The organism is Saccharopolyspora sp. NPDC045839, assembly GCF_056431645.1.
The window spans coordinates 1-56,068 of record NZ_JBWKKH010000029.1 but is presented as its reverse complement, the minus strand read 5'-3'; the positions used below and the strand labels follow the sequence as shown (position 1 = coordinate 56,068).

54 protein-coding genes and 2 riboswitches (1 of these 56 cut by a window edge) are annotated in these 56,068 nt (G+C 70.5%); of the genes, 18 read left to right on the top strand and 36 right to left on the bottom strand.

The genetic code is table 11. From position 1 onward, the window contains the following. Positions 1-1,841, bottom strand: partial view of a WD40 repeat domain-containing serine/threonine protein kinase gene (locus tag AC07EQ_RS31925; protein WP_478391548.1) — the 5' portion only. It extends 307 nt beyond the left edge of the window; only the first 1,841 of its 2,148 coding nucleotides appear in the window; it begins with the start codon at positions 1,839-1,841; its stop codon lies off the left edge, out of view. Positions 1,842-2,030: 189 nt separating this feature from the next. Then, positions 2,031-2,660, bottom strand: a complete 630-nt coding sequence (locus AC07EQ_RS31920) for a DUF305 domain-containing protein (RefSeq protein WP_478391547.1) — start codon at positions 2,658-2,660, stop codon at positions 2,031-2,033. Between the two features lie 143 nt (positions 2,661-2,803). Between AC07EQ_RS31920 and AC07EQ_RS31915 the strand changes: the two genes are divergently transcribed. Beyond that, positions 2,804-4,249 (top strand): LVIVD repeat-containing protein, encoded by a 1,446-nt coding sequence (locus AC07EQ_RS31915; protein ID WP_478391546.1) that lies wholly within the window; start codon positions 2,804-2,806, stop codon positions 4,247-4,249. Positions 4,250-4,409: 160 nt separating this feature from the next. Here the strand turns inward: AC07EQ_RS31915 and AC07EQ_RS31910 are convergent, their stop codons facing one another. The 8 genes from AC07EQ_RS31910 to AC07EQ_RS31875 all read right to left on the bottom strand — a co-directional run bounded on the left by AC07EQ_RS31910 (position 4,410) and on the right by AC07EQ_RS31875 (position 13,094). After that, entirely contained in the window at positions 4,410-6,569 is a 2,160-nt protein-coding gene (locus AC07EQ_RS31910; RefSeq protein ID WP_478391545.1) for a putative bifunctional diguanylate cyclase/phosphodiesterase, read from the bottom strand. An 89-nt stretch (positions 6,570-6,658) separates the two neighbouring features. Beyond that, the gene (locus AC07EQ_RS31905) at positions 6,659-7,468 is read right to left on the bottom strand and encodes an SAM-dependent methyltransferase (protein WP_478391544.1); all 810 of its coding nucleotides are present in this window, start codon (positions 7,466-7,468) and stop codon (positions 6,659-6,661) included. A 168-nt stretch (positions 7,469-7,636) separates the two neighbouring features. Beyond that, positions 7,637-8,539 (bottom strand): oxidoreductase, encoded by a 903-nt coding sequence (locus AC07EQ_RS31900; RefSeq protein WP_478391543.1) that lies wholly within the window; start codon positions 8,537-8,539, stop codon positions 7,637-7,639. A gap of 247 nt (positions 8,540-8,786) precedes the next feature. Beyond that, positions 8,787-9,494: a M50 family metallopeptidase gene (locus AC07EQ_RS31895; RefSeq protein ID WP_478391542.1), complete on the bottom strand. Its 708-nt coding sequence runs from the start codon at positions 9,492-9,494 to the stop codon at positions 8,787-8,789. Between the two features lie 49 nt (positions 9,495-9,543). Continuing rightward, complete coding sequence (locus AC07EQ_RS31890; protein WP_478391541.1) at positions 9,544-10,521, bottom strand: LacI family DNA-binding transcriptional regulator; 978 nt, start codon at positions 10,519-10,521, stop codon at positions 9,544-9,546. A gap of 134 nt (positions 10,522-10,655) precedes the next feature. Continuing rightward, positions 10,656-11,969, bottom strand: a complete 1,314-nt coding sequence (locus tag AC07EQ_RS31885; protein WP_478391540.1) for a M20 family metallopeptidase — start codon at positions 11,967-11,969, stop codon at positions 10,656-10,658. A gap of 59 nt (positions 11,970-12,028) precedes the next feature. Further along, on the bottom strand, positions 12,029-12,796 hold the full coding sequence (locus AC07EQ_RS31880) for an EI24 domain-containing protein (protein WP_478391539.1): 768 nt from the start codon (positions 12,794-12,796) through the stop codon (positions 12,029-12,031). A gap of 79 nt (positions 12,797-12,875) precedes the next feature. Then, positions 12,876-13,094, bottom strand: coding sequence for a hypothetical protein (locus AC07EQ_RS31875; RefSeq protein WP_478391538.1), 219 nt, complete (start codon positions 13,092-13,094; stop codon positions 12,876-12,878). 204 nt (positions 13,095-13,298) lie between these two features. Between AC07EQ_RS31875 and AC07EQ_RS31870 the strand changes: the two genes are divergently transcribed. Both AC07EQ_RS31870 and AC07EQ_RS31865 read left to right on the top strand, forming a co-directional pair. After that, positions 13,299-14,327, top strand: a complete 1,029-nt coding sequence (locus AC07EQ_RS31870) for an iron-siderophore ABC transporter substrate-binding protein (protein WP_478391537.1) — start codon at positions 13,299-13,301, stop codon at positions 14,325-14,327. Between the two features lie 49 nt (positions 14,328-14,376). After that, entirely contained in the window at positions 14,377-14,871 is a 495-nt protein-coding gene (locus AC07EQ_RS31865) for an Lrp/AsnC family transcriptional regulator (RefSeq protein ID WP_132492105.1), read from the top strand. Between the two features lie 4 nt (positions 14,872-14,875). Here the strand turns inward: AC07EQ_RS31865 and AC07EQ_RS31860 are convergent, their stop codons facing one another. After that, entirely contained in the window at positions 14,876-16,306 is a 1,431-nt protein-coding gene (locus tag AC07EQ_RS31860; RefSeq protein ID WP_478391536.1) for a gamma-aminobutyraldehyde dehydrogenase, read from the bottom strand. A gap of 134 nt (positions 16,307-16,440) precedes the next feature. Here AC07EQ_RS31860 and AC07EQ_RS31855 point away from each other — a divergent pair, with 134 nt between their 5' ends. Further along, entirely contained in the window at positions 16,441-17,832 is a 1,392-nt protein-coding gene (locus AC07EQ_RS31855) for an aspartate aminotransferase family protein (protein WP_478391535.1), read from the top strand. A gap of 75 nt (positions 17,833-17,907) precedes the next feature. On the opposite strand, the gene AC07EQ_RS31850 is transcribed toward AC07EQ_RS31855, so the two are convergent. From AC07EQ_RS31850 to AC07EQ_RS31815, 8 genes are all read right to left on the bottom strand, one after another. Next, positions 17,908-19,173 carry a pyruvate dehydrogenase complex dihydrolipoamide acetyltransferase gene (locus tag AC07EQ_RS31850; RefSeq protein ID WP_478391534.1) on the bottom strand — a complete coding sequence of 422 codons (1,266 nt, stop codon included), beginning with the start codon at positions 19,171-19,173 and terminating at the stop codon, positions 17,908-17,910. A gap of 25 nt (positions 19,174-19,198) precedes the next feature. Continuing rightward, the gene (locus tag AC07EQ_RS31845; RefSeq protein WP_358302905.1) at positions 19,199-20,197 is read right to left on the bottom strand and encodes an alpha-ketoacid dehydrogenase subunit beta; all 999 of its coding nucleotides are present in this window, start codon (positions 20,195-20,197) and stop codon (positions 19,199-19,201) included. Positions 20,198-20,308: 111 nt separating this feature from the next. After that, positions 20,309-21,409 (bottom strand): pyruvate dehydrogenase (acetyl-transferring) E1 component subunit alpha, encoded by a 1,101-nt coding sequence (pdhA, locus tag AC07EQ_RS31840; protein ID WP_478391533.1) that lies wholly within the window; start codon positions 21,407-21,409, stop codon positions 20,309-20,311. A gap of 81 nt (positions 21,410-21,490) precedes the next feature. After that, complete coding sequence (gene lpdA / locus AC07EQ_RS31835; RefSeq protein ID WP_478391532.1) at positions 21,491-22,951, bottom strand: dihydrolipoyl dehydrogenase; 1,461 nt, start codon at positions 22,949-22,951, stop codon at positions 21,491-21,493. 312 nt (positions 22,952-23,263) lie between these two features. Beyond that, the gene (locus AC07EQ_RS31830) at positions 23,264-24,040 is read right to left on the bottom strand and encodes a class I SAM-dependent methyltransferase (RefSeq protein WP_478391531.1); all 777 of its coding nucleotides are present in this window, start codon (positions 24,038-24,040) and stop codon (positions 23,264-23,266) included. Further along, positions 24,037-24,285 (bottom strand): DUF2000 family protein, encoded by a 249-nt coding sequence (locus tag AC07EQ_RS31825; RefSeq protein ID WP_478391530.1) that lies wholly within the window; start codon positions 24,283-24,285, stop codon positions 24,037-24,039. Before AC07EQ_RS31825 ends, AC07EQ_RS31830 begins: the two co-directional genes overlap by 4 nt. After that, the gene (locus tag AC07EQ_RS31820) at positions 24,282-25,469 is read right to left on the bottom strand and encodes a M20 metallopeptidase family protein (protein WP_478391529.1); all 1,188 of its coding nucleotides are present in this window, start codon (positions 25,467-25,469) and stop codon (positions 24,282-24,284) included. The genes AC07EQ_RS31825 and AC07EQ_RS31820 overlap by 4 nt, the downstream gene beginning before the upstream one ends. Then, positions 25,466-26,755 carry an MFS transporter gene (locus tag AC07EQ_RS31815; RefSeq protein WP_478391603.1) on the bottom strand — a complete coding sequence of 430 codons (1,290 nt, stop codon included), beginning with the start codon at positions 26,753-26,755 and terminating at the stop codon, positions 25,466-25,468. The genes AC07EQ_RS31820 and AC07EQ_RS31815 overlap by 4 nt, the downstream gene beginning before the upstream one ends. Before the next feature lie 115 nt (positions 26,756-26,870). Between AC07EQ_RS31815 and AC07EQ_RS31810 the strand changes: the two genes are divergently transcribed. Beyond that, positions 26,871-27,905, top strand: a complete 1,035-nt coding sequence (locus AC07EQ_RS31810) for an Lrp/AsnC family transcriptional regulator (protein WP_478391528.1) — start codon at positions 26,871-26,873, stop codon at positions 27,903-27,905. Here AC07EQ_RS31810 and AC07EQ_RS31805 read toward each other — a convergent pair. Continuing rightward, positions 27,902-29,110, bottom strand: a complete 1,209-nt coding sequence (locus AC07EQ_RS31805) for a PucR family transcriptional regulator (protein ID WP_452617299.1) — start codon at positions 29,108-29,110, stop codon at positions 27,902-27,904. The genes AC07EQ_RS31810 and AC07EQ_RS31805 overlap by 4 nt on opposite strands. A gap of 35 nt (positions 29,111-29,145) precedes the next feature. Continuing rightward, entirely contained in the window at positions 29,146-30,045 is a 900-nt protein-coding gene (locus AC07EQ_RS31800; protein ID WP_478391527.1) for an acyl-CoA thioesterase, read from the bottom strand. Positions 30,046-30,143: 98 nt separating this feature from the next. On the opposite strand from AC07EQ_RS31800, the gene AC07EQ_RS31795 reads away from it, so the two are divergent. After that, positions 30,144-30,863: a GntR family transcriptional regulator gene (locus AC07EQ_RS31795; protein ID WP_478391526.1), complete on the top strand. Its 720-nt coding sequence runs from the start codon at positions 30,144-30,146 to the stop codon at positions 30,861-30,863. Positions 30,864-31,110: 247 nt separating this feature from the next. Here AC07EQ_RS31795 and ligD read toward each other — a convergent pair whose 3' ends face one another. Beyond that, entirely contained in the window at positions 31,111-32,106 is a 996-nt protein-coding gene (gene ligD / locus AC07EQ_RS31790) for a non-homologous end-joining DNA ligase (protein WP_478391525.1), read from the bottom strand. 177 nt (positions 32,107-32,283) lie between these two features. Between ligD and AC07EQ_RS31785 the strand changes: the two genes are divergently transcribed. The 4 genes from AC07EQ_RS31785 to AC07EQ_RS31770 all read left to right on the top strand — a co-directional run bounded on the left by AC07EQ_RS31785 (position 32,284) and on the right by AC07EQ_RS31770 (position 35,006). Beyond that, positions 32,284-33,030 carry a DsbA family protein gene (locus AC07EQ_RS31785; RefSeq protein WP_478391524.1) on the top strand — a complete coding sequence of 249 codons (747 nt, stop codon included), beginning with the start codon at positions 32,284-32,286 and terminating at the stop codon, positions 33,028-33,030. Beyond that, positions 33,027-33,656 (top strand): vitamin K epoxide reductase family protein, encoded by a 630-nt coding sequence (locus tag AC07EQ_RS31780; protein ID WP_478391523.1) that lies wholly within the window; start codon positions 33,027-33,029, stop codon positions 33,654-33,656. The genes AC07EQ_RS31785 and AC07EQ_RS31780 overlap by 4 nt, the downstream gene beginning before the upstream one ends. 94 nt (positions 33,657-33,750) lie before the next feature. Beyond that, positions 33,751-34,191 (top strand): ATP-binding protein, encoded by a 441-nt coding sequence (locus AC07EQ_RS31775; RefSeq protein WP_478391522.1) that lies wholly within the window; start codon positions 33,751-33,753, stop codon positions 34,189-34,191. Further along, the gene (locus AC07EQ_RS31770) at positions 34,188-35,006 is read left to right on the top strand and encodes a SigB/SigF/SigG family RNA polymerase sigma factor (RefSeq protein ID WP_358575585.1); all 819 of its coding nucleotides are present in this window, start codon (positions 34,188-34,190) and stop codon (positions 35,004-35,006) included. The genes AC07EQ_RS31775 and AC07EQ_RS31770 overlap by 4 nt, the downstream gene beginning before the upstream one ends. Before the next feature lie 113 nt (positions 35,007-35,119). Here the strand turns inward: AC07EQ_RS31770 and AC07EQ_RS31765 are convergent, their stop codons facing one another. Then, a complete protein-coding gene (locus tag AC07EQ_RS31765) occupies positions 35,120-35,884 on the bottom strand; it encodes a M23 family metallopeptidase (RefSeq protein WP_478391521.1) in 765 nt (254 codons plus the stop codon). A gap of 203 nt (positions 35,885-36,087) precedes the next feature. Between AC07EQ_RS31765 and AC07EQ_RS31760 the strand changes: the two genes are divergently transcribed. Together AC07EQ_RS31760 and AC07EQ_RS31755 are read left to right on the top strand one after the other, a co-directional pair. Beyond that, positions 36,088-36,447 (top strand): hypothetical protein, encoded by a 360-nt coding sequence (locus AC07EQ_RS31760; RefSeq protein WP_478391520.1) that lies wholly within the window; start codon positions 36,088-36,090, stop codon positions 36,445-36,447. Positions 36,448-36,653: 206 nt separating this feature from the next. After that, the gene (locus AC07EQ_RS31755) at positions 36,654-37,559 is read left to right on the top strand and encodes a sulfite exporter TauE/SafE family protein (protein WP_478391519.1); all 906 of its coding nucleotides are present in this window, start codon (positions 36,654-36,656) and stop codon (positions 37,557-37,559) included. Between the two features lie 275 nt (positions 37,560-37,834). Here the strand turns inward: AC07EQ_RS31755 and AC07EQ_RS31750 are convergent, their stop codons facing one another. Next, the gene (locus AC07EQ_RS31750; protein WP_478391518.1) at positions 37,835-39,004 is read right to left on the bottom strand and encodes an NAD-dependent epimerase/dehydratase family protein; all 1,170 of its coding nucleotides are present in this window, start codon (positions 39,002-39,004) and stop codon (positions 37,835-37,837) included. 165 nt (positions 39,005-39,169) lie between these two features. Here AC07EQ_RS31750 and AC07EQ_RS31745 point away from each other — a divergent pair, with 165 nt between their 5' ends. After that, positions 39,170-39,637 carry a GtrA family protein gene (locus AC07EQ_RS31745; protein ID WP_478391517.1) on the top strand — a complete coding sequence of 156 codons (468 nt, stop codon included), beginning with the start codon at positions 39,170-39,172 and terminating at the stop codon, positions 39,635-39,637. Here AC07EQ_RS31745 and AC07EQ_RS31740 read toward each other — a convergent pair. The 9 genes from AC07EQ_RS31740 to AC07EQ_RS31700 all read right to left on the bottom strand — a co-directional run bounded on the left by AC07EQ_RS31740 (position 39,544) and on the right by AC07EQ_RS31700 (position 47,180). Continuing rightward, a complete protein-coding gene (locus tag AC07EQ_RS31740; RefSeq protein ID WP_478391516.1) occupies positions 39,544-40,359 on the bottom strand; it encodes a glycosyltransferase family 2 protein in 816 nt (271 codons plus the stop codon). The two genes, AC07EQ_RS31745 and AC07EQ_RS31740, sit on opposite strands and share 94 nt — an antisense overlap. 3 nt (positions 40,360-40,362) lie before the next feature. Then, positions 40,363-41,784 (bottom strand): hypothetical protein, encoded by a 1,422-nt coding sequence (locus tag AC07EQ_RS31735; RefSeq protein ID WP_478391515.1) that lies wholly within the window; start codon positions 41,782-41,784, stop codon positions 40,363-40,365. After that, a complete protein-coding gene (locus AC07EQ_RS31730) occupies positions 41,781-42,734 on the bottom strand; it encodes an NAD-dependent epimerase/dehydratase family protein (protein WP_478391514.1) in 954 nt (317 codons plus the stop codon). The genes AC07EQ_RS31735 and AC07EQ_RS31730 overlap by 4 nt, the downstream gene beginning before the upstream one ends. A gap of 50 nt (positions 42,735-42,784) precedes the next feature. Then, positions 42,785-43,222, bottom strand: coding sequence for an SRPBCC family protein (locus AC07EQ_RS31725; RefSeq protein ID WP_478391513.1), 438 nt, complete (start codon positions 43,220-43,222; stop codon positions 42,785-42,787). A 10-nt stretch (positions 43,223-43,232) separates the two neighbouring features. After that, entirely contained in the window at positions 43,233-44,063 is an 831-nt protein-coding gene (locus tag AC07EQ_RS31720; protein ID WP_478391512.1) for a phosphoenolpyruvate hydrolase family protein, read from the bottom strand. A gap of 8 nt (positions 44,064-44,071) precedes the next feature. Further along, positions 44,072-45,274: a Tm-1-like ATP-binding domain-containing protein gene (locus AC07EQ_RS31715; protein WP_478391511.1), complete on the bottom strand. Its 1,203-nt coding sequence runs from the start codon at positions 45,272-45,274 to the stop codon at positions 44,072-44,074. 83 nt (positions 45,275-45,357) lie between these two features. Beyond that, a complete protein-coding gene (locus AC07EQ_RS31710; protein ID WP_478391510.1) occupies positions 45,358-45,660 on the bottom strand; it encodes a YbaB/EbfC family nucleoid-associated protein in 303 nt (100 codons plus the stop codon). Between the two features lie 124 nt (positions 45,661-45,784). Then, entirely contained in the window at positions 45,785-45,940 is a 156-nt protein-coding gene (locus AC07EQ_RS31705; RefSeq protein ID WP_010306908.1) for a hypothetical protein, read from the bottom strand. Between the two features lie 61 nt (positions 45,941-46,001). Next, the gene (locus AC07EQ_RS31700) at positions 46,002-47,180 is read right to left on the bottom strand and encodes an acyl-CoA dehydrogenase family protein (RefSeq protein WP_478391509.1); all 1,179 of its coding nucleotides are present in this window, start codon (positions 47,178-47,180) and stop codon (positions 46,002-46,004) included. A 101-nt stretch (positions 47,181-47,281) separates the two neighbouring features. On the opposite strand from AC07EQ_RS31700, the gene AC07EQ_RS31695 reads away from it, so the two are divergent. From AC07EQ_RS31695 to AC07EQ_RS31680, 4 genes are all read left to right on the top strand, one after another. After that, on the top strand, positions 47,282-47,908 hold the full coding sequence (locus AC07EQ_RS31695) for a TetR/AcrR family transcriptional regulator (protein ID WP_478391508.1): 627 nt from the start codon (positions 47,282-47,284) through the stop codon (positions 47,906-47,908). 77 nt (positions 47,909-47,985) lie between these two features. After that, positions 47,986-48,085, top strand: a riboswitch (glycine riboswitch). Next, positions 48,086-48,186, top strand: a riboswitch (glycine riboswitch). 115 nt (positions 48,187-48,301) lie between these two features. After that, a complete protein-coding gene (gene gcvT, locus AC07EQ_RS31690; RefSeq protein ID WP_478391507.1) occupies positions 48,302-49,405 on the top strand; it encodes a glycine cleavage system aminomethyltransferase GcvT in 1,104 nt (367 codons plus the stop codon). A 25-nt stretch (positions 49,406-49,430) separates the two neighbouring features. Continuing rightward, positions 49,431-50,711, top strand: coding sequence for a serine hydroxymethyltransferase (gene glyA / locus AC07EQ_RS31685; RefSeq protein WP_478391506.1), 1,281 nt, complete (start codon positions 49,431-49,433; stop codon positions 50,709-50,711). Between the two features lie 208 nt (positions 50,712-50,919). Further along, positions 50,920-52,302: an amino acid permease gene (locus tag AC07EQ_RS31680; protein ID WP_478391505.1), complete on the top strand. Its 1,383-nt coding sequence runs from the start codon at positions 50,920-50,922 to the stop codon at positions 52,300-52,302. An 8-nt stretch (positions 52,303-52,310) separates the two neighbouring features. On the opposite strand, the gene AC07EQ_RS31675 is transcribed toward AC07EQ_RS31680, so the two are convergent. Both AC07EQ_RS31675 and AC07EQ_RS31670 read right to left on the bottom strand, forming a co-directional pair. Next, entirely contained in the window at positions 52,311-52,952 is a 642-nt protein-coding gene (locus tag AC07EQ_RS31675) for a response regulator (RefSeq protein ID WP_478391504.1), read from the bottom strand. Then, complete coding sequence (locus tag AC07EQ_RS31670) at positions 52,943-54,097, bottom strand: sensor histidine kinase (RefSeq protein ID WP_478391503.1); 1,155 nt, start codon at positions 54,095-54,097, stop codon at positions 52,943-52,945. The genes AC07EQ_RS31675 and AC07EQ_RS31670 overlap by 10 nt, the downstream gene beginning before the upstream one ends. Positions 54,098-54,196: 99 nt before the next feature. Here AC07EQ_RS31670 and AC07EQ_RS31665 point away from each other — a divergent pair, with 99 nt between their 5' ends. Next, the gene (locus tag AC07EQ_RS31665) at positions 54,197-54,844 is read left to right on the top strand and encodes a DedA family protein (protein WP_478391502.1); all 648 of its coding nucleotides are present in this window, start codon (positions 54,197-54,199) and stop codon (positions 54,842-54,844) included. A 1-nt stretch (position 54,845) separates the two neighbouring features. Here AC07EQ_RS31665 and AC07EQ_RS31660 read toward each other — a convergent pair whose 3' ends face one another. Then, positions 54,846-55,967 carry an aromatic ring-hydroxylating oxygenase subunit alpha gene (locus tag AC07EQ_RS31660; protein ID WP_478391501.1) on the bottom strand — a complete coding sequence of 374 codons (1,122 nt, stop codon included), beginning with the start codon at positions 55,965-55,967 and terminating at the stop codon, positions 54,846-54,848. Positions 55,968-56,068: the final 101 nt, after the last annotated feature.

Genomic DNA, 56,068 nt, shown 5'->3' with positions numbered 1-56,068 from the left:
GACGTGGTCGCGGTGGCCGTGCCCACGGTCACCAGGACGCGGCCGTCGGGGCCGAACGCGGCGGTGCTGAGGCTCTCGGCCCGGGGCAGGCTGATCGGGTCGCCGATCTGCTGGCGGCTGGCCACGTCCCACAGGATCACGGCGCTGACGTCGTTCTCGGACCCGGACCTGTCGGACCACTGCACGCTGATCGCGACGGTGCGGCCATCCGGGCTGAAGGTGATCCCAGGAGCGTCGTACCCCTCGTTCCGGAAGGTGGGATCGCCGATCTGCTGACCGCTGGCCACGTCCCACAGCCGCACGAGGTCCACGTCCTCGTCCCCGTCCTCGTTCTGGGAGTAGCTGACGGCCAGGTAGCGGGCGTCCGGGCTGAACACCAGCCACTCGGACCGCTCGGCCAGTTCGCCGACCCCGGCGATGGGGTGTTGGCCGACCTGGGCGCCGCTGGCCACGTCCCACTGGCGCACCGAAGCGTTGGAGTCGCCGTAGATCGCGGCGATCAGGGTGCGGCCGTCCGGGCTGAACACGAGGTCGTTCAGACCGTCGAGCGGGCCGATGATCTGGCCGACCTGACGCTGTTCGGCGACGTTCCACAACTGCACGGTGCTGTCCTGCTGGACGGTCGCCAGGGTGCGGCCGTCCGGGCTGAACAACAGACGCCGGGCCGGGACTGCAGCGGCCATCGAACCGACCTGGGGAACCTGCGGCGGCGGCGCGGCGACCTGCGGTGGCGGCTGCAGCGCCCAGATCAGGACGCCGACCAGCGCCAGCGCGACGGCGGCGATGCCGAACCCCAGCGAGCGCCGCCGGGCACTCCCCCTGGGCCGGTCGGCCGTCGGCTCGGCGCGCGTGGGCGGGGTTTCCGCCGCGGTGGCCTCGCGGGTCGGGCCGGTGGCCACCCGGGTGGACACCACCGTCGGCGTGCCGGTGGTCGCCGTCGGTACCTGCGACGCGTCGAGGAGCCGGGCGATGTCGGCGTTCCGCTGCGCGATCAACCGGTGCACCCCGGCGGGCCACGGCCGCGCGGACGGCGCGATCTGGCCGATCGATTCCAGCAGCTCGGCCGGGGTCGGCCGCTCGGCGGGGTCCTTGGCCAGGCACGGCTCGGCGATGCGCCGTACCGCGCCGGGAACCCCGGAGAGGTCCGGGTCGACCTGCACGACGTTGTTCAGGGTCTGCAGGGTCGCCGTGTCGGTGAACGGGCTCGCACCCGTGCAGGCCGCGACGACGACCGAGCCGAGGGAGAACACGTCGCTGGCCGAGGTCACCGGCTCGCCCTTGGCCTGCTCGGGGGACATGTACGCGGGCGAGCCGACCAGCCAGCCGGCCCGGGTCAGGTCGCCGGCCCGGTCGCCGTTGACGGCCCGGACGATGCCGAAGTCGATGACCCGGGGACCGTCGTCGGCGAGCAGCACGTTGGACGGTTTCAGGTCCCGGTGCACCAGCCCGGCCCGGTGGATCTGGACCAGCGCGGTGGTCAGCCCGGCGGCCAAGCGCAGCACCGAATCCTCCGGCAGCGCACCGATGGCCGCCGCTGTCTCGTGCAGCGAGGGACCGGGCACGAAAACCGATGCCAGCCACGGCGCGGGCGCGTCCGGGTCGGCATCGATGACCGCGGCGGTGTACGCGCCGGACACCGCGCGAGATGCCTCCACCTCGCGGCGGAACCGCTCCCGGAACCCGTCGTCCTCGGCGAACTGCTCGTGCACCAGCTTGAGCGCGACCAGCCGGCCATCGGGGCCGCTTCCCAGCAGCACCCGCCCCATCCCGCCCCGGCCCAGCTCCGCGAGCACCCGGTACTGCCCGACCTCGCGCGGGCCCGACAGACCTAACGGCCGCACGACGACCCCATTCCAGTCAGTGCCGAAATGGCGGCCGGAACACCGCCGGACATCGCATCGACTGCCATGATCCCCTCTCCAGGATCGCGCGAATCCAGATCATGGATCTTCCCAGGAAGGTCCCCTGCGCGGAAGCGGAACGGCGCATAGCGCGACCCCGTCCGCCCAATTAGGACAAGCCGGGACGGCTCAGCCCACTTCGGCCTGCAGGGCTCGCATGGTGTTGATCTCGTCCTGCTGGGTCACCAGGACGTCCTGGGCCATCGCGTGGACCTGCTCGTCCAGGCCGTTGGCCATGACGTCGGTGGCCATCGTCAGCGCGCCTTCGTGGTGGGCGATCATCAGCCGCAGGAACAGCCGGTCGAAGTCCGCACCCTTGGAGTTCCCGAGCTGCGCCAGCTGTTCCGGGGTCGCCATGCCCGGCATGCTCGCGTGATCGTGCCCGCCGCCGTGGCCGCTGTGTCCACTGTGGCCGGTCTGCTCGTCGAGGCCGCGGGTGGCCAGCCAGCCCTGCATCGCGCCGATCTCCGGGCCCTGCGCGCCGCCGATGCGCTCCGACAGCGCGCGAACCTTGGGATCCTGCACGCGTTCCGGGGACAGCGACGTCATCTCCACCGCCTGCTGGTGGTGCGCGATCATCATGCGCACGTAGTCCGCCTCGACCTCGACCGGCGTGCTCCGCTCCGGCGCCACGCTCGCCACCACCTGAGGCTGGTCGCCCGGCGCACCCGGCAGTACCACCGGCGGCGACGCCTGCTCCGTCGCGCAACCGGCCAGCGCGCCCACCGCCAGAAGCAACGCGGCTGTTAACCGGCGCATCGATTCCTCCTCGTGTTGCAGGCAATTGCGGCCAATTGGCCGATAGGGCCACGATCCGGGCATAACAATACTGATCTCCAGCGGTACTCGGTACCGCCCATTTCGACTGCCCGGACTCAGGGCAGCGACGAGCATGGGAGTGGATGGTCTTGAAACCGAGCCCTAGGGGAAGGTTGCGCGTGCTGGGCGCCGCGCTCGGAGTGTTGACTCTCGGCTTAGCGCTCGCCCCGGCATCCGCGGCGACGCCCCCGAACAACGGCCCCGAGGAACTCTCCGCGCAGACCGTCGCCGCGCCGGCCGGCGACGTCAGCAAGAGCGAGAACATCGAGCACGTCACGAACCTGCCGAAGCAGGCGCCTTTCAACACGCTCGAAGCCTTCGGCACCGACATCGCCTTCAAGCAGGACTACGCGTACGTCGGCAACTACGACGGTTTCGTCGTCTACGACATCAAGAACCCGAAGAAGCCGCAGATCGTCACGCAGGTGCTCTGCCCGGGCGGCCAGGGCGACGTTTCCGTCTCCGGCGACCTGCTGTTCGTCTCCACCGACTACCCGCGCACGAACAACACGTGCACCAGCGAGAAGACCGACGCCAAGGACCCCAACGGCTGGGAGGGCATGAAGGTCTTCGACATCAGCGACCCGGCCAAGCCGCGCTACGTGTCGGCGATCGCCACCGACTGCGGCTCGCACACCCACACCCTGGTGCCGGACAAGGCCGGCGAGGCGGTGTACCTGTACATCTCGTCGTACGGCCCGCGAGCGGAATTCCCGAAGTGCCAGCCGCCGCACGACAAGATCTCCATCATCAAGGTGCCGCTGGACAACCCGGCGGAACCGGTGATCGTGGACGCGCCCGTGCTGTTCCCGGACGGCGGCAACCCGGGCACGCCGGACGCCAGCGCGACCACGGGTTGCCACGACATCACGGCGTTCCCGGAGAAGGACCTCGCCGCCGGCGCCTGCATGGGTGACGGCGTGCTGCTGGACATCTCCGACCGGGAGCAGCCGCGGGTGATCAACCAGGTCCGCGACGAGGAGAACTTCGCGTTCTGGCACTCGGCGACGTTCAACAACGAGGGCACCAAGGTCGTCTTCACCGACGAGCTCGGCGGCGGCAGCGCGGCCACCTGCAACGAGGCGACCGGCCCGACCCGCGGCGCCAACGGCGTCTACGACATCGTCGGCTCGGGCGCGGACTCGAAGCTGGAGTTCCGCAACTACTTCAAGATCCCGCGCCACCAGGCCGACACCGAGAACTGCGTGGCGCACAACGGTTCGCTGATCCCGGTCGACGGCCGCGACATCATGGTGCAGGCCTGGTACCAGGGCGGCGTGTCGGTGTGGGACTTCACCGACTCCACCAAGCCGGAGGAGATCGGCTTCTTCGACCGCAGCGCGTTCGACCCGGCGAAGCTGCAGACGGCGGGTTCCTGGTCGGCGTACTACTACAACGGCTACATCTACTCCAGCGGCATCCAGGAAGGCCTGGACGTGCTGGACATCAAGGACAAGCGGACGGACCCGGCGAAGAAGGTCCGCTTCGAGGAGTTCAACCCGCAAACCCAGCCGGTGTACCAGAACTGAGCCGGTAGCAACGTGATGCGGCCCCCGCCGGAACCTCCGGCGGGGGCCGTACCTTTCCAATTTTAGGCAAAATTGGAAACCCCCGGATCGCCACGACGCGGGCTGCGCTCGGCGGGTTCCCAATTTTAGGCAAAATCGCGAGCCCTTCCCGGCGCCCGGGCTAGTCCCTCGCGCCGAGGAAGTCGGGGACGTCGAAGGCGAACAGCGGGCCTCCGAAGTGGGCTCCCGCGGCGACCTCGCAGCCCATCTCGCGCCAGGTGGCCGCCTGCTCCGCCGTGTCGATCCCGCCCACCCACAGGCGGGCTCCGCAGGCGTCGACCAGCGGCACCAGGGCCCGGATCGCCTGCACCTCCGGCACGTCCGCGGACTCCGCCGCGTGCACCAGGCCGACGAGGTCGTCGCACAGGCGCACCGAGTCGACCGGGAGGTCGCGCAGCAGGCGCAGTTCGTCCGCGGAGCCGCGGAAGCTGTGCAGCGAGGTCTTGATGCCGCGGCTGCTGAGGTAGCGGACGTTGTCCCGGGCTTCCTCGTGGTCGCCGCTGATCGCCGCCATCGGCATGCACAGCCGCATCCAGGTCGCGTCGATGTCGCAGGAGGCCAGCACCCGGTGGATCACCGCCGCCAGGTCCGGGTCCTGGCCCTGGTTCGGGCTCAGCGACAGCTTCAGCTGCACCGGGTACCCCGCCGTGTGCCACTCGCACAGCTGCCGCCACGCGGTTTCCAGCATCCAGTCCCGCAGCGACAGGGTGACCCCGGAGCGCTCCGCGAGGCGCTGGCACTCGCCGTGCTCCAGGGTGCCGTATTCGCTCGTCTCCCAGCGGAGTTCGGCCTCCAGCGCGACCAGCGCGCCGTTGTCCATGCGGGCCAGCGGCCGGTAGAGGACCTCGAACTCGCCGAGCTCCAGGCCGCCGGGCATCACCGCCGCCAGCTTCGACTCGATCCGCTCCTCCGGCGCCGTGTCCGGGTCGAACAGCGCCCACTGCCGCTTGCCCGCGGCCTCCGCGCGGCGCAGCGCGACGTCCGCCGCCCACAGCATGTTCGCCGCGTCGGCGTCGGCCACCATCCGCTCCACCACGCCGATCCCGGCCGACGCCGCGATGCCCTGGCCTTCGCCGACGTAGACCGGCTCCGCGAGCAGGTCGTTGATCTGCTGGGTCAACGTTGTCACCGGCGGCGTCTTCTCCTGCTGCCAGAGCAGGATCGCGAACTCGGTGCCGCCGAACCGCGCGACGATCGCCTCCTCGTTCTCGACCAGCTGCTCCAGCCGCCGGGCCACGGCCTTGATCACCCGGTCGCCGACCTCGTAGCCGAGGCCGTCGTTGATCAGCTCGAAGCCGTCCAGGCCGAGGTGGTAGAGCGCCAGCCGGGTGTCGCGCGGCAGGTTCGCCAGCGCCGTCTCCAGGCGGGTGTGGAAGAACTGCCGGTTCGGCAGCCCGGTCAGCGCGTCGTGCAGGGCCTGGTACTGGAAGCGGTCCTGCAGCAGGTGCAGCTCGGTGATGTCCTCGACCATCGTGACGAAGTGCCGCGGCGCGCCGTCGGAGCCCCGCAGCACCGACACCGCCAGGTAGACCCACGCCTCCTCGCCGGTGGCGTGCTGCAGGCGCTTGCGGTCGCCGAGCCGCTTCGAGCTGCCGCCCTCGGCGAGCTCGCGGTAGGCGGCCGCCAGGTATTCGGCGTCGTCGGGGTGGAACAGGTCGTGGATCGTCATCGCCGCCAGGTCGTGCGCCTGGTAGCCCAGGGTGTTCTCGAACCCCGGGTTCACCTGGACGAACTTGCCCTCCAGGTCGCAGATCGCGACCCCGATGGGCGTCGTCGTGAACACCTCGCCGAACCGCGCCTCGCTGGCCGCGAGCTCCCGGTCGGCCTTCAGCTTCGAGCGCAGCAGCGCCTTCTTCAGCGTCTCCTGCTGGACGAAGGTGCTCTCCCGGTCGGCCGCGGCGTAGCCGGCCGCGACCGCGGTGACCAGCCCGAGGATCCGGCGCACCGCGTCGTTCCCGGGCAGCTGGACCAGCTCGTCGCGCAGCAGGTTCAGGCTCAGCGGCAGGCTGTCCTCGCCGGTGGCGTGCATCTCGACCAGCCTGCTGCCGACGGTGCGGCCCACCTCGTCAACCGCGGACGGATCGTCCAGGGCGCCGACGACGCGGTCGACGAGTTCCCGCAGCGTCTCCTCGACGGTCTCGCGGGCCAGCGGGATGTAGGACGCCGTGCTGAGCTCAGCCGCCCAGCGGCGCGCCACTTCGGCCCGCCAGCCGGCGTCGTACCGCTTCGGGTCCAGCACGTCCGGCATCCCGCGCGGGGCGTCCGGGGTTCCGTCGCTCATCTCACCCGTCCGTCAACGTTCGGCGAATCGCCCTGGTCGCACACCTTCCTAGCATCATCGGATATCAGCGCCACGCCCCCCGTGACCCGTCATAGCCTGCGTCCCACCCCCGCGTAGATCTGCGAGCCGCCGGGCTCGTCGGCGGCCCGTTCGGGCCGGTCCGGCCGCCACCGCGCGGTGCCGACGACACCCGGCTCCACCAGGTCGAATCCGGTGAACAGCTCGGTGATCTCCGCGTGCGTGCGGGTGTGGATCGGGTCCGAGCTGCGCCGCATGACTTCCACCACACCGGCCATCTCGTCCGGGCTGATGTCGGCGGTGAAGTGCGACAGCGCCAGGTAGCTGCCGGTCGCCAGCGCGTCCCGGTAGCGGGCGATGATCGCCGGGGCGTCCAGCTCGTGCGACACGAAGTGGAACACCCCGGCCATGATCAGGCCGATGGGCTCGTCGAAGTCGAGCAGCCGGCGGGTCTCCGGGTGCTCCAGGATCACGCCCGGCTCGACCAGGTCGGCCTGGATGATGGTGGCGTTGTCGTTGCCCTCCAGCAGCAGCTGGCTGTGCGCGACGGCGACCGACTCGTAGTCCACGTACACCACGCGCGCGTGCGGGTCGGCGGCCTGGGCGATCTCGTGCACGTTGCCCACGGTCGGGATGCCGGAGCCGACGTCGAGGAACTGCCGCACGCCCTGCTGCGCCATGTGGACCACGGCGCGCCGCAGGAAGGCCCGGTTGAGCCGCGCCACGTCGCGCGCGCTGGGCAGCGCGGACAGGAACTTCTCGGCCAACGTCCGGTCGGCGGCGAAGTTGTGCGCGCCGCCCAGCAAGTAGTCGTAGAGCCGTGCCGCGCTCGGGATCTCCTCATCGACATCTTGGGGTACCCACGTTGCCTGTTCGGTCACGGTTCGCCTCAATTCTCGCGCCGTTGCGTGTCGGACAGACTACTGGGTGACACCAAACGGCTTGACGGGCGTGACCATGCCGCGACTATCCGTATCGATCGAGCTCGACTCGCTGGTGCCAGAATCGTGCCCTGCCGCGTGATCCGGCGCAGGCAGCCGCGGTGAGCGTCAGTGCGCCTCTTCGAGGGTTTCCCCGTCGGCGACCAGGGCGTCGAGCTCGGCGACGTCCTCGGCGGTGAGTGCCACCCCGGCGGCCGCGGTGTTCTCCTCGAGGTGGCCGAGGGAGGAGGTGCCCGGGATCAGCAGGATGTTCGGCGAGCGCTGCAGCAGCCAGGCCAGGGACACCTGGGCCTGGGGCGCGCCGCGACGCTCGGCGATCGCGCGCAGCACGTCGTCCTGGCGGGCACGGCTGTCGGCGAAACCGGAGCCCAGCGGGAAGAACGGGACGAACGCGGCACCGGCCGCCGCGGTCTGCTCGACCAGGTCGGCCGAGGTCCGGTTCACCACGTTGTAGAGGTTCTGCACGGACGCGATCTCGGTGTGCCGCCGCGCCTCCTCGAACTGCGCGGCGGACACATTGGACAGTCCGATGGCGCGCAGCAGGCCCTGCTCGCGGAGCTCGGCCAGCGCGCCGAGCTGGTCGGCCAGCGCGATGCCCCGGTCGACGGTGTGCCGCAGGTAGACCAGGTCCAGGGTCTCCAGCCGCAGGCGGCGCAGGTTGTCGTGCACCTGCGCGCGCAGCGCGTCGGGGTGGTTTAGCGGCAGCCACGCCGCCTCGTGGTCGCGGTAGGCGCCGATCTTGGTGGCCAGCACGAGCCCGTCGCGGTAGGGCCGCAGCGCCTCCGCGATCAGCTCGTTGACCACCCACGGCCCGTAGAAGTCGCTGGTGTCGATGTGGTCGATGCCCAGCTCCACGGCGCGGCGCAGCACCCGGATCGCCTGCTCGCGATCGGCGGGCGGGCCGAACACGCCGGGCCCGGCCAGCTGCATCGCGCCGAAACCGAGCCGGCTCACGGTCGACTCCGCGGTCAGCGGGAACTTTCCACCCAGGGCGGTCGAAGCACTCGTCACGCCGCGATGCTGCTAGAAAACCACGCCCTCGGCAACAAGCCGTTGCTCACATCATTGTCTTTGAAGCGGCGCAGCCGCTTAGCCCACGCCCGCAGCTCGCACCGCCGCGGGTTCTCAGAAGCCTTCTCGCGAGGACAGCCTCGACGCCTCGTATTGGTCATACTCAAGTCGGGGATCCCGGAGTCGAGAAGGCTTCTGAGGTTCCGCCACCCGCACCGCCACGCAAAACGAGCCTGGAAACAAGAATTCACACCTGCGGCATCAGGAGTAGCCAGGTTCCACCGACCAGGATGGCGGCGAGCCCGGCGAGGAACCAGATCGCCAGCCAGATCCCGGCGGGCAGCCCGGTGAGCCGGGCGAGCTGGTCGGCGTCGGAGTTCGGGGCGCGGCCGCCGGAGCGCTTGCGGCGCAGCTCGGCGATCGGCCGCAGGCCGCCGAAGAGCAGGAACCAGCTGAACAGCGCGCAGCACAGCGCCTGCCAGGCCGGCGTCGCGAACCAGGACACCGCGAAGATCACGCCGCCGGTGAACACGATCGACAGCACGCCGTAGGCGTTGCGGATGGCCAGCAGCATCGCGGCGAGCAGCGCGATGCACGCCCACAGCATCACGTGCGCGAGGTCGACGGTGACCAGCCACGCTCCGCCGAGCCCGAGCAGCGACACCGCCGGGTATCCGGCCAGCAGCGTGAACACCATGCCCGGTCCGGTCGGCTTGCCGGTCGACACGGTCAGCCCCGAGGTGTCGGAGTGCAGCCGGATGCCGTTCAGCTTGCGCCCGCTGAGCAGCGCGACCACCGCGTGCCCGCCCTCGTGGGCGATCGTCACCACGTTGCGCAGCAGCAGCCAGGTGTTGCGGCTGAGCACCAGGAGCAGCGAGAGCACGCCCGCGACCAGCGCGGCGATGTTGCCCGAATCCAGCAGTTGCGCGGACCACTCCCGCACTAAATCGTCCACAGTAGACACCCAAGGTCGGCGACAGACCGCGGCCCAGCGTAGCCGTCGCTCAGCCGGAGGCGCGGACGACCAGCTCCGGGGCGATGGCGACGCTGCGGGACGCGCCCTCGTCGCCGGCGAGGTGCGCCCCCAGCACCCGGACCGCCTCCGCCGCGATCTGCTCCTGCGGCTGCCGCACCGTGGTCAGCGCGGGCTGGGCGAGTTCGGCGTACGGGATGTCGTCGAAGCCGGTGACCCGGACGTCCTCGGGCACCCGGACGCCCCGCCGCGCCAGCTCGCTCAGCACGCCCAGGGCGATCGTGTCGTTGCCGCACACGATGCCGTCCGGCAGCGACCCCTGCGCCAGCAGGAGCTCCCCGGCCTGCTGACCCCATTCCTTGCTGAAGTCGCCGAGCAGCACGTCGGCGCCGTCGCCGGCGGCGCGCCGGAAACCGTCCAGCCGGGCCTGCGCCGACGAGTCGGTCGGCCGCGATCCGACGAACACCAAGCGGTTCGCGCCGAGCCCCAGCAGGTGACGCACGACCTGGCTCACCCCGGCCTCGTTGTCGACCCCGACCCAGCTGCCCGCGAAGCCGTCCACCCGCAGGTCGAGCTGGATGACGGGAACCCGCCCGGCCGCCGCCGCCAGCACCTCGCCGCTGCGTTCGCGGTGGCACGGGATCATGATCAGCGCGTCGACCCGGCGATCCAGCAGCGCGCGGACCTGGCGCTGTTCGGTTTCCGGCGCGTAGTGCGAGTTCGCGAGCAGCAGGCTGCGCTGCCCGTCCTGCAGCTGCTTCTCCACTGCCTCGACGAGCGTGGCGAAGAAGGGGTTGCCAATGCGAGGCACGACCATGCCTATGGTGTGCGTGGTGCGGCTGCGCAGTGACGCGGCGACGACGTTGGGCTCGTAGTCGAGCTCGCGGGCCGCCGCGAGGACCTTCTCCCGGTTCTCCGCTCGCACGCCGCGCTGCCCCGACAGGGCTCGCGACGCGGTCGCGACCGACACCCCGGCCCGCGCCGCCACGTCGTGGATCGTGACGCCCACGCCACCTCCTCCGCTGGATACCACCCAGTACTGTAATCGTTTTCGCAGCGGTTCCTCGTCCGGACGATTACTTCGTGGCGCCTACGAGTCGGGCCTCATCCGGCCCGGCGCGCAGTAGGCGGGTCCCGACTCCGTCAGTCGAAGTACGCCGCCACGTCGAGGGCCCCTCCGGCGGCGGCGAATTCGTCCTGGGCCGCCCGCCGGAGGTCCGCGTCGGCCAGGTAGTCCACTGTGGTCAGAGCGAGGCCGATCGCGCCGTCGAGGACCGCCCGGTCGCCCGCCGGACTCGCCGCCGCGGCGGCGAATTCCTCGGTGTGCAGGGCGAGGTTCGGGTCGCCCAGGCCGATCATCGGGTGGATCGCCGGGAGCCGGTAGCTGATGTTGCCGAGATCCGTCGAGCCGGTGAGGTACTCCGGGACGACGCCGCGCGGCAGGGACGTCCGGCCGCGCCGGGCCTGGTGCTGCGCCCAGCGGGCCGCCAGCGCGTCGTTGTGCCGGATGGGCAGGTAAGCGGGGTTGTTGTCCCAGTTCAGCTCGACGCCGCAGCCCGTCATCGAGGCCGCGCCGTGCGCGATCGCCTCGATCCGGGCGGCGAGGTCCTGCAACGAGCCCGGCTCGGCGGACCGGACGTAGAACACCGCCGCGGCTCGGTCGGGCACGACGTTGGGCCGCTTGCCGCCGTCGGTGATGATCCCGTGCACCCGGTCCGTCGACGGCATGTGCTGCCGCATCGCCGCGACGCCCTGGTACGTCGCCACGACCGCGTCGAGCGCGTTGCGGCCCATGAACGGCTGCGCGGCGGCGTGCGCGGCGACGCCGTGGAACACCACCTCCAGCTGGCGCCGCCCGAGGAACGGGTGCGCGGCGATGTCGTGGGAGAACGGGTGCAGCATCACGACCGCGTCGACGTCGTCGAAAAGCCCTGCCCTGGCCAGGTGTTCCTTGCCGCCGCCGCCCTCCTCGGCCGGCGTGCCGACCAGGCTGACCCGGCCGCCGGTCGCCGACACCGCGGTGGCGGCGGCGAGGAACCCGCCGACGGCCGCCGAGCAGATGATGTTGTGGCCGCAGCCGTGCCCGATGCCCGGCAGCGCGTCGTACTCCGCCAGCACCGCGACGTGCGGGCCGTCGCCGCCGGCCTCGACGCGCAGCGCGGTGTCCAGCCCGCCGACGCCCACCTCGGCGTCGTGCCCGTGGCGCCGCAGCAGCTCGGCGGCCTGGGCGACGGACCGGTGCTCGGCGAACGCCTCCTCCGGGTGCGCGTGCAGCTCCCGGCTCAGCGCGACGAGCTCCTCGGCGTTGTCGTCCACCCACCGCTCGACGTCGGCGCGCAATGCCTCGCCGGCGCCCGCGAACTCGGAGCGGATCGGCTCGGCGGCGGCCACGGCTCGCTCGGTAGCAGCGGAAACGGCGCGGAGGTAGGAGTCATCGGGCTGCGTAGGCTGTGTCACACCCCGAACTCTAAAACCTGTGCTCAAACGCGTCTTGCGTAGCGGTGTTGCGCGGCGAATCACCGCCGCGCGGCGCCGTCCTGCCGGGGAACCGGTCCGAGCACCCGGTGCGCCAGGAGCGTGCCGCCGACGACGGCCGACGGGATCACCAAGAGCTGCGCGACCGGGATCAGGCACAGCAGGTAGGTCGGCAGCCCGAAGCCGAAGACCACCGCCCGGTACTGCCGCAGGGCCCGGCGCCGGTCGCGGAAGGTCAGGCCGCGCCGCTGGAACACCAGGCCGACCATCTCCAGGGTGACCAGCCACGCGCCGAAGAACGCGCCCAGCACCAGCGCCGCGATCTGCCCGACCACCGGGATGAACCCGATGCCGAACAGCAGGATCGCGCCGACCAGCGCCACGCCCACCAGCTTCAGCGAATCCCGGACGCCGCGGCCGAGCTGCCGCGCGAAACCGGCGCCGTCGTCGGAGGCGTCCAGCCCGAGCTTCTGCTCCGCCTGCTCGGCGATGTGCTCGTAGAACGGTCCGCCGATGAGCAGCGTGACGGCGATGAACGACACCGACGCCAGCAGCCCGCCGGCGCCGACCAGCGCCACGCCCACCAGGATGCGCAGCGCCTGGCGGGCGGCATCGCCCCAGCTGTCGGCGAACGGCGTCATCCAGGTGACCAGATCGGGGCTGAAGTAGATGAGCGTGCCGAGGCCGCCCAGCAGCAGCAAGGCGCTGATCAGCGCCGGCAGCGCGCCGAGGAACAGCAGCTTCGGATTGCGCAGGATGATGCCGAAACCGGTGCCGAGCGTGCGGACACCGGAGAGGAACGAACTCATCAGGATTGGTCTCCCGTGCGGTGGCGATCGACGCCCACCGTATCGGCCGCGGCGCGGCAGCCGGGCGGGAAACCGTGGATCAGCGCACCACGCGGTGCCGGTTGCGCCGCGGGTGCGGCACCGACCGGGGCCGCCGGCCGTCGGCCGGCCCGGGATTGCGGCGGTCCTCCTGGTGGTTCGCGTGCAGCTCCACCAGCAGGACGTCCGGGTTCTCCCCGGCGTGGCTGCGCCAGAGCATCCTCAGCAGCTCGTCCTCGGCGAGCACCCAGCGACGGCCGAAAACATCATCGTCACTCATGGCGGCTCCAGCATCCCCGCGGCTGTTCACGCATGGTGCACGTGCGATCTCTCCCCGTAAACCATACCCCGCGAACGACCTGCGGTGATCCGTCTCACCGGGAGCGGTCCGCGGTTGCCCGACCGGAAGAGGTCAACTTAGGTTAGCCTTTCTTGCCAGAACTTCGGGCTGTCGGCCCGAACCGGACGACGAAGGACTTCGGTGATGACGCCTCCCCCAGCAGCTGGTGCCCGGTTCGGCCGTCGGGGCTTCCTGATCGGCACGTCCGGCGTGCTCGCCGCCGGACTGGCCGCCGGGCTGACGGCCTGCGGCGGCTCCGGCGGACCGGACGGGACCGGCAACGCCCAGGCCGGGCCCGGATTCCCGGCGAACGTCCCGAACCGGTACGGCGCGGCGGAGATCAAGGCCGCACCGCAGCGCGTCGTCACGCTGGGCATCACCGACCACGACGTGCTGCTGCCGCTGGGCGTGATCCCGGCCGGGCTGACCAAGTGGGGCCCGTGGGACAGCGGTGTCGGCCCGTGGGCGGAGCCGTTCCTGGGCGGCCGGCGCCCCAAGGTGTTCGGCAGCGAGGTCGACGTGGAAGGCGTCATCGCGCTCGCCCCGGACGTCATGATCGCGCTGCAGAGCGCCCTGACGCAGGAGCAGTACAACCGGCTCAGCACCTTCAACCCGGTGGTGGCGCAGCCGCCGAACTCCATCGACTACGGGGTGAACTGGCGGGTGCAGGCCGAGACGATCGGCCAGGCGCTGGGCAAGCAGGCCGAGGTCGCCAAGCTGCTCGCCGACACCCAGGAGCGCATCGAGCAGACCCGCCGGGCGAACCCGCTGTTCGAGGGCAAGACGCACGTGACGGTCCGCACCGACTCGGCGGGCACCTACGCCGCCTACACCAAGCAGGACGCCCGCACCGCCCTGCTGGAGCAGCTCGGGCTGCGGTTGTCGCCGGCCGTCGAGAACCTCGACAGCGGCGGCAAGTTCAACGTCAAGGTCAGCAAGGAGCAGGTGGGACTGCTGGACGCGGACGTCGTGATCGTGACGACCGCCAAGGCCGCCGACGTGGACGCGGTCCGCAAGGACCCGCTGCTGAACAACCTGCCCGCGGCCAAGCGCGGATCCCTGGTGCTGCTGGACGACTACGACCTGACCATGGCGCTGGGCTCGGCCACCGTCTCCAGCATCCCGTTCGCCCTGGAGCGGCTGACGCCGAAGCTGGTCGACGCGCTGAGCTGACGGACCCCGGGTTTGCACCCGGCTCGCGCGGCGGCAACGATACGTCGCTGTGACACGCAAGCCCCACGAGCAGGACTCGCCGGACGCGAAATCGCCCGTCCACGTGGACGAGTTGTCCAAGCGGATCATCGAACAGCTGCAGCAGGACGGCCGGCGGTCCTACGCCGCGATCGGCAAGGCCGTCGGCCTGTCCGAGGCAGCGGTGCGCCAGCGAGTCCAGCGGCTGCTGGACTCGGGGATGGTGCAGATCGTCGCGGTCACCGATCCGCTGCAGCTCGGCTTCCTGCGGCAGGCGATGATCGGCGTGACCGTGTCCGGCGACGTGCAGGAGGTCGCGGACCGGCTCGCGGAGCTGCCGGAGATCGAGTACGTCGTGATCACGGCTGGCTCGTTCGACCTGCTCGTCGAGGTGGTGTGCCGGGACGACGACCAGCTGCTGGAGGTGATCAACCGCCGCATCCGCAGCCTGGAGGCCGTCACCGGCACCGAGACCTTCGTCTACCTCAAGCTCCGCAAGCAGACCTACGCCTGGGGCACCCGGTAGGGCCTCACCCCAGGCTGGACATCACGTGCTTGATCCGGGTGTAGTCCTCCAAGCCGTACATGGACAGGTCCTTGCCGTAGCCGGAGTGCTTGAACCCGCCGTGCGGCATCTCCGCTACCAGCGGGATGTGCGTGTTGAGCCACACCGTGCCGAAGTCCAGCTCGATGCTCGCCCGCATCGCCCGCGCGTGGTCCGCGGTCCACACCGACGACGCGAGGCCGTAGCGGACGCCGTTGGCCTTGGCGTAGGCGTCCTCCTCGTCGGTGAAGCTCTGCACCGTGATCACCGGGCCGAACACCTCCTCCTGCACGATCTCGTCGTCCTGGCGCAGCCCGGAGACCACGGTGGGCGCGTAGCAGAACCCGCGCTCCCCGACCCGTGATCCGCCGCAGTGGACGACGGCGTGATCGGGCAGCCGGTCGATGAACCCGGCCACCTTCGCGAGCTGGTCGGCGCTGTTCAGCGGGCCGTAGTCCGCGTCGGCGTCGCCGGGCGGACCGGTCCGGGTGCCACGCGCCTGCTCGGTCAGCGCCGCCACGAACTCGTCGTGCAGCCCTTCCTGCACCAGCACGCGGGTCGCCGCCGTGCAGTCCTGCCCGGCGTTGAAGAAGCCGGCGGCGGCGATGCCCTCCGCGGCCGCCGCGACATCGGCGTCGGCGAAGACCACGACCGGCGCCTTGCCGCCGAGCTCCAGGTGCACGCGCTTGAGGTCCCGCGCCGCCGATCCGGCGACCTCGATGCCCGCGCGCACGGAGCCGGTGATGGAGGCCATCTGCGGCACCGGGTGATCGACGAGCAGGCGCCCGGTGTCCCGGTCGCCGGTGACCACGTTGAGCACGCCGGCGGGCAGGTGCTTTCCGGCGATCTCGGCGAGCAGCAGCGTGCTCGCGGGAGTGGTCTCGGACGGCTTGAGCACGACGGTGTTCCCGGCCGCCAGCGCGGGCGCGATCTTCCAGATCGCCATCAGCAGCGGGTAGTTCCAGGGCGTGACCTGGGCGCACACGCCGAGCGGCTCGCGGCGGATCATCGAGGTGTGCCCGGCCAGGTACTCGGCCGCGGCGCGCCCCTCCAGCACCCGGGCCGCACCGGCGAAGAACCGCAGGTGGTCCAGCACCATCGTCATCTCCTCGGAGTGCGTGAGCGCGACCGGCTTGCCGGTGTTCTCGCACTCGACGCGCACCACCTCGTCCGCGCGCGCCTCGATGGCGTCGGCGATGTGCAGCAGGGCGATCTGCCGCTGCGCCGGGGTGGTGCGCCGCCAGTCCCGGAAAGCCCGTTCCGCGGCGGCCATCGCATTGTCCACATCGGACTTCCCGGAGAGCGCCTGGACGGCGTAGACCTCGCCGGTCGCCGGGTCGACGACGTCCAGGGTCCGGCCGTCGACGGCCGGCACCCGGCGGCCGTCGATGAAGTTGTCGAACGCTTGCCGTGCCACGCGACACCTCTTCCGTTGATCGACTGCACTTGACCACTAGATCAATGGTCGTTGATGGTATTTACGACGCTTTCCGTTGTCCATGGCAGTCAGTACAATGGATTCCGCACATACTGATGAGCGTGAGGTTGATCATGAGCGCGACGGACAAGCCCGCCGCAACCGGGGCCCGCACCTTCGGCGACCGGGCCCGCGACCACCTGTGGCTGCACTTCGCCGACCACAGCGGCTACGCCGACACCGAGATCCCGGTGATCGTGCGCGGCGACGGCCCCTACGTCTACGACGAGCACGGCAAGCGCTACTTCGACGGCCTGGCCGGCCTGTTCGCGGTCCAGGTCGGGCACGGCCGCGACGAACTGGCCGAGGCGGCGGCGCGGCAGACCAAGCAGCTCGCGTACTTCCCGCTGTGGTCGCACGCGCACCCCAGCGCGGTGGAGCTCGCCGAGCGGGTCGCCGCCCAGGCCCCCGGCGACCTCGACCGGGTGTTCTTCACCGGCGGCGGCGGCGAAGCCGTGGAGAGCGCCTGGAAGCTCGCCAAGCAGTACTTCAAGAAGACCGGAAAGCCCAACAAGCACAAGGTGATCAGCCGCTCGCTGGCCTACCACGGCACCTCGCAGGGCGCGCTGTCCATCACCGGCATCCCGGGCGCCAAGCAGGACTTCGAGCCGCTGGTGCCCAGCGCGATCAAGGTGCCCAGCACCAACTTCTACCGCGCGCCGGTCCACGCCGACGACTACGAGGCGTTCGGCGCCTGGGCGGCCGACGAGATCGCCCGCGCGATCGAGCGGGAAGGCCCGGAGACCGTCGCCGCGGTGTTCCTGGAGCCGCTGCAGAACACCGGCGGCTGCTTCCCGCCGCCGCCCGGCTACTGGCAGCGGGTGCGGGAGATCTGCACCGAGCACGACGTGCTGCTGGTCTCCGACGAGGTGATCTGCGCCTTCGGCCGGCTCGGGCACGACTTCGGCGCCAACCGCTACGGGTACCAGCCGGACATCATCACCGTCGCCAAGGGCCTGACCTCCGGGTACGCGCCGCTGGGCGCGATGATCGCCGACGAGCGGCTGATGGAGCCGTTCCTGGTCGACGGCAGCAGCTTCACGCACGGCTCGACCTACGGCGGGCACCCGGTGGCCTGCGCGGTCGCCATGGCCAACCTGGACCTCATCGAGTCGGAAGACCTCTACGGCCGGGTCCAGGCCAACGAGGCGAACTTCCGCGCCACCCTGGAGAAACTGCTGGACCTGCCGATCGTCGGCGACGTCCGCGGCGCGGGGTACTTCTACGGCATCGAGCTGGTCAAGGACAAGGCGACCAAGGAGACCTTCACGGCGGAAGACGCGGAACGCGTCCTGCGCGGCCACGTCTCCCCCGGCCTGTTCGAAGCCGGCCTGTACTGCCGCGCGGACGACCGGGCGGAGCCGGTGATCCAGCTGGCCCCGCCGCTGATCTCCACCCAGGAGCACTTCGACGAGGTGGAGCAGATCCTCCGCGCGGTCCTCACCGACGCCCAGACCAAGCTCTGACGACCGGTCAGGGCGTGAAAAGGCCCCTCCCGCGAGAGACCGTGTCGTCGCGGAAGGGGCCCAAGTCGCCGGTCGTCAGGCGATGATGCGGATCGGGTCCTCCAGGAGCCCGGTCAGCAGCTGCAGGAACGCCGCGCCGACCGCGCCGTCCACCGCCCGGTGGTCCGCCGACAGCGTCGCCCGCAGGATCTTGCGGGCCACGAACTCGCCGTCGCGCACCTGCACCTCGTCGCGGGCCGCGCCGACCGCCAGGATCGCCGCCTCCGGCGGGTTGATCACCGCGCTGAACTGCTCGATGCCGAACATGCCCAGGTTGGAGATCGAGAAGGTGCCGCCGGACATCTCGTCCAGCTTCAGCTTGCCCTCGCGGGCCCGCCCGGCCAGCTCCCGGCTCTCCGCGGCGATCTCCGAGACGCTCTTGCGGTCGGCGTCCTTGATCACCGGCACGACCAGGCCGTTGTCGATGGCCACCGCGACACCGAGGTTGATGCGCTTGTGCTGCAGCATCTTGTCGCCGGCGAACGAGACGTTCACCGCCGGGTTCGCGCGCAGGGCCGTCGCCACCGCCTTGACGACCAGGTCGTTGACGCTGACCTTCGGGCCGCCCGCGGCCTGCAGGCGATCGTTGAGGGTCGCCCGGAACGCCATCAGGTCGGTGACGTCGATGGCGCTGGTCAGGTAGAAGTGCGGGGCCTGCTGCTTGCTCTCCACCAGGCGCTTCGCGGTCACCTTGCGGATGTTGCTGAGCGGGATCTCCTCGACGTCCTCATTGGACACCACCGGAGCGGCGGCCGGAGCGGCGGCGGCAGCCGGAGCAGCGGCGGCAGGGGTGGCCGAGGCGGCGGCCTCGATGTCGGCGCGGATGATCCGCCCGCCGGGGCCGGTGCCCTGCACCGTGGACAGGTCCACGCCCTTCTCCTTGGCGACCGCCTTCGCCAGCGGCGACGCCTTCGGCTTCGCACCCTCCTCGGCGGGCGCGGCCGGGGCGGCAGGCGCCGGAGCGGCGGCGGGCTCGGCCGGGGCCGGAGCCTCAGCGGCCGGGGCCTCGGCGGCCGGAGCCGCAGCGGCGGGCGCGGGGGCCGGGGCGGCTTCCGCCGCGGCACCGGAGCCGTCGCCGAGGATCGCGATCGGGGTGCCGATCGGCACCGTCGCTCCCGCCTCGACGAGGATCTTCTCCAGCACCCCGTCGTCGTAGGCCTCCAGCTCCATGATGGCCTTGTCGGTCTCGATCTCGGCCATCACTTCGCCGCGGCTGACCTGGTCGCCGACGTTCTTGCGCCAGGTCGAGATCACGCCCTCCTCCATCGTGTCGGAGAGCCTCGGCATCTGAATCTCAGTCATGGTCTTCCTCGGGTGAGCACAGGCCTCAGCGGCGACGGCGGCCGACGGCGTCCAGCGTTTGGTGGACAGCGGTCGTGAGGGACTCGGCGGACGGCAGCGCGGCGCGCTCCAGCGGCTTGGCGTAGGGCAGCGGGACCTCCGCCGCGGCGACGCGGCGCACCGGGGCGTCCAGGTAGTCGAACGCACCGTCCGAAATGGACGCCGCGACCTCCGCGCCGATGCCGTAGGTCAGCCAGTCGTCCTCGGCGATCACGGCGCAGCCGGTCTTGCGCACCGACTCCACGACGGTGTCGCGGTCCAGCGGCCGCAGGCTGCGCAGGTCGACGACCTCGGCGTTGATGCCCTCTTCGGCCTGCAGCTTCTCGGCGACCTGCTGGGCGACCATGGCCATCCGCGAGTAGCCGATGATGGTGATGTCGGTGCCCTGCTTGGTCACCTTCGCCTTGCCGATCTCGGCGGGCTCGACGACGTCCGGGACCTCGCCCTTGGTGTTGTACAGCGCGAGGTTCTCCAGGAACAGCACCGGGTCGTTGTCCCGGATGGACGCCAGCAGCAGCGCCTTGGCGTCGGCCGGGGTGCTCGGCGCGACGACCTTCAGGCCCGGCACGAACGCGTAGTACAGCTCGATGTTCTGCGAGTGGGTGGCGCCCAGCTGCTGGCCGCCGCCGCCCGGCGTGCGCAGCACCATCGGCACGCTGGTCTGCCCGCCGAACATGCCGTAGATCTTGGCCGCGTGGTTGACGATCTGGTCCAGCGCGATCAACGAGAAGTTGATCGTCATCAGTTCGACGACCGGCCGCAGGCCGAGCATGGCGGCGCCGACCGCGGCGCCGACGAAGCCCTCTTCGGCGATCGGGGTGTCGCGCACGCGCTTCTCGCCGAATTCCTTCAGCAGCCCGGCGGTGATCTTGTAGGAGCCTTCGAAGACCCCGATTTCCTCGCCGATGAGGAAGACGTCCTCATCGCGAAGCATTTCTTCGCGAAGCGTGTCGTGCAACGCTTGGCGATAAGAGATGACGGCCAAGGGTTTTTCTCCTGCACAAAAGCATTGGTGAACCCCGCGGATCTCTCCATTGGCGTCGGAGAGATCCACGGGATCTGTGGCGGGGTGTCGCGAATTCGCGGGGCAGAAGCCTCAGAAGACCGGGTCGGCCGGCAGGCGCCGCGAGTCGTTGGCCACCGGGGTGGCGTAGGTGTAGTCGAACAGCGTCGAGGGGTCCGGGTGCGGGCTGTCGTCGGCGAACGCGACCGCCGCGTCGGCCTCGGCCTGCGCCTTGCGCTCGATCTCCACGGCGTCGTCCTCGTCGAGGATGCCCGCCTCGATCAGCTCGGCCCGGAAGTTCGCCACCGGGTCGGCCTGCTTGGCCTTCTCGACCGAGTCCTCGCTGCGGTACTTGGCCGGGTCGACCACCGAGTGGCCCTTCAGCCGCTCGCTGACGGCCTCCAGCAGCGCCGGGCGGCCGTTCTCGCGGGCCTGCTCGACCAGGCGGGTCGCTGCGTCGCGGACGGCCAGCACGTCGTTGCCGTCCACCCGCTCGCCGTGCATCCGGTAGGCGGCGGCGCGCTTGAACAGGTCCGGCTCGGCCGAGGACTTGTCGACCGTGGTGCCCATCCCGAGCTGGTTGTTGATCACCACGAACACCACCGGCAGGTTCCACAGCGCGGCGATGTTCAGCGCCTCGTGGAAGGCGCCGATGTTGGTGGTGCCGTCGCCCATCTGGCACATCACGACCTGGTCGCCGCCGCGGTAGTCGATGGCCATCGCCGCACCGGTGGCCAGCGGGACCTGCCCGCCGACGATGCCGTAGCCGCCCAGCAGCCCGGCCTCGACGTCGAACATGTGCATCGAGCCGCCCCAGCCCTTGGAGGTGCCGGTGGTGCGGCCGTACAGCTCGGCCATCACGCGGCCGGGCTCGATGCCCTTGGCGATCGCGTAGCCGTGCTCGCGGTAGTTGGTGAACAGCAGGTCGCTCTTGCGCAGCGCCCGCATCAGGCCGACGACGGTGGCTTCCTCACCGAGGTTGAGGTGGCAGTAGCCGCCGATCTTGGCCTGGGTGTAGCCCTGGGCCGCGCGCTCCTCGAAGCGGCGGATCAGGGTCATCTCGTAGAAGTAGTCCTTCAGGAGCTCCGGCGACTCACCGGCGAACCGTCCGCCGCCGGAGCCGCGTACCGAACCGGCGCGGCGCGACTTGGCGGCGCGAGTGGCGGGTTTGGTGCGGGTAGCAGTCTGTGCCATCACAGATCCCCTTTCGATTGGCCGTTTCAGAAGCGGCGGCAGCCGGCTACGCAAACCTCTGAATCCCTCACTGGTCTTCGCTCAGCGCTTCTTCGGCGGCGCGACGTGGACCGGCAGGCCGAGCGCGGACATCGCCGCCTCCATGCCGATCTCGCCCAGGGTCGGGTGCGCGTGGATGGTCTCGGCGAGTTCGTCGAGGGTGGCCTCCAGGGCCATGGCGAGGGCGCCCTCGGTGATCAGGTCGCTGGCGGAGTGCCCGATGATGTGCACGCCCAGCACCTCGCCGTACTTCTTGCCGGCGACGATCTTCATGAAGCCCTCGGTGTCGCCGTAGCTCTGGGCGCGACCGAGCGCGGCGAACGGGAACTTGGCGGCGACCACCTCGTGGCCGGCCTCGATCGCCTTGGCCTCGGTGAGCCCGACGCTGGCGATCTCCGGGTGGGTGAAGGTGGCGGCCGGGATGACGTTGTAGTCGATCGCGGCGTGGTGCCCGGCGATCGTCTCGGCGGCGACCACGCCCTGGTGCGACGCGACGTGCGCGAGCAGCGCCTTGCCGGTGACGTCGCCGATCGCGTAGACGTGCTCGACGTTGGTGCGCAGCTTGTCGTCGACGGTGATGAAGCCGCGCTCGCTGGTGGCGACGCCGGTCTTCGCCAGGTCCAGGTTGGCGGTGTTGGGCTTGCGGCCGACGCCGACCAGCACCACGTCCGCGTCGATCTGCTGCGGCTTGGCGCCGTCCACGGTGACCTTCAGGCCGTCGGCGGCCTGGTCGACGCGGGACACGGTCGCCTCGGTGAGCACCTTGATGCCGCGCTTGGTGAACGAGCGGCCCAGCGCCTTGCCGACCTCGACGTCCTCGGCGGGCACGAGGGTCTTCTGCATCTCGATGATGCTGACCTCGCTGCCGAGGGTGGCGAACAGGGTCGCCCACTCGGCGCCGACCGCGCTGCCGCCGATGATCGCGATGCGCTTCGGCACCTCGGTGAGCCCGAAGGCGCCGTCGGAGGTGATCACGCCGGGCAGGTCCGCGCCGGGCAGCGGCAGCTGCACGGGGACCGAGCCGGTGGCGATGATGACGTCGCGGGCCTTGACCTGCTCGACGGGCTGCGCGCCGGCCGGTTCGGCGGCGTAGCGCGGGCCGTCGGCGCCCAGCGGCGACTCACCGGTGGCGTAGACGTCCACGGTGGTCGGGCCGGTGAACCGGGCGTGGCCGTTGATCACGGTGACGCCGTTGCTCTTGAGCAGGCCGGCGACGCCGTCGGTGAGGCCCTTGACGACGGCGCTCTTGCGACGCGTGATCGCGTCGTAGTCGACGGTGACGTTCTCGACGTTCACCCCGAAATCGGCCGCGTGCAGCACGGTTTCGTACACCTCGGCCGAACGCAGCATCGCCTTGGTGGGGATGCAGCCCCAGTTCAGGCAGACCCCGCCGGGCCGCTCCTTTTCCACCACGGCGACCGCGAGGCCGCGCTGCGCGGCCCGGATCGCGGCGACGTATCCGCCGGGGCCACCGCCCACCACGAGAAGGTCGAACTCCTGCACTTCGCTGTGCTCCTTTGACTGCACGCGCCGGTTACGGAAAGCCCGGATCGAGCGGGCAATTCTCACTGTGAGTGTCGTGAGCACGACCACTCCCGCGCTATGCCCGCTCGCCCAGACTTCTCGGACAACGGATGTGCAAACCGCACATTCCCACGCGTGACACACACAACATGTAACGCGATCATCACCGACAGTACTCGAGACGCCGATCACGTGACGCGAGACACACTCAGGCACGAAAAAGCAAGCGGCGGCGCCGACTCGGAGTCGACGCCACCGCCAGCGGCCCGAAATATGCGTTTTGGCCGAATGTCACGCTTGCACAGTCAAGCGCCTGACCGCGTGAAGTGTGCACAGCCCTCGCGGCCCGACGACGTCGCGCCGGATCTCCAGGCCCGCCGCCCGGCACTGCTCGGTCAACCACGCCGGAGGCAGCCGCAGCTTGGGATAGCTGCTCACCTCCAGCTCCCAGCGCCCTCCGGAACGGGTGTGCAGGACGTCGTGCACGAGCACGGTGTTGTCGTCGGGATATTCGAGGAAACAGGTGAGGATCCGGTCCTCCGTGCTGCGGACCGGGATGAAGCGGTCCGGCCCCGCCAGCTCCCGCGTCAGGTCGCGGTAGGTGGCGACGAAGTGGCCGCCGGGACGGAGCATGCGGGCGATGTCGTCGATCAGGGCGGAAACGTCCTCCCTCGCGGGCAGGTGCGGGAGCGTGTCGCCCATGCACACGATCGCGGCGGCCGTACCCGGCTCGACGTCTCGGGGAAGGACCTCGCAGATGTCGCCGTGCACGGGCCTGATCGCTTGCCCCGCCTCGGAATCCGCGGCGTGCGCGCCGAGTTCGTCGAGCAGCTGGGCGCTGGTGTCCACTGCGATCACCTGGGCAAAACCGATCCGGGCCAGCGCCAGCGATTGCGCGCCTGAGCCGCAACCGAGGTCGACGGCGATGGCGCCTTCGGAATGCGCCCCTACGCCCAGCTCGCGGAAGAGCTCCAGTTGCGCCGAAGCGGTGGCCTCGATGTCGCCGCCGAGCATCCAGGTGTAGTGCTCGGCGAGGAGACTGTCGTAATGGTCGGCGACCGTGGTCACGCGGCTCCCTCCTCGTCACCGCTGCCCAGCAGCGGGAGTCGTTTGGTCAGGGCCGTCACGCGGTTCCGCGGGCCGAAGATCGCCACCGCGGCCTGCGCGACCTCGTCGCCCGGCGTCCCGGACAGCGTACGGAGGTAGTCGTCGTAGTCGCGGGCGCGGCGGGCGACCTCATTGAACCCCACGACGGTCAGTTCTTCCCGCTGCTGGGCGCGGTCGCGCAGATCGCGAGCAAGAACAGCGGTCACCTCCGGACGGCCAACGCGGCGTACGCGGCCGCGCCGTCGCCGAGCACCGCGTCGTCGAACCGGGCTCGCGGCGAGTGGTTGTTCGGCGCCTTCTCCGGGTCGAGGTCTTCCGGGCAGGCGCCCAGGGAGATCATCGCTCCGGGGATCTCGTCGAGCACCCGGGAGAAGTCCTCCGAAGCGCCGAGCGGTTGGGGGGCCGGGGCGAAGCGGTTCTCGCCGTGCAGCTCCCGCAGGGCGTCCGCGACGAACTCCGCCTCCGCCTCGTCGTTGACCGTCACCGGGTACTGCTCGACGAATTCGGCTCGCACCTCCGCCCCGTGCGCCGCGGCGATGCCCGCGCAGACCTGGACCGAGCCGTCCTTGACCACCGACTGGGCGTGCCGGGAGAAGGACCGGACCGTCGCGGCGAAGGTGACCTCGTCGGGGATGATGTTCTCCTGGGTGCCGCCGTGGATCGTGCCGACCGTCAGCACCACCGGGTCGAAGATGTCGAACCGGCGGGTCACGAAGGCCTGCAACGCCAGGACCATCTCGCACGCCACCGGCACCGGGTCCACCGCCCGGAACGGCATCGAGCCGTGCCCACCCCGCCCCCGGACGGTCACCACCAGCCGGTTGGACGCCGAGAGCATCGGCCCGCCCCGGGTGGTGAAGAGACCGCGGCGCAACGAGGAGATCACGTGCAGCGCGTAGGCCGCGTCGGGCTTGCGCCCGGACGCGGACAGGAGGCCCTCCTCGAGCATCCGCGCCGCGCCGTCGTAGCCCTCCTCTCCCGGCTGGAACATGAACACCACGTCGCCGGCGAGCTGATCCCTGCGCGGCGCCAGCAGTTTCGCCGCGCCCAGCAGCATCGTCGTGTGCAGATCATGACCGCAGGCGTGCATCCGGACGTCGTCCGCGGCGAAATCCAGCCCGGTCTCCTCCACCACCGGCAGCGCGTCCATGTCCCCGCGCAGCAGCACCGTCGGGCCCGGTCGCGAGCCGCGCAGGACGGCGGTGACCGAGCTGAGCCCGGCACCCGTCGACACGTCCAGGCCCAGTCCGTCCAATTCGGACAACACGCGTTCCTGGGTGCGCGGCAGCCGCAACCCCAGCTCCGGAACCCGGTGCAGATCATGGCGAATCCGCACCAGGTCCGGATGCAGAGCGCGGGCGTCGTCCACCAACGTCGGCAGGGCGATCATGACAGTCCCTTCTCGCCGGAACGGGCACCGAGCACCGCGGTCCCCAGCAGCGTGATGACGGCGGTACCGGCGGCGAACCACGGAACCGCGGGCAGGTGCCCGAACGCCGCGAGACCCTCCGCCAGCAGCGGGAAGGTGCCGCCGAACAGCGCCACCGCGAGGGTGAACGGCACACCCATGGCCACCACCCGCACCGCCACCGGGAAGACCTCGCTGTAGAGCACGTTCGCCACGGCCGTCGTGGGTGCGACGCCGAGGACGAGGTAGCAGGTCGCCACCGCCCACATCGGCAGCCAGCCCTGGGCGAGCGCGGTCATCAGCGGAACCGTGCTCAACGCCAGCAGCAGAGCCCCGACCCGGAACACCCTCATGCCACCGAAGCGATCGGCCAGCAAACCGGAAACGACCATCGCGGCGATCAACGCGAGCAGGCTCGGGATCATCTCCAGGTTGGACGCCGCGGAATGCGCGACGCCGACCTGCGCGGCGTACTCCGGTAGGTAGACGGTCCCGAAGTAGACCCCGACGGTGGTGCCGGTGGTCATCAGGAACACCGCGAGCATGCCCCGGGCGTGATCGAACGGCTTCGGCCGCGGTGCCGCGGCGCGCCTGCCCGCCTCGAACTCCTCGCTCTCGGCGGCCGTGCTGCGCACCCAGAACGCCAGGACGCCGAAGAGGGCCGCGACGACGAAGCCGATCCGCCAGCCGCCGTCGACGACCCCCTGCTCGCCCAGCACGAGCAGCAGCGCGCCGACGACGGCGAAGCAGAGGATGTTGCCGATGAACGCGCCGCAGTAGGAGAGGCCGCTGTAGAGGAACCTGCGGTGCTTCGGCGCGGTTTCCGTGATGTAGGCCGCGACGCTCGGGTTCTCCCCGCCCATCGCGATCCCCTGCAGGGCGCGCAGCAGCACTAGGACCACCGGAGCCGCGACCCCGATCGTCGCCGCGGTGGGCAGCGCCGCGATCAACAGGCTGCCCAGGCAGATCGTGCCCATGCTGACGATCAGCGCGAACCGGCGGCCGCGCACGTCGGCGATCCGGCCGAGCAGGTAGCTGCCCATCGGGCGGACCACGAAGCCCACCGCGAAGCCCGCATAGGCCGCGAGCAGCTTGGTCAGCTCGTCGTCCCCGGCGAACATCTGCGATGCGAAGTACGGCGCCAGCACCGCGTAGATCGTCCAGTCGAACGACTCGACGATCCCGCCGACCGTGCCTGCGATCAGTTCGCGACGCCCCTTCGGGGAAACCGCCGCTCGCCCTGGCCGCGCTGCCAGGGCCCCATCCACCTGCGCCAACACTCACCTCCGAGGTGTGTTCGTGCCGAGCAGAGTGCGATCCGGTGTAGTTCACCGAAAGGAACCTGCGCAAGAATGCAGGAAAAAGCACGAAGACTGGAAACTCATGCAGGAAAAGGAGAAGGCGCTGGACGAGCTGGACCGCTCGATCCTGCACGCGCTGCAGATCGCACCCCGCGCCTCCTGGACCGAGGTGGGCCGGGTGCTCGACGTGGACGCGGTGACCGCGGCGCGGCGCTGGGACCGGCTGCGCAGCACGGGCCGGGCCTGGACGACCTGCTACCCGGGTATCCGGCTGATCGACGCGACCTTCACGGCCTACGTCGAGATCGACGTGCAGTCCGGCCGGGCGATGGAGGTGGCCCGAACGCTGGCGACCTACCCGCAGGTGGCCACCGTCGAACACCTCGCGGGCGGGCGGGACCTGCTGATCATGGTGCTGGTCGAGGACCTCGGCGCGCTGTCGGAGCTGGTGTCCGAGCGCATCTCGGCGCTGCCCGGGGTCGCCCGCACCCGCGCCGCGCTGGGCACCCGGGTGTTCACCGAAGGCTCCCGGTGGCGGCTGCGCAGCCTCACCGCCGCCCAACAGCGCCGGCTCGTCCGGCCGGCCTCCGACCAGCCGCGCGCCGACCTCGACGAGCACGACCACCGGCTGATCACCGCCCTGTCCCGGGACGCCCGGGCACCCGCGGTCGAGCTGGCCCGGGAGACCGGGCTGAGCGCACCGAACGTCCGCCGCCGCATCGCCGGGCTGGCGCGCCACGGCGACGCCGTGCTGCGGTGCGAGATCGCCCGCAACCTCACCGGCTGGCCGATCGCCGCGACCCTCTGGGCCAGCGTCCCGCCCGGCGAGCTCGACAAGGTCGTGCAGGGCCTGAGCGCCCTTCCCGAACTGCGGATGTGCTCATCGGTCACCGGCCCGCACAACCTGCTGTTCACGCTGTGGCTCAAGTCCGTGGCCGACCTGGCGCGCCTGGAAGCGCTGCTGGCCGACCGCCTGCCGCAGCTGCACCTCGTGGACCGGGCGGTGACGCTGCGCATGGTGAAGCTGATGGGCCGGCTCCTGGACGAGGACGGCCACGCCGCGGGCTGCGTCCCGATCGACCCCTGGCTACCCCCGAAATCCCTGCCTACCGCCTAGTCGCGGAGGCCGTCGCGGAGGCGCAGCGCGGACAGCGCCAGCGACAACGACACGTACGCCGAGCGGCCGTAGAGGGGCTGGCCGATCAGCGACGTGATGCGGTGCAGGCGGTTGAGGACCGTGTTGCGGTGGCAGTGGAGGCGGACCGCCGCGTTGGCCGTCGAGCAGTTCTCCTCCAGCCATGCCGCCAGGGTGTCCAGCAGCATGTCGCGTTCCTTGACCGGCAGCTCCAGGATCGGGCCGAGCTGGGACTCCAGCATCCGCTGCGCCAGGTCCGGCGACTGCACCAGCAGCGCCTCCGGATACCGCTCCTCCAGGGTCACCAGCTCCGCGGCGCCGTACGACGAGGTGCCCAGCGTGGTGAGCGCGAGCTGGTGGGCGAGCCCCACCTCCGCGAGCCCGCGCACCGGCGGCGACACCGCGACGCGGCCGCGCGCCAGCGGTCGCAGCGCGTCCAGCGCGAGGTCCTTGCTCCGCTGCTCCAGCGCCACCAGACCCACCAGCGAATCGGCGCGCACCTGCCACACGGAGCGGAAGTGCAGGGCGCTCAAGGCGTCCTGGTGCCCGCGCAGCGCGAAGCCGCCGTCGCTGGTCAGGTCGGCGACGATCGCCAGGTACCGCCCGCCGGTGGGCAGGTCGAGCTCCTTCGCGGTGCGCTGCGCGAAGGCGATGTCGCGCGCGCGACCCGCGAGCAGGTCCTCGACCATGGCGTGGCGCCGCTGGTCGTCGCGGCGCAGCCGCTCCAGCTCGGTGTTGCGGTAGGACGTCGACAGCGTCGAGGACAGGCCGTCGATGACCGTCCAGATCGACGTCGCGACCCCCAGCACCGAGTCGGGGTCGGCGCCGTCCTGGTGCGCCTGGTCGACCAGCGCCTCCCAGGCGATCCGGCCGCCCAGCCGGAACGTCCGCAGCATCACTTCCAGCGGCACGCCCTGCTCGGCCCGGCGGCGGCCGATCGCGGCCGCCACGTCGTCGCCGTCCGGCCCAGCGACCTCGCCGCTGAGGATCTGCAGGATGCGTTCGAGGTACTGCCGGCAGCCCTCCCAGAGGTCCTCCTTGGGAACGGGGCTGTAGTCGGTCCACTCCGGGTTGTCGGTGAAGATCGCGGCCATCAACCGCTCGGTGAGAGCGGGCACGTCGGCGAGGCGGGCCCGGGCCAGCGCGTGGGTGACTTCGGCGGCGGAGTCGGCAGGATCTGCTACCACACCCAGGAACGATACCGGCCACTCGTTGCCCGGCCTCATCGCTCGATTCGCAGTAGTCCCTCTTGGGCGACCGTCGCCACGTGGCGGCCGGAACGGTCGAAGACGTTGCCGCGTCCAAGCACCCGACCGCCCGCCGCAACCGGGCAGTCCTGGTCGTAGAGCAGCCACTCGTCGGCGCGGAGGTCTTCGTGGAACCACATCGCGTGATCCAGACTGGCCAGCTGCAGCCCCTTGGCGTGCCGGTCGACGCCGTGCAGCAGGAACACCGGCTCCAGCAAGGTCATGTCCGAGGCGTAGGCCAGCGCGCAGGCGTGCAGCAGCGGATCGTCCGGCAGCTTCTCCGGGGCGCGCATCCACACCAGGTGCCGGGAGGCGTCGCTCGGCTCGACCGGCGGCGCATCAGTACCGCGGCGCGAAGCGTCTCCTTGGGGGGTGGCGGTCGGGAGACGGGTGGGGGGGTCGTCGACGTGGCGGAGCTCGATCGCGCGGGGCTTGCGCCACCAGTCCGGGACCGGCACGTCGGAGTCGGCGAAGCGCTCGTGCAGCGGCAGCAGCTCCTCGGGCTCGGTGGCCCGCGGGAATTCCGCCTGGTGCCGCACGCCGTCGCGGCCGCGCTGGAAGGAGACCAGCGCGGTGAACACCTCGACCCCGTCCTGGCGGGCGATCACCCGCCGCGCCGAGGTGGCCCCGCCGTCCCGGATTCTGTCCACTGTGTACTCGACGAGGTCGGTCGGATCCGCGGGCCGGACGAACAGCGCGTGCATCGAGTGCACCGGCCGGTCGTCGGCGACCGTGCGCCCCGCCGCGGCGATCGACTGGGCGAGCAGCAGCCCGCCGAACAGGCGGCGCTTCGGCATCGGCTGGGTGCGACCGAGGAACCGGTCGGCGTCCGGCTCGGCCAGGTCGAGCAGGTCCTGCAAGCGGGGTACGTCCATGACCTGAATCAACTACGCACAACGGGTGGTATCAAGTTGCACGTGACAGGCGACACAACCGGCGGATCAGGGGCGGCCGAGCGGTGATCGAGGCTGCGATGCGCGCACGCTCCCCCCGGCTTCCCGACGAGCTGGCCGGCCGGCTGCGGGAAGGGATCATGACGGGTCGGCTGCGGCAGGGCGATCATCTGCACCTGGAGCGGCTCGCCGAACAGCTCGGCGTCAGCGTCACACCGGTCCGGGAGGCGCTGCTGGCCCTGCGCGGCGAGGGGTTCGTCGACCTCGAACCGCGCCGCGGGTTCACGGTGGCGCCGCTGAGCCGGCAGGACTTCGAGGACGCGCACCGGCTGCAGGCCACCATCGCGGGCGAGCTCGCGGCCCGCGCCGCGCGCCAGATCCACGCCGAGCGGCTCGCCGAACTCGGTGCCCTGCTGGAGGAAATCCAGATGGCGAGCCAGTTCGCGCTGCTCGACATGGGCGAACCGGTGGCCCGCTTCCACGCCGTGATCTGCCGGGCCGCCGAGTCGCCGAAGCTGGCCTGGTTCCTCGGCATCGCGGTGCGCTACACGCCGCGCAACACCACCGCCGACGTGCCGGGCTGGCGGGAGATCGCGGTGGCCGACCACCAGAACCTGCTCACCGCGCTGCGCCACCGGGACCCCGCGGGCGCCCGCGCCGCGATGCACCAGCACATCACCCATACCGGACAGTTACTGATCCATCACCTGCAGCAACTGGGCTTGTGGTCCGAGGCTCCCGGAAACCCACCCCCACCAGGGAGTTCCGCATCACACCTGGAACATGGCGAAGGTCGCTAACGTTAAACCCCCTCGTGGCGACACCCCAGGCGAGACGCCAAACGTGGCGTTCGCCGCAATCGCCTTTTCTGTTCCTACGCGAGAATCCGGGGGCACCAGCCATGCAGAGCAACAGCCGCACCTTCGTGTCGGTTGTCGGAACGGTGATGATGGTCGTGACGACCGTTCTGCTCGCTACGTGGAGCCCCCCGCAATCGGAAACACAGGTACATCCGGCGGCGAACCAGGCCACGATCGTCCTGGACCACTAGGTCTCCCGGACCACGTCCCGCGGGCGCTTGTCGTTGCGCAGCCCCGAAAAGCGCGGGTGCCGCAGCTTCCCGTCGCCGGTCCACTCGGTGAACCCGACCTGCGCGACCAGCTCCGGCGCCACCCAGTGCGCGCCGGGCTCGGTCACCGGGTCGGCGAACGGCGAGCGCTCGCGGGCCAGTTCGTCCAGCCTGCCGCGCAGGTCCCGCAGCGTCCGCTCGTCGTAGCCGGTGCCGACCTTGCCCGCGTAGCGCAGCCGCGATTCCTGGTAGTAGCCGACCAGCAACGCTCCGAAACCGAACCGGGATCCCTTGGGGTCGGTGTAGCCGCCGATGACGAATTCCTGGTCGGCGACGCACTTGAACTTCAGCCAGTCGCGGCTGCGCCCGCCGTGGTAGGGCCGGTCGGCGCGCTTGGCGATCAGGCCCTCCCAACCGCGGCGGCACGCTTCGCGGAAGAACGCCTCGCCGTCGCCCGCGCGGTGCGCGCTGAACCGCAGCGGGTCGGTGAAGTCGAAGCACTCGCGCAGCAGGCGCTTCCGGGAGCGCAGCGACAGCCTCGTCAGGTCGATGCCGCCGAAGGCGATCAGGTCGAACACGTAGTAGTGGACCGCGACGCCGGTGCGGCGGGCGGCCCGCGGATCGGTGAGGTTGAGGCGCTTCTGCAGCCGCGCGAAGCTCGTCCGGTCGCCCTCGAAGGCGACCATCTCGCCGTCCAGCACGAACCGGTCGGCGCCCTGCACGGCGAGCGCGTCGATGATCTCCGGGTAGGAGGCGTCGACGCGCTTGTGGTTGCGCGACCACAGCACCGGCCGGTCGCCGTCGCATCCGGCGATCACCCGCGCCCCGTCGAGCTTGCGCTCGAAGATCCAGTCCGGATCGGAGAACCGGTGGTGGGTCAGGGTCGCCAGGGCCGGCTCGTGCCAGGTCCCGCCGGGCCAGGACCTCAGCAGGCCGCGTTCGGCATCGTCCAGGAGGCGCAGCGGATCGTTCATCGTTCGCGGAATACCCGCCGAATTCGTCGGCGCAAACCGGTTCAGCTGAGAGCCGGCTGTGAACGACCTGTGAGTTGGACCCCGCCAGAGTTCCCAATCGGGTTAATGCGCGAAACTGGACGCGCCGTCCTCACCCGCAATACCAGCGGGCCCGACCGCCGAAGGTGAAAGCACGCGATGTCGAAGAACGAGAATCCCGTGACCGCGAAGAGCGGGCTGTCCACGAACGTCATCCTCACCATCGTGGTGGTGGTCGTCGCCGTCGTGGTGATCGGAGGCGTGCTGCTGTTCAACCGCAGCGGTTCGGAGGACAACGCGTCCAGCGCTCCCGCGGTGGCGGCCGAGATCCTGCGCAAGCCCGACAGCAACGTGCTGACCTCCGCGCCGGACAACAAGGTCACCGTGGTCGAGTTCCTCGACTACCAGTGCCCGGGCTGCCACTCGTACTACTCGGGGCTGACAAAGCAGGTCGAGAAGGACTACGCGGGCAAGGTCACCTTCGTCGTCCGCAACTTCCCGCTCGGCATGCACCCGCTGGCCCGGCCGGCCGCGCAGGCCGCGGAAGCCGCCGCGGTGCAGGGCAAGTTCAAGGAGATGTACCACGCCCTCTACGACAACTACAACGCGTGGGCGGTCGCTCCCGACGGCCAGAACATCAGCACCGACGAGGCCAAGGCGCGCGGGCTGTTCGACCAGTACGCCCAGCAGCTCGGCCTCGACCTGAACAAGTTCCGCCAGGACATGAACTCGCCGCAGGTCAACGCGAAGATCGACGCCGACGTCGCCGACGGCGAGAAGGCCGGGGTGCAGGGCACGCCGACGATCTTCATCAACGGCAAGGAATTCGACGCGGGCAACATCCAGACCTTCCAGCAGCTCAACGACGCCTTCCGCGGCGAGGTCGACAAGGAGCTCGCGAAGTGACCACCGCCCACGCCGTCGAGCCGGCCCCCGCCGAGCGATCGCACCCTGCCGGCGCGCCGCGCGGCCTGGGCTGGCTGTACGTCGTGGGCGGCCTCATCGGCTTCGCAGGTTCGTTCGCGCTGATCCTGGAGAAGCTGCAGAAGCTGGCGAACCCCGGCTACGTGCCGACCTGCAGCGTCAACCCGATCATCTCGTGCGGTTCGGTGATGGACAGCGCCCAGGCGGCGGTGCTCGGCTTCCCGAACCCGCTGTTCGGGGTGGCGTCGTTCCCGGTGGTGGTCACCGCCGGGGTCGTGGTGCTGGCCGGGTTCCGGCCGCCGCGCTGGTTCTGGCTGGGCATGCAGCTCGGCACCACGCTGGCGGTCGGCTTCATCCACTGGCTGGTGGTGCAGAGCCTCTACGAGATCGGCGCGCTGTGCCCGTACTGCATGGTCGTGTGGGTCGTGACCATCCCGCTGTTCTGGTACACGACGCTGCACAACCTCGAGGCGGGCAACTTCGGCGGCGGCAAATCCACCGGCGCGGCGCTGCGCCGGTTCCACAGCGTGGTGCTCGCGGTGTGGTATCTGGTCATCGTGGTCCTGATCCTGCAGCGGTTCTGGGACTACTGGACCAGCCTGGTGTAACCGGCGGGCCGTCCGTTTGTTCGGTCCGGGCCTCGGGTACCAGGTGACTGTGAGTGAGGTGTGCGCCGCACCGACCGAGACGAGGTGGCCCGGGATGAGCGTGGAACGCGAGCTCGCGCACGTCGAGCCGGAGACAGCCGCGGCGAATCTGGTCGAGGTCCGCATCGCGGCCGAGCCCGCCCAGCTGGCGGTCATGCGGGCCGTCGTCGGTGATCTCGCGATGCGCGCCGACTACGACGTCGACACCATCGCCGACCTGCGGTTGGCCGTGGACGAAGCGTGCTCGTCGCTGGTCCGGCTGGCCGCCCCGGCCGCGACGCTCGTCTGCCGGTTCCGCCTCGCCGGCGACCGGCTGTCGGTCACCGCCGAGGTCATCAGCGACGATGCGTTCGGGCCCCGCAAGGACACCTTCAGCTGGCGCGTGCTGAGCGCGTTGGCCGACGTTGTGTCAACCTCGGTCGAGTCGGATCCGGCTGCCAACGGCAGCCACCTGGTGCGGATCGAGTTGACCAAGGGACGGACGGCCCACGTGTGAAACGAGCGGACTCCAAGCCGACGGCACACTCGCGCAACGAGCGCTACGACCGGCTGGCGCCGCTGTTCCGCGAGCTCGCGAAGCTGGGCAAGGAGGACCCGCGCCGCAGCGCGCTCCGCGAAACGCTGGTGACCGAGCACCTGCCGGTGGCCGAGCACATCGCCCGCCGCTTCAGCCATCGCGGCGAGTCGCAGGAGGATCTCACCCAGGTCGCCACGCTGGGGCTGATCAACGCGGTGGACCGCTTCGACCCGGAGCGCGGCGTGGACTTCCTGTCCTACGCGGTGCCGACGATCATGGGCGAGGTGCGCAGGCACTTCCGGGACACCGGCTGGGCGGTGCGGATGCCGCGCCGGCTGCAGGAGCTGCACCTGTCGGTGTCGGCGGCGATCGCCCGGCTGTCGCAGGAGCTGGGCCGCGCGCCGACGCCGAGCGAGCTGGCGAAGCACCTCGGGATCGGCACCGACGACGTCTACCGCGGCCTGGAGGCGGGCAACGCCTACCGCAGCGCCTCGCTCGACGAGCTGCTGACCGACACCGACGAGATCCCGCTCGGCGACGCCATCGGCTCCGACGACGCCGAACTGGCCGAGGTGGAGAACCGCGAGATGGTCCGGCCGCTCCTGCAGGACCTACCGGACCGGGAACGCCGCATCCTGGTGATGCGCTTCTTCCGCGGCATGACCCAGACGCAGATCGCCGAGCAGATCGGCATCTCGCAGATGCACGTCTCCCGCCTGCTGGCGCGAACCCTCGGCTTCCTCCGGCAACGCCTGGAGGAAGACCAACCGGCCGAAACCGCCGCCGAGCAGTAGCCGGACCCGGAAATGGGAAAGCCGCCCGGGACCCGTCGGGGGATTCGGGTCCCGGGCGGCTGCTCGGGGGCTGTATTTGTTTGTCCTTGAAGCGGCGCAGCCCGGAAACAGGCTTACAGCGAGATGCCGCGTTCCTTCAGCCAGGGCAGCGGGTTGATCTTGGTGCCGTTCTCGTGGACCTCGAAGTGCAGGTGCGGGCCGGTGGACTGGCCGCGGTTGCCCATCGTGGCGATCTTGTCACCGGCATCGACCTGCTCGCCGACGCTGACGTCGATGGTGTTGATGTGCCCGTAGACGGTGATCGTGCCGTCGTTGTGCTGCACCCGGATCCACTGGCCGAAGCCGCTGGCCGGGCCGGCCTCGATGATCTTGCCCGCGGCCACCGAGCGGATCGGGGTACCGATGCTGTTGGCGATGTCGACGCCCCGGTGGCTGGTGCCCCAGCGGGCGCCGAAGCCGGAGGTGAAGGTGCCTTCGGCGGGCTTGACGAAGCTGCGCGCCTTCCGCTGCCGCTCCTCCTCCGCTCGCTTGGCCTCGGCGGCGGCCCGCTCGGCCTCCGCGCGGGCGGCCTCGCGCTCCTGCTCGATCGCCTCGCTCTTGTCGATCTTCTCGCCCTCCTCGGCCGAGTCGATCGGGGACTCGGCGGCGAGCAGCCGGACCGCGGCGGGGCTCTCGGCGGTGCCGGTGACGGCGAGGCTCAGGTTCTTCGAACCGACGAGCCGCTGCACGGGTTGGTCGACCTCGGAGTCGGCGTTGGCGGCCAGCGGCTGCCCCACCGCGGCGAAGGCACCGCCGGCGACGACGGCCGCGACGACCTTGTTGCGAACCGGGAGGGCGGCCTTCGGGGGGTGGCCGTCCTCCTTGCGGTGCTTGCCCATCTTCACCTTCCGTCTCGGGGGGATCCGGTCGCTGCCCCGCCGGGGGATTGCGGGGTGGCCGCCTCTTCGCGGGATGAGGCATGCCCTGTGACCGAACCGTGACGTACGAGCCGCGAACGTAGCTGAGGGTTATCAAGAGGCGCAACCGTTGACCCGTTTGGCGGTAAATAGCGGCACTAACGCCACCCGATCAGTAACTCTGAGTGGCCCATGAAGATGACCATTCGATAACGGCCGATCCGGAGATCGCCGATTCGGCCGAGCCCGCCGGGCGGTCCACTCGAAACGATCAAGACGCCGATCGTTTCCGCTGGTCCAGAACGCAACGATCAGGCCCGGCCGCCGCGCACCGCCCGCAACGCCACACCGGCGCCCGCCGCACCGAATCCACAAAGGACACCGCGTCGCACCGGCACCTGAACTGCCGCGATCACCCGGTCGACAAGATCAATCGACCTCGAAAGTGGCCTTCGGCACACGAAGCGCGAAACCGCGCGGCAACCTTCCCGCAGTTTGAGAGCAGTGCCGCTCGATCGCGGGATCTGTTTCACTGTCCCGCATGACGCCCGGTGATCAGTGGCGGCTGCTCGTGCAGCGCCTCCACGTCGACCTGCTCCGCGTCACCTCCGCAGGGTGTCGGTGCGCGCGGTAGACCCGCCCGCCGCCTCATCACCCCACCCCGAACCGGATCTCGCCCGGCTGCGCAGCGCCGCATCGCGGCCCGTCGCGCGCCCACCCCGGTACTCACGCACGCACCTACGGAGACATCGTGCAAGCATTCCTGATCTTCGCCATCGGCGGTTTCGTCGCGCAACTGGTCGACGGCTCACTCGGCATGGCCTACGGGGTGACGTCCACGACGATCTTGCTCACCGCCGGCCTGACGCCGGCCCTGGCGTCGGCATCGGTGCACCTCGCCGAGCTCGGCACCTCGGTCGCCTCCGGCCTGTCGCACTGGAAGTTCGGCAACGTGGACTGGAAGGTGGTGCTCACCCTCGGCGTGCCGGGCGCCGTCGGCGCGTTCCTCGGCGCCACCGCGTTGAGCAACCTCTCCACCGAGGCCGCCGAGCCGTGGATGTCCACGATCCTGCTCGCGCTCGGCCTCTACGTGCTGCTGCGGTTCGCGATCCGCCCGCTGCGGCGCCGCCAGCTCACCGGCGTCAGCCCGAAGCTGCTGGCCCCGCTCGGCCTGGTGGCCGGGTTCGTGGACGCGACCGGTGGCGGCGGCTGGGGCCCGGTGGCGACGCCGACGCTGCTGAGCACCGGCAAGGTCGAGCCGCGCAAGGTGATCGGTTCCGTCGACACCAGCGAGTTCCTCATCGCCGCCGCGGCGAGCCTGGGCTTCCTGACCTCGCTGTCGCACCAGGAGCTGTCCTGGACCACGGTCGGCGCGCTGCTGCTGGGCGGCGTCCTCGCCGCGCCGCTGGCGGCCTACCTGGTGCGCATCGTGCCGATGCGGCTGATCGGGGTCGGCGCCGGCGGGCTGATCGTGCTGACCAACGCCCGGACGCTGATCAAGAACTTCGAGCTGCCCGCCCCGTCGCCGGCCATCGTCTACGCGGTGATCGTGGTGACCTGGGTCGCGGCGCTGGCGTACACGGTCCGCGTGATCCGGGCGGAGCGGCGGGCGACGACCGAGGTGGACGAGCAGGCCGCCGAGCCGGTCGGGCACTGACCCGATCCGTCTTCGGACGGTGAAGGTTTACCCACGTGCCGTATCGCCGAGATCAACCGAACGAGTTACTGTTCGGTAGACCGTGTGGAAGCCCCCCGACACACGGTAGGCGCCCCGGGTGCGAAGTCACGCTCCGCGCCCGGGGCACCGCTCCCCGTTACCGGCCGCGATCGACGGCGGCGACCGCGGCGTTAGTGCCCAAGTCTGCCCGGCCGCGTTGGTATATTCCAGCCGCCACGCGGCGCAGTCGTGGGCGCAGTTGCAGCACCCGTCGTTCAGCGATCCGCACGCAACGGATTCGCGGCGTGGCGCCAGTTGACGGTCGGCCGCATGGCGGCGACGTCGACCCGCTCCTTGTGCTTGTCCGCCACCCGGAACAGCGACTCGATGAGCGTGTCCGACAGCAGGTGCGGCTCCAGCCCCAGCTCGACCAGGCCGGTGTGCCGGACGTTGTAGTAGTGCTCGCCCTGCTCGACCCGCGGGTTGTCCAGGTACTCGATCTCGACCGGCCCCTCGTAGCCGTTGGCCACGATCTTGGCGATCTCTCCCACCGAGTACTTCTCGGTCATCTGGTTGAACACCCGGAACTCGCCCCGGTCGGCCGGGTTCTCCGCGGCCAGCCGGATGCATTCGACGGTGTCGCGGATGTCGATCAGGCCGCGGGTCTGGCCGCCGGTGCCGTACACCGTCAGCGGGTGGCCGAGCACGGCCTGGATGACGAACCGGTTGAGCACAGTGCCGAAGATCGCGTCGTAGTCGAACCTGGTCGCCAGCCGGGCGTCGCGCGCGGTCTGCGGCGTCTCCTGGCCGTAGACGACGCCCTGGTTGAGGTCGGTGGCGCGCAGGCCCCAGGCCCGGCACGCGAACTCGATGTTGTGGCTGTCGTGCACCTTGCTCAGGTGGTAGAACGAGCCGGGCTTCTTCGGGTACAGCATCCGGTCGGTCCGCCCGTTGTGGGTGACCTCCAGCCAGCCTTCCTCGATGTCGATGTTCGGCGTGCCGTACTCGCCCATCGTGCCCAGCTTGACCAGGTGGATGTCCGGGTCGACCTGCTGGATCGCGAACAGCACGTTGAGGTTGCCGATCACGTTGTTCTGCTGGGTGTAGACCGCGTGCCTGCGGTCGATCATCGAGTACGGCGCGGCCCGCTGTTCGGCGAAGTGCACGACGGCGTCCGGCCGGAAGTCCGCGATCATCGCCTCGGTGAACTCGCCGTCGACCAGGTCGCCGTAGTAGGACTTGATCGACTTCCCGGAGACCTCGCGCCAGGCATTCAGGCGGACCTGCATGGGCTCGATCGGCACGAGGCTGTCCACGCCCAGCTCGTGGTCGTAGCCCCGACGGGCGTAGTTGTCCGCGACCGCGACCTCATGACCGCGGTCCGACAAGTGCAGAGCGGTCGGCCAACCGAGGTAGCCGTCCCCTCCGAGGACGAGGATTCGCACGCCTTAACTCCTCCAGTTCACCCGTTGGATACAAACACCCGGCATGGTCTCATCTCGTGACCATTCCATGACCGACTCCCCTTTTCCCCGCCCCGCACTGAGAATTCGCTGAGACCGGACTCGGTATGGTGCGACCTGGCCGAATCGCACCGGGACGGAGACCGCATGGCGCAGCAGACCAGCACCAGGAGCCGGTACTGGCGGCTGCTCAGCCGCTTCGCGGCCGCGTCGGCGGTGGCCACCGGGATCAGCCAACTGGTCTTCCTGCTGTCCTACTCGCTCGGCGCCACGGCGGTGGTGTCGACCGTGCTGGCGTGGCTGTCCGGCGCGATCCCGAACTTCGTGCTCAACCGGCGCACCTGGGGCGGCGGCGGGCGGGCCGCGCTGCGCGGCGAGATCCTGCGCTACGGCGCGATCTCGGTGGGCACGGCGCTGCTGGCCGCGCTCGCCACGCACAACGCCGAGTCGCTGGCGAACGTGCTGTTCCCCGACGCCCGGGCCGGGCAGATCGCCGTCGTCTGGGGCGCGTTCGTCGCGACCTACGCGGGGATGTTCGTGGTCAAGTTCTTCCTGATCGACCGGTTGGTGTTCCGGCGTTCCCGCCACCAGGTGCCGAGCACGACCCGCGCGTAGCGGTAGCCGTAGCGGAAGCTGCCGCCCTTCTTGCTCACCCCGGCCGTGCGCGGCAGCATCCGCATCGGCTGCTCCAGCACCCGGTAGCCGCGGCTGAGCACGCCGACGAGCAGCTCGGACGACTGGTACTGCGGCTGCTCCAGGGTCACCGAGTTGGGCACCTCGGCCCGCATGCCGCGGAACCCGAACGACGTGTCCGTGATGTGCTGCCCGGTCAGCGCGGTGACCAGCCAGGCGAACACGTAGGTGCCGACGCGGCGGACCAGCGCCGGCTGCTCGTTGCTGCCCAGCCGACGGGATCCCGTGACGAAGTCGGCGCGATCGTCGATCAGCGGGCGCAGCAGCTTGGGCAGCTCCGCGATGTCGTACTGGCCGTCGGCGTCGGTGGTGACGATGTAGCGCGCCCCGCGCTCGGCCGCCAGGTGGTAGCCGAGCCGCAGCGCGGCGCCCTGCCCGCGGTTGGTGGGAACGACGCAGGTCTGCGCGCCGTGCTTCAGCGCGATCTTGGCGGTGTCGTCGGTCGCGCCGTCGACCACCACCAGCCTGTCCACATCCAGGCCGCAGCTGTAGGCCGGGATCCCGTCGAGCACCTCGCCGAGCGCCTCCTCCTCGTTGTAGGCGGCGATCAGCACGACCACCGGCGCTAACGGCTGGTCGCCGTAGCGCGCGGCGTAGTCCTCCAGCGCCGCCCGGTCCACCTCGCTCGGGAAGGTCGTGGGCATCCTTCAACTCTCCTTCGGGGATTCGGGGCGCGCGATCAGGGCGGTCGCGCCGAGCGCACCCGCGAGCGGGATCAGGATCAAGCCGGGCAACTGGTAGCGCCAGGAGAACTCCATCGCCGCGGCGGTGCCCAGCACGGTGATCGCCAATCCGGCGGGCAGCAGGCACACCGCCCGCAGCCCGGAGCCGCGGGCCCGGCCGACGCCGAGCACCGCGAGCGCCGCGACCACCAGCGCACCGCCCAGCACGATGCCCGGCGTGTAACCGCCGCCGAGCTGGTAGGCGCGCAGGAATCCGGCCAGCGCCGGGTCGACCGAGTACGTGCCGTCGCCGTAGAGCTCCGTCCACTCCGCGACGTACCAGTCGGGGGCGAACATCGGGTAGACCGGCTGGAACTGCCAGCGGTCCAGCGGCACGTCACCGGGGGTCTGGGTGCGGGTCGGGGCGAATCCCTTGAGGAAGTCGCCGGCCATCCCGCCGAGCACGTCCAGCGGCTGGTGCAGCAGGACCTTGCGGGTGAGCGAGCCCTGCGCGGCGGCGACGTCCATGTCCGCAGGCAGGAACTTCACGACGTTCTCCGGGACGTTCCAGAAGTGGATGTAGAAGTCGATCCCGTTGGCGGCGCGGCGTTCCAGCGGCTCGTTCGGGCAGACGAGCTTCTCCTCGACCGTCAGGTCCAGGTCCTCGCACTCGGCGACCGCGGCGGCGCGGCCGTACAGCGCACCGCCGCCGGAGCCGCCGAGGCCCAGCGAACCCGTCCACGTCAGGTGGTACAGCGAGTAGCCGAACACGCCGGCCGCGAACCCGCCGACGAGCGCGCCGGCGGCGATCAGCCGCCGCGGCCAGCCCTCCCGCGGCCGCCAACCGGTGGCCAGCAGCACGAACACCGCGGCGGGGACCACCAGCGTCACGCCCACGACGCGCACCGTCACCGCCGCGGCGAGCACGATCCCGGCCAGCGCGGCGAGCCTCGGGCCGGGCGCGCCCCACCAGGTCAGCACGTAGATCGCGACCAGCAGCAGCACCTGGAACAGCAGATCGGACATGATGTTCTGCTCGATCTGCAGCTGGTAGGCGTCCAGCAGCACGGGCGCGGCGGCCGGCGCCGCGAGCCACGTCCGGGCCCCGAAACGCCGCAGCAGCGCGTAGATCCCGATGCCGAGCCCGATGCCGAGCAGGTGCTGCACCACGACCACGCAGGTCAGGCCGCCGATGGCCAGCAGCGGCCACAGGAACAGCTCGTAACCGATCGGGTTGATGCCGCCCGGGAAGAACGCCCCGACGTCGTCGAGGTAGCGGAAGGAGTCGATGTAGAGCAGCGCGGGCCGGTAGGCCAGCTGCACGACGATGCGCAGGGCCAGCCCGGCGAGCAGGAACAGCGCCAGCAACCAGTGCAGGCGGAGGGCGCGCGCGAGCGCCGCGCTCATCGCGCCCCGCGGAAGTCCGCCCAGACCGTGCGCAGGCCCTCGGTGAGCTCGACGCTCGGGCGGTAGCCGAGCTCCCGCTGCGCCTTGGACACGTCCACGATCACCGCGGGCATCTCGCCGTTCTTGGCCTGCACGTGGGTGACCGGCACGTCCTCGCCGGTGGCCGCGCGGACCGCGTCGATGAGTTCCAGCACCGAGATCGAGCGACCCGAGCCGATCACCACGGTGCCGGTGTACTGCTTGTCCCACGCGGCGAGCACGCCCTGCACGACGTCGTCGACGTGCACGAAGTCCCGCGACTGCGAGCCGTCGCCGTACACCTCGACGCCGCTGCCCGCCGCTGCCGCGCGCATCAGCCGCGGGATGAAGCTGTCCTTGTGCCCCATGCCGGGCCCGTAGATGTTGGTGAAGCGCAGCGCGCAGGTGGCCAGCCCGTACGACCCGGCGTAGCCGGAGAGCAGCATCTCGCACGCCGCCTTGGTGGCGCCGTAGGGCGTGAGCGGGCGCAGCGGCAGCGCCTCGGAGATGGTGCCGCGGCCGATGTCGCCGACCACCGCGTTGGTGGAGGCGAGCAGGAACCGCCCGATGCCGCGTATCCGCGCCAGTTCCAGGAGTTCCTGGGTGACCGCGACGTTGCTGGCGTAGGTCTCGGCTGGCTGGTCCACCGAGCGGAGCACCGAGGTGATCGCGGCCAGGTGGACGATCCCCGCCGTGCCGGCCGGGACCGCCGCCTCGCGCACCGCCGGATCCCGCAGATCCCCGTCGACGTGGGTCAGCAGCTCGCCGCGCAACTCGGCGGGCGGGTCCTGCAGGCCGACGGTGGTGACCGGCGTGCCGCGCTCCAGGAAGGCACGAACCACGGCTCTGCCGACGAAACCGGTGCCACCGGTCACGACGACGCGATCGGCCTGGGCAGTGTCTGCTTCGGGAGTAGTGGCGCTGCTTGGCACGCGCCCGACTCTAACCGCCGCCGAAATCGCCCCGGTTCACACCCTTCCCACTACTGGGCCAGGAATTCCCGGAGCCCGTTCAGCCCGGTCCGGTAAACGCCGTGCGCGAAGGTCTTGTCCATCCGCTCCTCGTCGGCGGCGTCGGCGTCCCAGTGCGAAAACCACTCGACGAAGCTGTGCCCGGTGTCGGTGATCGGCGCGACCCGGATCGTGGAGCGGTAGCTGCGCACCGGGAACGGGCTTTCCACGAAGTCGTAGGTGTAGCTGCGCTCGACGTCGTCCAGCGACACCAGCCGTTCCCGGACCACGCCGCCGTCGGCGAGCGTCAGGTACCGGACGCAACTCACCGCGTCGGCGACGCCGCCGCCCTCGATCTCGCTGCGTTCGATCGCCGGGTGCCACTGCGGCAAGCCGTCGAAGTCGCGCACCACCTGCCACACCTGCTCGGCAGACGCCTCGATCACCGCGCTCGTGTAGGACTTCGCCACCGTTTCCTCCTCAGAACTTCAACTGCGTAAAGGCTTTCGTCTGCTCGGTCAGTGCTTGCTCGGTCGGCAGCCGCTCCATGCTGCTGGCGCCGTAGAAGCCGTGGCAGCGCTTGGTCCGGGACAGCACGTACGCGGCATCGTCCGGCGTCGAGATCGGCCCGCCGTGGCAGAGCACCAGCACGTCGTCGCGCACTTCGGCCGCCGCCTGCGACCACTCGTCGATCAGGGCCACGCACTCGTCCAGCGACTTGGCGGTCTCGGCGCCGATCGCGCCGCCGGTCGTCAGCCCCAGGTGGCACACGATGATGTCCGCGCCCGCCTCGGCCATCGCCCGCGCGTCGGCGCTGGAGAACACGTACGGCGTGGTCAGCAGGTCGGCCTCGCGCGCGGCGGCGACGAGCTCGACCTCCAGGTCGTAGCCCATGCCGGTCTCCTCCAGGTTCGCCCGGAAGGTGCCGTCGATGAGCCCGACGGTCGGGAAGTTCTGGATCCCGGCGAACCCGAGGTCCCGCAGCTCGCCGAGGAACCGGTCGCGCAGCATGAACGGGTCGGTGCCGTTGACGCCGGCCAGCACCGGGGTGTGCCGCACCACCGGCAGCACCTCGCGGGCCATCTCGACCACGATGTCGTTGGCGTTGCCGTAGGCCAGCAGGCCGGCCAGCGACCCACGCCCGGCCATCCGGTAGCGCCCGGAGTTGTAGATGACGATCAGGTCGATCCCGCCGGCCTCCTCGCACTTGGCGGACAGGCCGGTGCCCGCGCCGCCGCCGACGATCGGCTCGCCGCGCTCGACCTTGGCGCGGAACCGGCGCATCAGTTCGGCCCGGTCGAATCGGCTCATGCTCTCTCCTACCTGGTTCTCTCGGCAGATCCGGCAACTTCCCGGAACGCCGCGACCAGCGCGGCGGCGAACTCCGGATCGTTGACGTTGTGCGGTACCCGCTCGACCCGCCGGTCCACGGTCTGCCGCACCTGGCCCTCCAGCGTCTCGAACAGCACCGCGTCCGCCTCGGGGTCGTGGAAGGGCTGCCCAGGGGCGTCCAACATGGACACTCCACCGACCGGGAGGAGGAAGCGCACCGGGCCGTCGCAGGCGTTGAGCTTGGCGGCGATGAACTCGGCGATGCGCCGGCATTCCGCCGCGGACGTGCGCATCAGCGTGACCTGCGGGTTGTGCGCGTAGAGGTTGCGATCCCGGTACTGCGCCGGAACCGTGTCCAGCGCGCCGAAGTTCACCATGTCCAGGGCGCCGCAGGAGCCGACGTAGGGCACCCCGGTGCGGGCGATGGCGTCCAGCCGCCGCTCCCCCGCGCTCATCACGCCGCCGGCGATCAGGTCGCACACCTCGGTGGTGGTGATGTCCGCGACGGCGCGGATCAGGCCGTCGTCGACGAGCTTCTCCATGGCGCGACCGCCGGTTCCGGTCGCGTGGAACACCAGCGGGTCGTAGTCGGCGGCCAGCTGCTCGGCCACGGCCGTCACGCACGGCGTGGTGACTCCGAACATGGACAGCCCGACGGCGGGCTTGTCCTCGACCGCGGGCACCGGGCGCGTCACGGCGCCCAGCAGCGCGTGCGCGGCGTTCCCCAGCACCTGGCGGGAAATCCGGTTCAGCCCGGCGACATCGGTGACCGACGGGAACATCGCGATGTCGGTGGCGTCCACATAGGCCGAAACGTCGCCAGAGGCCACTGTGGACACCATGACCTTGGGCACGCCGACCGGCAGCGCGCGCATCGCGGGCGTGATCAGCGCCGTGCCGCCCGAGCCGCCGAGCCCGATGATCCCGGCGACGTCCCGCGCGGCCAGGAACCGCTCGAACGCCACGGCCATCGCGGCGACCGCCGAGCCCCGATCGCCGGTGAACACCGCGTCGGGCCCGCCCGGGTGGTGCGCGGCGACTTCGGCGGCCGACACGTCCGCGCCGGAACTCCCGCCGGTGGTGGACAGGTCCACGGTGACCACGGGATGCGCGCCCGCGATCAGCGCGGCGACGTAGTGCAGCTCGGCGCCCTTGGTGTCGAAGGTCCCGACGACGTACGCGCTGCCCATTGGCCCTCCGCGGCTCGGAATCGAGTCAACCCCGCGAAACTCTACTGGCGGCGCCGCCCTCGCACAGTCGGCAGATCAGGCGACTACTGCTCCAGCCGCTTCTGCGCCTCGGCCAGGTTCCTGGTGACCTTCTCGATCGCCCGCTCGAAGCCGTCGCTGAGCTTGTCCAGCTCCGTCTCGAACGCCTGCATCGTGCGATCCGGCTTCCCGGCGGCGTCGTCGAGAGCGGCGTTGACCGCCTCCTGAACGGCGGCCGCGATGGCCGCGACCCCGCTGCCCAGCAGCCGCGGCTCCAGGTGCAGCTCGTCGACCTTCCCATCGGCACCGACGGTCACCCGCACGGCGCCCCCGGCAGCACTGCCCTCGCCACGCACGTCGTCCGCCATCACGTGCCCTCCCGCTTCGCCTGGTCGTCGTCGTTGAGCCGCAACGTCATGGCCACAACTACACACAGTATCGAATACGAGAACGGCCCCCGGCTCGGTCGCCGGGGGCCGTTTCGCCGTTCGGTCAGTGGCTCTTGCCGTCCTTGCCGAAGAACTTGTTCTTGACCTGGTCGATCTTCTCCTTGTTCTTCGGGTCGGAGGCGTACTTCTTGGCCTGGTCGATCACCTTGCGGCCCTGCGGGCTGCTGGCGAAATCGGCGACCTTCTTGAACAGAGACATCGTCGCTCCCGGCGGATCGGAGTCACGGCTACCACCAGGCTACCGACAAATCGGTCACGTATCAGCCGAGGACCCCGCTGATCGATGCGTGGCCCTTCAGCAGGTTCCGCGCCACGGTGCGGCGCTGGATCTCGTCGGTGCCCTCGAAGATGCGCAGCAGCCGCAGGTCGCGGTACCAGCGCTCGACCGGCAGCTCCTTGGTGTAGCCCATGCCGCCGTGCATCTGCAGGACCCGGTCCACGATCTCGTTGGCTCGAGTGGCGCCGAAGAGCTTGGCCACCGACTGCGCGTGCCGGGAGTCCATGCCCTGGTCGACCTGCCAGGCCGCCTGCAGCACGAGCCAGCGCAGCGCCTCGATCTCCACCGCGGAGTCGGCGATCATCCACTGGATGGCCTGGCGCTCGGCGATCGGCTTGCCGAAGGTCTCGCGGGTCTTGGCATATTCCATGCCCATCTCGACAAGCCGTTCGCAGGCGCCGAGGGCGTGCGCGGGCAGCAGGTAGCGGCCGCGGCCGATCCACTGCATGGCGAGCTTGAAGCCCTGGCCGACCTCGCCGAGCACGTTGTGCTCCGGGACCCGCACGTTGTCGAACACCAGCGCGGCGGGCTGCCGCTCCCACGGGCCCATGATGTCGATCGGCTCGGACTTCCAGCCCGCGTCGCGGTCGGCCAGGAAGCAGGTGACGCCGCCGTTGGCGCCCTTCTCCCGGTCGGTGACGGCGAAGACCATCACGAAGTCGGCGTCGATGCCGCCGGTGATGAAGGTCTTCTCGCCGTTGATGACCCACTCGTCGCCGTCCTTGACGGCGGTGGTGCGCAGGTTCTTGGCGTCCGAGCCGGCGCCGGGCTCGGTGATCGCGAAGCACGACTTGCGGGTGCCCTCGATCGTCGGGAGCAGGTAGCGCTCCTTCTGGTCGTCGTTGGCGTAGTACAGGATGTTGTCGGCGTAGCCGCCGAAGCGGAACGGCACGAAGGTACGGCCGAGCTCGACCTCGATGAGCGCCGTCATCACCGCCGACAGGCCCATGCCGCCGTACTCCTCGGGCGTCTGCACGCCCCAGAACCCGGCCTGCTTCGCCTTGTCCTGCAGTTCCCGCTGCTCGTCCTTGGTCAGGCCGCGTTCCCCGGCGCGCTCGCGGCGCAGCACCTCCTGTTCCAGCGGCACCAGTTCGCGCTGGACGAAGTTGCGCACCCAGTCGCGGATGTCGCGTTCTGTGTCGGACAGCGAGAAGTCGACCATCGCCGGATCCTTTCCTGCGGCCAGCTAACTAACGGCGTTAGTTTTGTGGCAGCCTAAGACGGTCCCGGCGACCGCCGCAAGGGATCCGACGAGGAGAAGACGTGCCCAGACCGACCACCCCCCGGCTGTCGCCGGAGCGCATCCGGCGGATCGGCCTGGAGATCATCGACGCCGACGGCCTCGAAGCGCTGTCCATGCGGCGGCTGGCCGAACGGCTCGGCGTTCGCGCGGCGTCGCTGTACAACCACGTGTCGACCAAGGACGAGCTGCTGAACGAGATCGCCGACGACGTGATAACCGCAGTGGACGTCGCCGGCTTCGACGCGGACTGGAAGACCGGCCTGCGCACCTGGGCGCGCTCCTACCGGGCCGCCCTGATCGCCCACCCGAACCTGGTCCCGTTCCTGGCCTACGGCCCGGCCCGCCGGGAGAACGCGCTGCGCCAGGCGGACGCGGTGCACGGCGGCCTGACCAGGGCGGGCTGGCCGCAGCGCTACGCCACGATGATCGGCGCCTCGACGAAGTACCTGGTGGTGGGCTCGGCGATGGGCTCCTTCAGCGGCGGCTTCCCGGACGACGCGGCGCTCTACGGCGACCGCTTCCCGCACCTGAACAGGGCCCACCTGCTCCGCGAGCACGCGGCGGAGATCGACGCCGACAGCTTCGAGCTCGCCCTGGCCGCCCTCGTCGACGGCCTGGAGAAGCAGTACCGCGAGCTCAGCGCCTGAGATCACTCACCCGCCCGGTTGACGTGGGTCACGTCGGTTCGTAGCGTCGGCGTTCACACAACCGAATACCGCGCCCACGACGTCGTGCGGGAGAGACTCCGGCCCGTTCCGGGACCGGAGCGCCGAAGGAGCAATTCTCCCCAGCAAACTCTCAGGCACCGGCACCGCACGGCACCAGGCGAACACGGAGAAAAGCAGGAGCGCCCGCTTCTCGCCCACGGTGCAAGCCGCCCCCTCGCGGGCGGCGAAACTCTCAGGCCAATGACTCCGGGGAGACCGCCCGACCAGCGCAAGCCCGCGCAGGTCGAGGTCGAGGCGTCCCCGATAAGGTTGGGCTCAGTGAGCTGACCGGCCCTCGACTGCCGACCGGCGCCCACCAGGAGGAGTCTCACCATGTCGTCGCCACGACAGACGCCCTTGCACCACGTGCACGAAGCCCTCGGGGCGACGTTCACCGAATTCGCCGGCTGGCGGATGCCGCTGCGCTACTCGGGCGACACCGCCGAGCACAACGCGGTGCGCACCGGCGCCGGCCTGTTCGACCTGACCCACATGGGTGAGATCCGGATCAGCGGGCCGCAGGCCGCCGAGGCGCTGGACTACGCGCTGGTCGCCAACGCGTCCGCGATCAAGCCCGGCCGCGCCCGCTACACGATGATCTGCAACGCGGCCGGCGGCGTGCTCGACGACCTGATCGTCTACCGGCTCGGCGACGAGGAGTTCCTGGTGGTGGCCAACGCGGCGAACGCCGCCGTGGTCTCCGCCGAGCTGGCCGAGCGCATCGGCGGCTTCGACGCCGAGCACCAGGACGTCTCCGACGACTACGCGCTGATCGCGGTGCAGGGCCCGAACGCGGTCGCGATCCTCGCGCCGCTGACCGACACCGACCTCGCCGAGGTCAAGTACTACGCGGGCTACCGCAGCCGGGTCGCGGGCAAGGACGTGCTGCTGGCGCGCACCGGTTACACCGGCGAGGACGGCTTCGAGCTGTTCACCGCGCCCGGCGACGCCGAGGCGGTCTGGCAGGCGCTGACCGAGTCCGGCGCCGAGCACGGCCTGCAGCCCACCGGGCTGTCCTGCCGCGACACGCTGCGGCTGGAGGCCGGCATGCCGCTGTACGGCAACGAGCTGTCCGCCGAGCTCACGCCCTTCCACGCCAACCTCGGCCGGGTGGTCAAGCTGGACAAGGCCGGCGACTTCGTCGGCAAGGACGCGCTGGCCGCCGCGGCCGAGAAGCCCACCGAGCGCACGCTGGTCGGCTTGAGCACCGAGCAGCGCCGGGCGCCCCGGCACGGCTACCGCGTGCTGGACGCCGACGGCGCCGAGATCGGCGTCGTGACCAGCGGCGCCCCCTCCCCGACCCTCGGCCACCCGATCGGGATGGCCTACGTGGACCGCGACCACAGCGAACCCGGCACGCAGCTGCAGGTCGACATCCGCGGCAAGACCGTCGCGGTGCAGGTCGTCGAGCTGCCGTTCTACCGCCGCAATGCCTGAAGAGAAATACACAGGAGGCAACACCATGTCGACACCGGACCTGTTCAACGACCAGCTGGCCGCGGTGGACCCCGAGGTGGCGGCGGCGGTCGGCGCCGAACTCAACCGCCAGCAGAGCACGCTGGAGATGATCGCCTCGGAGAACTTCGCACCGCAGGCCGTCCTCGAGGCGCAGGGCTCGGTGCTGACCAACAAGTACGCCGAGGGCTACCCGGGCCGCCGCTACTACGGCGGCTGCGAGCACGTCGACGTCATCGAGCAGCTGGCCATCGACCGGGTCAAGGAGCTCTTCGGCGCGTCCTTCGCCAACGTGCAGCCGCACTCGGGCGCGCAGGCCAACGCGGCGGCGATGTTCGCGTTGCTCAAGCCGGGTGACACGATCATGGGCCTGGACCTGGCGCACGGCGGTCACCTGACCCACGGCATGCGGATCAACTTCTCCGGCAAGCTCTACAACGTGGTGCCGTACCACGTGCGCGAGGACGACCACCGCGTCGACATGGACGAGGTCGCCAAGCTGGCGCGGGAGAACAAGCCGCAGATGATCATCGCCGGCTGGTCGGCGTACCCGCGGCAGCTGGACTTCAAGCGGTTCCGGGAGATCGCCGACGAGGTCGGCGCCTACCTCATGGTCGACATGGCGCACTTCGCCGGCCTGGTGGCCGCCGGACTGCACCCGAGCCCGGTGCCGCACGCCCACGTCGTCACCACCACCACGCACAAGACGCTCGGCGGTCCGCGCGGTGGCGTGATCCTGTCGGCGGACACGGAGTTCGCGAAGAAGTTCAACTCGGCGGTGTTCCCGGGCCAGCAGGGCGGGCCGCTGGAGCACGTGATCGCCGGCAAGGCGGTGGCGTTCAAGGTCGCCGCCGGCGAGGAGTTCAAGGACCGGCAGCGCCGCACCGTGGAGGGCGCGCAGGTCCTGGCCGAGCGGCTGCTCGCCGACGACGCCGTCAAGGCCGGCGTGCAGCTGGTCTCCGGCGGCACCGACGTGCACCTGGTGCTGGTGGACCTGCGGGACTCCGAGCTGGACGGCAAGCAGGCCGAGGACCGGCTGCACGAGATCGGCATCACCGTCAACCGCAACGCGGTGCCCAACGACCCGCGGCCGCCGATGGTGACCTCCGGGCTGCGCATCGGCACCCCGGCGCTGGCCACCCGCGGCTTCGGCAAGGAGGACTTCGCGGAGGTCGCCGACATCATCGCCGAGGCCCTCAAGCCGGGCTTCGACGAGCCGGCGAGCGCGAAGCTCCGGGAGCGGGTGGAGGCCCTGGCCGCCAAGCACCCGCTGTACCCGAACCTCTGACATGTGATCGGCGGGTAGCCCCGAACGCCGCATTTCGGTCCGCGATGACCGAAATGCGGCGTTTCATGTTTGCATCCTAAGTGGACGATGTTGGAACTGGGAAAAGGCTCGATTTCAACTGTGCCCAATCGCTTGCCAGCACTGCCCGGATGCCGGATTATCTGCGCAGTTTCAGCGAAACACGCTGGCGATTAAGGAGTCACGTTCGATGAGCCAACCAGAGGCCGAGGAGTACCGGAAGGATCTGAGTACCCGGCACATCAACATGATCGCGATCGGCGGGGCGATCGGGGTCGGGCTGTTCCTCGGCTCCGGCAAGGCGCTGCACCAGGTCGGGCCCGGCTTGATCCTGATCTACGCGATCGCCGGGCTGATGATCTTCTTCGTGATGCGGGCGCTCGGCGAGCTGCTGATGTACCGCCCGGTGAGCGGATCGTTCGCGGAGTACGCGGGCGAGTTCGTGGGCCCGTGGGCCAAGTTCGCGGTGGGCTGGGGCTACTGGCTGGTCTGGATCGTCACCGGCATGGCGGAAATCACCGCGGTCGGCGAGTACTTCCAGTTCTGGTTCCCCCACGTGCCACAGTGGATTCCCGCCCTCGGAGCGCTGATCGTGCTCTCCGGCGTGAACCTCATCGCGGTGAAGCTCTTCGGCGAGTTCGAGTTCTGGTTCGCCCTGATCAAGGTGCTGGCCATCATCGGCCTGATCGTGCTCGCCGCCGCGATCCTGGTGTTCGGCTTCAGCGACCTCGGGGACACCGCGTCGCTGAGCAACATCTGGTCCCACGGCGGGTTGTTCCCCAACGGCGCGGCGTCGTCGCTGCTGGCGTTCCAGATCGTCATGTTCGCCTTCGTCGGCGTGGAGATGGTCGGCCAGACCGCCAGCGAGAGCAAGAACCCGCAGAAGGTCCTGCCGCGGGCCATCAACTCGGTGATGTGGCGGATCCTGATCTTCTACGTCGGCGCGCTGATCGCCCTGACCGCGCTCGTGCCGTGGACCCAGTTCCCGACCACCGGCAGCCCGTTCGTGCACGCCTTCACCCTGATCGGCATCCCGGCCGCCGCCGGCGTGATCAACTTCGTGGTGACCACCGCCGCGCTGTCGTCCTGCAACAGCGGCATCTACTCCACCGCGCGGATGCTGCGCACCCTGTCGGAGGACCGCCAGGCGCCGCGCTCGGTGGGACGCCTCAGCGGCCGGGCGGTGCCCGCGCGGGCCATCGGGATCACGTTCTGCGCGATGCTGATCGGCGTGGTGCTCAACTACTTCGTGCCGGAGCAGGCGTTCACCTACATCACCAGCGCCAGCACCGCGGGCGCCATCTTCACCTGGGGCATGATCGTGATCGCGCACCTGGTCTACCGGCGCAAGGTCGCCCGGGGCGAACTCCCGGCCGGGCCGTTCCGGATGCCACTCGCCCCGTACTCCAACTACGTCGTGCTGGCCTTCCTCGCGCTCGTCGTGGTGCTGCTGGCCTTCGACGCCGAAACCCGGATCGCGCTGTACATCACCCCGGTGCTCGCGATCGCGATGGTGATCGGCTACCTCGCGGTGCGCAACAAGCAGCCGCAGCAGGAGCCCGCGAACAGGTGAACGCCTGATCAGGATTCCAGGTAGTGCAGGACGGCGAGGACCCGGCGGCTGTAGCCGGTGGTGCGGGCGAGGTCGAGCTTGTCGAAGATCGCGTTCGCGTGCTTCTCCACCGCGCTCTGCGAGATGTGCAGGTGGGTGGCGATGCCGGCATTGGTGCGGCCCTGCGCCATCTGTTCGAGGACGTCCCGTTCGCGGGGCGTCAGCAGCGACTGCGGATCGCGGTCGCTGCCGGACAGCAGGCGCCGCACCACCTCCGGGTCGAACGCCACTCCCCCGCCGGCCACCCGCTGGAGGGCGTCGAGGAACTCGTCGACCTGCACCACCCGGTCCTTGAGCAGGTAGCCGACTCGCGCGGTGTCGCCGGTGAGCAGCTCGACCGCGTAGCGCTTCTCCACGTACTGCGAGAGCACCAGCACGCCGACGGCGGGGAACCGGCGCCGGATCTCCAGCGCGGCGCGCAGGCCGTCGTCGGTGTGCGTAGGCGGCATCCGGACGTCGACGACGGCCACGTCCGGCTGCCACGCCGCCACCTCCGAGAGGAGGCTCGGCGCGTCCCCGACGGCGGCCACCACGTCGTGCCCCTCCTCCGCCAGCAGGCGCACCAGGCCCTCGCGCAGCAGGGTGGAATCGTCGGCCAGGATCACCCGCACGGCAGCTCCGCGACGATCGTCGTCGGACCGCCGACGGGACTGTCCACTGTGAACTTCCCGTCCAGCGCCGCGACGCGCCGGGCCAGGCCGGAAAGCCCGGCGCCGCGCACCGATGCGCCGCCGGCGCCGTCGTCGTCCACCCGAACCACGAGCCACCCCTCTTCCCGTTCGACCCGGACGGCGACGATACCCGCGCCCGAGTGCTTGGCCGCGTTCGTCACGGCCTCCGAAACCACGAAGTACGCCACGGCCTCGACCTCCACGGCCGGCCGCTGCGCCACCTCGTACCGCAGCTCGACCGGCATCCCCGCGCGCTCCACCAGCGCCGCCAGGGCCGGGTGCAGGCCCCCGGCGTCCAGCGCGGCCGGGTAGACCCGCCACGCGACATCGCGGAAATCCCGGAGTATTTCCTGGGATTCCTCGTGCGCCTGGCGCAGCAGCCCGGCTGCCCGGTCGCCGTCGCCGGCGCGCCGGGCCCGGCCGATCAGCATGCCCAGCGCCACCAGCCGCTGCTGCACGCCGTCGTGCAGGTCGCGTTCGATGCGGCGGCGTTCCTCGTGGATCGCGGCGACCACATCGGAGCGCGTGGTGGAGAGCTGTTCGACCCGTTGCCGGAGCTGCTCGGCCCGGTCCGGTTCCAGGAACCGCTCGCCGAGCGCGCGGTCCATGACCGCGACGCCCGCGAGCCCGGTCAACGCCAGGAAACCGAGCACCGAGCAGAAAACGATCAGGTAGACCGTGAGCCAGAACTTCTCGGTGCCGGAACGGCCTTCCAGCGGATCCCCGACTGTGGTCCAGAGCTCGACGAGTTCGACCAGCATGCCGACCGCGCCGTAGGCGATCAGGAAGAGCACGATGCCACCGAGCAGCCCGACCGCGCAGCGGACCGCCAGGTACCGCAGCGCGCGAGCGCCGCCTGGCCGGCCGGCATGGTTGCTGTCCAGGTACTTCGCCAGGCGCCGCCGTTCGAGTTCGGCCAGCGCCTGCGCCCCGGCGAACGACAGCGAGGCGACCCGGGATCGCAGCCGGGGCAAGATCAGCAGCCCGGCCAGCGCCAGACCGGCCGACAGCACGAAGACGAGTTCGGCCAGCGCCGTGCCCGCACCGAGCACGACGCCGAGGAGCACCCGCAGCCATCGACGCATGATCCGAGCCTAGCCACGGCGGCAACCTGCGGTTTTCCACAGGTGGGTCGCCGGGAAACCGCATTCCGCGCGGTGCTGCGGATTCCTAGCGTTCGGATCATGAACTTCCTCGCACAGCCCGGCACCGCCCAGACCGATGGACTGGTCGGCTGGATCACCGGGCTCATGGAAACCATCGGCGGCCCCGGCGCGGGGATGGCGGTGGCACTGGAGAACCTGTTCCCGCCCATCCCCAGCGAGGTGATCCTGCCGCTGGCCGGATTCGCCGCGAGCCGGGGCACGATGAGCCTGCTCGGCGCGATCCTGTGGACCACGCTCGGCTCGCTGACCGGCGCGGTCGTGCTGTACTACCTCGGCGCGTGGCTGGGCCGCGACCGCACCCGCGCGATCGCGGCGAAGCTGCCGCTGGTCAAAGTGTCCGATGTGGACCGGACCGAGGCGTGGTTCGCCCGGCACGGCACGAAAGCGGTGTTCCTGGGCCGGATGGTGCCGATCTTCCGCAGCTTCATCTCGCTGCCCGCCGGGGTGGAGCGGATGCCGGTGCCTGCCTTCCTGGTGCTGACCGCGCTCGGCAGCCTGATCTGGAACACCGCGCTGGTGCTCGCCGGCTACCTGCTGGGGCAGAGCTGGTGGATCGTCGAGTCCTACGTGGGGATCTTCCAGAAGGTCGTCGTCGTCGCGGTGGTCGTCGCGGTCGTCTGGTTCGTGGCCGCGCGGGTCGTCCGGATGCGCAAGGCCCGGGCGTGACTCACGGTTCGAGCTCGGCGCGCAGCCACTCGTGGAACTCGCCGATGTGATGTTCCGAGGGCACCAGCACGCCACCGCCGGCATAGGCGCGGGAGCTCATCGCCGGCTGGCAGCGCTCGCAGGCGTCGAAGTCCTGCTGGTTGACCCGGTGGAACAGCTCGACCGAGCGGGACACGTCGTGGCCCTGCTCGACCACCTCCGGCGCGTACAGCCAGTCGCACTCGACGAGCGTGCGGTCGGCCGCGAGCGGGAACATCCGGTGCACGATCACGTGGTCCGGCACCAGGTTCAGGAAGACCTGGGGCCGGACCGTGATCGCGTAGTACCGCCGGTCGTGCTCGTCGCCGACGCCGTCCAGCCGCCCGAACCCGCCGCTGCCGTCCACCGTGAACCCCTCGACGTCCGAGCCGAACTCGGCGCCGTGGCCGACGTAGTACTGGGCGGCGTAGCCGTCGGCGAACTCGGGCAGGACCTCGGTCAGCTCCGGGTGGATCGTCGCGCAGTGGTAGCACTCCATGAAGTTCTCGATGATCAGCTTCCAGTTGGCCCGCACGTCGTAGCTGATCCGGCGGCCGAGCGCGAGCCCGTCGACGCCGTAGCCGCCGATCACGTCGTCGCCGCCGAGCCGCCCGGAGACGGCCTCGATCACGGTGTCCTCGAACGACGGCGGTTCGTCGGCCAGGCAGACCCACGCGTAGCCGAGCCATTCGCGCAGCGCGACCGGGATCAGCCCGTACCGCGTCCGGTCGACGTCCGGCATCGAGGTGAGGTTCGGCGCCGCGATCAGCTTGCCGTCGGTACCGTAAGTCCAGGCGTGGTAAGGACATTGGAAGGACCTCTTCACCTGCCCGGCGTCCGCGACGCACAACCGCGCACCGCGGTGGCGGCAGATGTTCAGGAACGCCCGCAGGGCGCCGTCGCGGCCCCTGGCGATCAGCACGCTCTCCCGCCCCACCTGGACGGTCTGGAACTGCCCGGCCGCGGCGAGGTCGGCGACGCGCACGGCGCAGAACCACATCGCGCCGAAGATCCGGTCCTGCTCCAGCGCGAACAGCTCGGGGTCGGTGTAGTAGTGGCCGGGCAGCGTGGAGATGAGGCTGGACTCCTGGTCCGTGGTCGTCATGGTGTCCCTAATCAGTTCTGGGAGTGAGCCGTCGGGCACACTCCTGGTGGTAGCCGGCCGGCAGGTGAGCACTCTGTTGTCCTGGACGTTCGAGTCCTGAT

Bases quoted from the DNA above. Each gene is read 5' to 3' on its own strand.
- AC07EQ_RS31920 (WP_478391547.1), bottom strand. From the start codon at position 2,660: ATGCGCCGGTTAACAGCCGCGTTGCTTCTGGCGGTGGGCGCGCTGGCC.
- AC07EQ_RS31915 (WP_478391546.1), top strand. From the start codon at position 2,804: ATGGTCTTGAAACCGAGCCCTAGGGGAAGGTTGCGCGTGCTGGGCGCC.
- AC07EQ_RS31910 (WP_478391545.1), bottom strand. From the start codon at position 6,569: ATGAGCGACGGAACCCCGGACGCCCCGCGCGGGATGCCGGACGTGCTG.
- AC07EQ_RS31880 (WP_478391539.1), bottom strand. From the start codon at position 12,796: ATGAGTTCGTTCCTCTCCGGTGTCCGCACGCTCGGCACCGGTTTCGGC.
- AC07EQ_RS31875 (WP_478391538.1), bottom strand. From the start codon at position 13,094: ATGAGTGACGATGATGTTTTCGGCCGTCGCTGGGTGCTCGCCGAGGAC.
- AC07EQ_RS31870 (WP_478391537.1), top strand. From the start codon at position 13,299: ATGACGCCTCCCCCAGCAGCTGGTGCCCGGTTCGGCCGTCGGGGCTTC.
- AC07EQ_RS31855 (WP_478391535.1), top strand. From the start codon at position 16,441: ATGAGCGCGACGGACAAGCCCGCCGCAACCGGGGCCCGCACCTTCGGC.
- AC07EQ_RS31850 (WP_478391534.1), bottom strand. From the start codon at position 19,173: ATGACTGAGATTCAGATGCCGAGGCTCTCCGACACGATGGAGGAGGGC.
- pdhA (WP_478391533.1), bottom strand. From the start codon at position 21,409: ATGGCACAGACTGCTACCCGCACCAAACCCGCCACTCGCGCCGCCAAG.
- AC07EQ_RS31820 (WP_478391529.1), bottom strand. From the start codon at position 25,469: ATGATCGCCCTGCCGACGTTGGTGGACGACGCCCGCGCTCTGCATCCG.
- AC07EQ_RS31810 (WP_478391528.1), top strand. From the start codon at position 26,871: ATGCAGGAAAAGGAGAAGGCGCTGGACGAGCTGGACCGCTCGATCCTG.
- AC07EQ_RS31800 (WP_478391527.1), bottom strand. From the start codon at position 30,045: ATGGACGTACCCCGCTTGCAGGACCTGCTCGACCTGGCCGAGCCGGAC.
- AC07EQ_RS31795 (WP_478391526.1), top strand. From the start codon at position 30,144: ATGCGCGCACGCTCCCCCCGGCTTCCCGACGAGCTGGCCGGCCGGCTG.
- ligD (WP_478391525.1), bottom strand. From the start codon at position 32,106: ATGAACGATCCGCTGCGCCTCCTGGACGATGCCGAACGCGGCCTGCTG.
- AC07EQ_RS31785 (WP_478391524.1), top strand. From the start codon at position 32,284: ATGTCGAAGAACGAGAATCCCGTGACCGCGAAGAGCGGGCTGTCCACG.
- AC07EQ_RS31775 (WP_478391522.1), top strand. From the start codon at position 33,751: ATGAGCGTGGAACGCGAGCTCGCGCACGTCGAGCCGGAGACAGCCGCG.
- AC07EQ_RS31765 (WP_478391521.1), bottom strand. From the start codon at position 35,884: ATGGGCAAGCACCGCAAGGAGGACGGCCACCCCCCGAAGGCCGCCCTC.
- AC07EQ_RS31745 (WP_478391517.1), top strand. From the start codon at position 39,170: ATGGCGCAGCAGACCAGCACCAGGAGCCGGTACTGGCGGCTGCTCAGC.
- AC07EQ_RS31740 (WP_478391516.1), bottom strand. From the start codon at position 40,359: ATGCCCACGACCTTCCCGAGCGAGGTGGACCGGGCGGCGCTGGAGGAC.
- AC07EQ_RS31735 (WP_478391515.1), bottom strand. From the start codon at position 41,784: ATGAGCGCGGCGCTCGCGCGCGCCCTCCGCCTGCACTGGTTGCTGGCG.
- AC07EQ_RS31720 (WP_478391512.1), bottom strand. From the start codon at position 44,063: ATGAGCCGATTCGACCGGGCCGAACTGATGCGCCGGTTCCGCGCCAAG.
- AC07EQ_RS31715 (WP_478391511.1), bottom strand. From the start codon at position 45,274: ATGGGCAGCGCGTACGTCGTCGGGACCTTCGACACCAAGGGCGCCGAG.
- AC07EQ_RS31710 (WP_478391510.1), bottom strand. From the start codon at position 45,660: ATGGCGGACGACGTGCGTGGCGAGGGCAGTGCTGCCGGGGGCGCCGTG.
- AC07EQ_RS31705 (WP_010306908.1), bottom strand. From the start codon at position 45,940: ATGTCTCTGTTCAAGAAGGTCGCCGATTTCGCCAGCAGCCCGCAGGGC.
- AC07EQ_RS31700 (WP_478391509.1), bottom strand. From the start codon at position 47,180: ATGGTCGACTTCTCGCTGTCCGACACAGAACGCGACATCCGCGACTGG.
- gcvT (WP_478391507.1), top strand. From the start codon at position 48,302: ATGTCGTCGCCACGACAGACGCCCTTGCACCACGTGCACGAAGCCCTC.
- glyA (WP_478391506.1), top strand. From the start codon at position 49,431: ATGTCGACACCGGACCTGTTCAACGACCAGCTGGCCGCGGTGGACCCC.
- AC07EQ_RS31680 (WP_478391505.1), top strand. From the start codon at position 50,920: ATGAGCCAACCAGAGGCCGAGGAGTACCGGAAGGATCTGAGTACCCGG.
- AC07EQ_RS31670 (WP_478391503.1), bottom strand. From the start codon at position 54,097: ATGCGTCGATGGCTGCGGGTGCTCCTCGGCGTCGTGCTCGGTGCGGGC.
- AC07EQ_RS31665 (WP_478391502.1), top strand. From the start codon at position 54,197: ATGAACTTCCTCGCACAGCCCGGCACCGCCCAGACCGATGGACTGGTC.
- AC07EQ_RS31660 (WP_478391501.1), bottom strand. From the start codon at position 55,967: ATGACGACCACGGACCAGGAGTCCAGCCTCATCTCCACGCTGCCCGGC.